This is a genomic window from Variovorax sp. GW821-FHT10B04 (assembly GCF_059415645.1).
On sequence record NZ_JBWKNQ010000015.1, the window covers coordinates 55722 to 112762 of the forward strand.

The window sequence follows — 57041 nt, forward strand, 5'->3', positions numbered from 1 at the left end:
CAGGAGCAGATCAACATCGCGACGGGCGAGCGCGAGGCTTTTATCGCACGCTCGGAGGGTGAAAAGCAGGCTCAGATCAACAATGCGCAAGGCGAAGCCGCCGCCATCACGGCAGTTGCGGAAGCGACCGCGGGTGCGATCGAACGCGTGGCCGCAGCCATTCGCCAACCTGGCGGCGAACAGGCCGTCCAGCTGAAGGTCGCCGAACGCGCAGTCGACGCCTACGGCAAGGTTGCTGCCGATGCAACGACAACGCTGATCGTGCCCAGCAATATGACGGAAACGGCCTCGCTGATTGCCTCGGCGATGCGCATGGTGCAAGCGGGCAAGCCGGGAAATCCGTCCTGAGGGCCACTCACCGAGCGGAAAGACCCTTTTGCCACTGCTATAATCATGGGCTCGGAGCGGTGGATGAGCGGTTTAAGTCGCACGCCTGGAAAGCGTGTGAGGGTTAATAGCCCTCCGCGGGTTCGAATCCCGCCTGCTCCGCCAGTGAATGCAAGGGAAGTCGTTGTCAGCAGCGACTTCCCTTTTTTGTTGCCAGCCAGCCAATCGATCCATCGCGTCGGTCATCGACTCATAGCCCTCGCAGCATGATGCGATCTACCGCAGGCGGCATCAACGGCGCCTGCAGCTGGATGTAAGCCTCCAACGCGTCGACGTCCTGCCCGCCTCCGACCGCATCGGTGCCTTCCAGCAGCACCGAGAAGTTGTCGCCGCCAGCCGCCAGGAAGCTGTTCATCGCCACGCGATATCGCGCTCCGTCCACCACGTCCGCCCCTTGAAGCCGGAGACCCGAGATGCGCTCGCCAGCCGGCTTCGACACGTCGCAGACATAGCTGAAACCCGTCGACGGATACAGCACACGCGGTGTACTCAACGTATTGGTGCCGCTGGCGAGCTGCTGCTCCAGCAGCCGGCGCAGCTGCGCGCCGGTGAAGGTCTTCACGACCAGGCTGTTGCCGAAAGGCTGGGTGCTGAAGAGCTGCCCGTAGGTCACGCTGCCGTCGGCAGCCGGAACCAGGTCGGCACGCACGCCGCCCGGATTCATGAAGGCGATCTGCGCACCACCGCGGTCTTGCGGCTGCGTTGCCGCCAGTTGCGCGTCGGCGATCAGGTTGCCCAGTGTGCTCTCGCGCGATGCAGAAGGTTGCCGGGTCAACGCCGCACCGATTCGCCCCACCACACGTTGGGCCAAAGGCGCGGCAGCCGCCGCGTAGCGCTCGATCAGCGCGGCGACAGTCGGATCCTTGCGGAAGATCGGGAAGTCTTCGCGCAATGCCACGGTCTTGCCGGCACGGTCGAATGCTTCACCCTGCACGATCAGGTTGTCAGCGCTCTTGCGAACGACGCGACCGCTTTGGGTATCGATCGACAAATGGATCTGCGTGAGCAAGGTGCCGTACTGCCCTGCGCTGGTGAGCAGCAGGTCGCGCGCAGGGTTGCCGGCAGCCAGTTCGCAGATATACGACTGATGTGTGTGACCTGAAATCACCACGTCCACCTCGGGCGAAAGCCGCGCCAGAATCGGCAGGATGTCGCCCCGCAAGCCGGGACAGCGCTTGTCGTTGTAGCCACCGCTGGTCATGCCGCCTTCGTGGATCAGCACCACGATCGCATTGGCACCTGCGGCCTTGAGCGGCGCAATCTGCGCATTGATCGTGTCAGCCTCGTCTGCAAAGTGCAATCCCGCGACACCCGATGGGGTCACCAGGCTTGGCGTGTTGCGCAACGTCAGGCCGATGAAGCCGATCTGCACGGTCGCGTCTCCCTGTGTGAAGCGCTTCATGCCGGTTGCCGGAAACAGGGTACGGCCGTCTTCACGCAAGGTATTGGCGGCGAGAAAGCCGAAGTTCGCACCGGGGAACGCCTTGTTCACCCGACAGGGCTCGAGCGCCGTGTGTCGCGCGCAACCACCTTGCTTCATCCGGATGAGCTCATCCTGTCCCTTGTCGAACTCGTGGTTTCCCATCGCGTTGAAGTCGATCTCCATGGCGTTCACGGCCTCGATCGTGGGCTCATCGAGAAACAGCGCCGACACCAGCGGCGACGCGCCGATCATGTCGCCCGCCGAAACCACGGCATGGTTGGGGTTTGCCCGTTTCAACAGCGCGATCGCCGATGCGAGATAGGCGGCGCCACCAGCCGGTATCGACACGGAAGCCGCGCCGGGTGCCGGAGAAGAAATCGCCATATGCGGCGGCTCGAGATTTCCGTGCAGGTCGTTGAACGCGATCACCGCAACGTCGATGGTTGCTGCAGGCCCAGGCGTCGATGGCACTGGCCGGTGAGCCATCGGTGCGCAACCGCCAAGTACGAAGCAAGCAATGATTGCGAGCCGGACCACGGCACCGCCTGTTGATGAGAAATTGCCTGGCACCCTGCCCCCTTCCGTCCGGATGTATCGATCTAAAGCAAGTGTGCCGCAACGCCCATGTAGTGGCTGACGGTGCCGCCGACCACGAACAAGTGCCAGGTACCGTGACCAAAGCGCCAACCGCTGCGGTTACGGTAGAACACGGTGCCCGCAGTGTAGAAGAGCGCCCCTGCAATCAACCAGGCCAGCCCCGCCGCACTGAGCTGCAGCGCCACGGGCACCGCGCCAAGAACGCAACACCAGCCAAGCACGAGATAGGACGACAGCGATGGAATGGCCCCCTCCTCGGCGCGCCATGCCCGCCAGACGCCCACCAGCGCAGCGCACCAGATGGCCGAGAGGAAGAGCCAGCTGATCAACCCGGGTGCCACAGCCAATGTGAATGCCGTGCAGGTTCCGGCGATGAGCAGGTAGATCGCGCAATGGTCCGCGCACTCGCAGTGCCGCTTGATCGCACCATCGCTCCCATGGAACAGCGTCGACGCCAGGTAGAGCAGCACCGCACAGAAAACGAAAACGAGCGCCCCCAGCATGGCCACCGAAGCACCATGGCGCATCGTTCTGTCGATCAGCAGGAGGGCGCCGGCGACAGACACGAGCAACCCCAACGCATGGCTCGCCGTATTGAAGCGCTCGCCGACGGGGCCCAGGAAGCCGCGCGCCCTGCCCCGCCTGTTCAGGCCAAGCTCAGAATGAGTTGGTGTCTTCGCAGAAGTCACAGTCATCGGGGATTTCCTCACGTGGACCGGTATCGAGGTCGGTCGACAACAACTTGATCGCCGCATGGCCGGCATCCAGCGCCTCGATGTAGGTGCGAAAGCCATGGACCGACTCCATCAGCACCTCGAAGGTGTTGGAAAAGTCGAACGACTCCAGGATCACCCAGCTGAAATCCGCCTCGCCATGCTGTTCGACCGTCAAGGCAAGAGAAAGAAGATGGCTGGACATAGGGAGGCACTGGCACAAAGGATATGAGGACTTCGCGGACGGCGATTGCCGCTGCGTGCCAACCATCCTGCTTTGCCGAAATTTCCTGGGCATGACAAGCCCTCGCCTTGCTGCCGTGATTTCCAGCCATGCAGCAAGGGGCAAATAAAAAAAGGGGCCCGAAGGCCCCTCTTTCATTTGCGGCAGTATGCCGATCAGCGCACCACGGCGATCTGAGTACGCACGCCACCCTTGTAGGTGTACAGCGTGAGGGCACCGTTCTTGATGTCGCCCTTTTCGTCGAACGCGATCGGGCCGGTCAGGCCCTTGTATTCGACCTTGCTGACTTCCGGCAGGTACTTTTCAGGATCCGACGAACCGGCCTTGACCATCGCAGCGGCCAACACTTGCACAGCGTCGTACACGTACGGTGCATAGATCTGCACTTCGACGCCGTTCTTTTCCTTGAACTTGGCCTTCCAGGCATCCAGCGGTGCCTTGAAGTCGCCGTCCACGCCGCCGGCTTCCGCGCAGACGACCATTTCTTCGCCGATGGCATCGCCAGCCAGCTTGGCCAGTTCGCCGGTGCAAAGGCCGTCGCCGCCCATGAACTTGACGTTCATGCCGAGCTGCTTGACTTGCTTGAGCATCGGGCCGCCGACGGCGTCCATGCCACCGAAGAACAGCACGTCGGGCTTGGCGCCCTTGAGCTTGGTCAGGATGGCGTTGAAGTCGGTCGACTTGTCGGTGGTGAATTCGTGGCCGACGATGGTCGCGCCAGCGGCCTTGGCCGACTTCTCGAACTCTTCGGCAACGCCTTGACCATACGCGGTACGGTCATCGATCACGGCGATGTTCTTGCCCTTGAGCGTTTCGACGGCGTACTTGCCGAGCGTGCCGCCCAGTTGGGTGTCGTCAGCCACCACGCGGAACGTGGTCTTGAAACCCTGGCGGGTGTACTTGGGGTTGGTCGCCGAAGGCGAGATCTGCGGGATGCCTGCGTCGCTGTACAGCTTGGATGCAGGAATCGTCGTGCCCGAGTTCAAGTGGCCGACCACGCCGTTGACCTTGCTGTCGACCAGCTTCTGGGCGACAGCGGTGCCTTGCTTCGGATCGGCCGCGTCGTCTTCGGACAGCAATTCGAACTTGGCGACCTTGTCGCCGATCTTCACGCCCTGGGCATTCAGGTCCTCGATGGCCATCTTGGCGCCCAGTTCATTGTCCTTGCCGAGGTGGGCGATGGCGCCGCTGGTCGGAGCCACATGGCCGATCTTCACGACCAACGCGTCGGCGGGAGGTGCAGCTGCGGGTGCAGCGGCGGTGGGCGCAGGTGCCGCGGCCGGCGCAGCGGCTTCTTCCTTCTTGCCGCAAGCCACTAGCGTGAGAGCAGCCAACGCGACCGCAGTCCATTTCAATTGCATGGGAACCTCCAGAACATGATGAATAGAGAAAAAACCGTTATTTCCAACCGGTGCGACAGCAGAGCAAATTCCGCGCCGAGCCAGGCGTTCAGGCGCCCTCGCGCCGTCGAACCCAAGGCAGTTTAGCCGAGGTTCAGGGGCGCGAAAACGGTGCTGTCCCTTGGTTTTCCGAAAGTTCCGCAGCCAGGGACTCGGCCACGAGCTGGCGCAGAACACCCTCGATTTCGGTCCGCAACCTCGGGACCATCGCGTCGAGCTGAGCCTGCACGGCGGCGGACACCACATCGCTCAACCGGTCCTCCAGAGATCGGTCGATGCGCTGCAGCACGCGATTCAGCACATGCTCTTCAAGTCCGAAGATGTCGGCGTCCGACAGCGGCAGCGGACCGATCGCAATCGCCTGCGCCGCGTCGGCCACGGCGGAGTCGGGTGGCGCGTCGGCGGAAGACGCATCCACAACCGTATCGGGACCCGATTCGATCACCTCGGTCAACGTCGGAACGAAGCGCGGCGGCGTGCGCAGGCCGTCCATCAGCGACCGCCTCCGCCAGCGAAATCGTGCCGCGTGATCGCATAGCCCCGATCCGCATAGTGGCGCCAGCGGCTGCGGGCCAGTTGACGGTCTTCGTCATCGCTGCTCACGATGTCGACGAGCCGGTCGAAGCGTTCGAAGCCGGCAGGCACCGGCGCACCGAGATTGACGACCACCTGCTGGTGAGGCAACTGCATCGCGCAGCTGGACGAGAGGATCACCGGCGAGCGGTGCACGAGCCCGGGCTCGGCGTCGGCACGGCAATGCGCGATGAAGTCCACGGGAGAAAACTCCCACAGAGCAGCATCGATCGCATCGAGCGTCGGCGGATCGGCCACCACGACCACGCGTGCACCGCGCGCGGCAACGGCCTTGCGCAGCAGGCGGCAGGCATAGCCGACCTTGTCCGGCGTATTGAAATGAAAGTCGATGCCGGTCACGCGGGCGTGCGCGGCTTGCGCGCGGGCTTGGACGGTGCAACGGCCGGCGTCGCGGCGACCGCACCGCTGCGTGCCTGTTCGAGCAGGTAGGAAACCAGCAATCCGACCGGCCGGCCCGTCGACCCCTTGGCCGCGCCGCTCTTCCAGGCCGTGCCGGCGATGTCCAGATGCGCCCACGGAAACTTCGTCGCAAACCGCTGCAGGAACTTGGCCGCGGTTATGGCACCACCCGCGCGGCCCGCGACGTTGGCCACATCGGCGAAATTGGTCTTCAAGCCTTCTGCATACTCGTCGTCCAGCGGCAGGCGCCAGCAGCGGTCCTGCGCGGTCTCGCCTGCGGTCTCGAGCGCCTTGGCCAGCGCATCGTCACTGGAAAAGAGGCCGCTGCGCACGCCGCCAAGCGCCACCACGCAGGCGCCGGTGAGCGTTGCGATGTCGACCACGGCCGCAGGCTCGAATCGCTCCGCATACGTCAGGGCATCGCACAGGATCAGGCGGCCTTCCGCGTCGGTGTTCAGCACCTCGATGGTCTGGCCGCTCATGCTGGTGACCACGTCGCCGGGCTTGAGCGCACGGCCGTCGTTCATGTTCTCGCACGACGGTATCAGGCCCACCACGTTGATCGCCGGCTTGAGGTCACCCAATGCACGGAACACGCCGAGCACGCTCGCCGCACCGCACATGTCGAACTTCATTTCGTCCATCTCGGCGGCAGGCTTCAAGGAAACGCCGCCCGTGTCGAAAGTGATGCCCTTGCCGACCAGAACGACCGGCGCCTGCGACTTGGGCGCACCGTGATAGTGCAACACGATGAAACGCAGCGGCTCGGCCGAGCCTTGCGCCACTGCGGCAAATGAGCCCATGCCCAGCTTCGCGACTTCCTTGGGGCCCAGCACATCGCACTTGATGCGGGGCAGGGAAGCCAGCGACTTGGCGGCATCCGCAAGCATCGACGGCGTGGCATGGTTGGCCGGCCGATTGCCCCATTCCTTGGCGAGTTCCACGCCGGCAACCAGCGCGGCACCTTCGTCGAAGGCATCGGCTACCGCCGCAGCGCTCGGCACGCCGATCGTCAGTTGCCGGATGCTGCGGCCTTCGGCCTTCGGCTTGGTGGTCGTGTAGACATAGCTGGCATCCGCCGCCGCGAGCACCGCGCACCGGACTGCAGCGGGTTCCGTCGCATCGGCAAACAGGATCGTGACCTTTTTCGGGGCAAGCGCCTTGGCGGCGCCAACGGCCGCCGTCACCGCACTGCGTACCGAGCCCGGCGTGCCGTCGGCGATCGACGCCAGCAGCACACGCGGCGCGGCCACCCCGATCGGGCGATACAGCGCGAGCAGCTTGCCGGCCTTGTCCGGCAGATCGCCAGCCTTGCGAGCGGCGGCAATCAGCGGCGTCAGCGCGTCCTTGGACGAAACGGCGGCACCGGTGGGCGCACTGCCGACGAGCACGATCAGGACGTCGGCCTTTTCGCCGGCCGCCTGTACGTTGGTGAGGGTCTTGAGTTGAAAGTCCATAATCCTTTTTTTCCCTCGTCCATGTTATTCCATTCCTCTCTACGCAAGGAGCTGTCCCGCAGCTTCGGTGCCACGCTGGTGGTGCTGGTCACCATCGTGATGACGATGATGCTGATCCGCACGCTCGGCCTCGCATCGAAGGGCAGCGTCAATCCATCCGACGTGATGCTCGTCATGGCTTACACGGTGCTGGGCTACATGCCCACCATCCTGAGCCTGAGCCTGTTCATCTCCATCGTCGGCACGCTGTCGCGCATGTACCGGGACAGCGAGATGGTCATCTGGTTCGCCAGCGGCCGCGGTCTCGTCGACTTCGTGCAGCCGCTGTTCCGCTTCGCCTGGCCCGTGCTGATCCTGATCGCGGTGCTATCGCTGGTCGGCTGGCCCTGGGCGAATTCGCAGACCCAGGGCATGCGCGACCAGTATGAGCGCCGCAGCGACCTGGAGCGCATCGCGCCCGGCGAGTTCCGGGAGTCCTCCAGCCGCAACCGGGTCTTCTTCATCGACAAGGACACGCCGGACGCGTCCACCGCGACCAACGTGTTCATTTCGTCGATCGAGCGCAATCTGCAGATCATCACGTCCGCACGCAGCGGCCGGCTCGAGACCATCGACGATGCGCGCTACCTGATGTTGAGCAACGGCCAGCGGCTGGAAAGACCGCTCGATCCGAATACCGGCATGAAGATCAGTGAGTTCGACACCTATGGCGCCAAGATCGGTAGCGACGCCTCGGGAACGATGAGCGACGCGCCACTGCGGGCGCGCCCCACGTTGCGGCTCATCGCCGAGCCGACGGCGCCCAATCAGGGAGAGCTCGGCTGGCGCGTCGGCATGCTGTTCGCAGGCATCAACTTCGTGCTGCTGGCACTGACGCTTTCGAGCGTCAATCCGCGCGTAGGGCGAAGCGGCAACCTGCTGTTCGCGCTGTTCGCCTTCCTCATCTACTACAACATGCTGAATCTCGGCCAGAGCTGGATCGGTTCCGGTCGCTTCAGCATGGGCGGCTATCTCGTCGCACTGCATGGCGGCGTCTTCGTCTTCGCCATCGGCTGGCTGACCAAACGCAACAACAACTGGATTCGCCGCGGACGCCGCGCCGCCGAGCCTTCCGCCACCACCCTGCCCCACGCGTGAAAACCATCCGTCGCCTGATCTACAGCGAAGTGCTGAAGGCCGTCGCCTTCGTCACGCTCGGGTTCCTGAGCCTCTTCTTCTTCTTCGACTTCGTCGACGAGCTGGGCGACATCGGCAAGCCGAGTTCGCCGGGCTATGGGGCGGCGCAGGCGCTGGCTTACGTGGCGCTTCTGGTGCCGAGCCATCTCTATGAGCTGATGCCGATCGCGGTGCTGATCGGCACCATCTTCGTGATGGCCCGGCTCGCGCAGAGTTCCGAATACACGATTCTGCGCACCAGCGGGCTCGGGCCGTGGCGCGCACTGGGCTCACTCCTGGTGCTGGGCGCGGGCTTCGTGGTCCTGACCTTCATGGTCGGCGATTACGTCGCCCCCATCGCGGACCGGGGTGCCCAACTCCTCAAGGCTCGCTTCCAGGGCGACGTGTTCGCCACCACCGGCGCGACAGGCGCCTGGCTCAAGGAAAAGCGCGGCGACATGTCCTATGCCGTCAACGTCAACGCCCTGAACCGCGACGGCACGCTGCGCTCACCGCGCATCTTCGAATTCGACGCGCAGGGCTTCGTCGCAAGCCAGACCACCGCCACCTATGCCGTCGCCGTCGACGGCGCCTGGGTCCTCCATGACGCGCAGCGGCAGCACTACGACACCCGGGCGGCCGGCGACAAGGCACGCGTGACCACGACCTCGGTGCCGGAGCTGCGCTGGTCCACCTCGCTCACCAATGAAATGGTGTCGGTCGCGCTGCTCAAGCCAGACCGCATGCGCACGCTGGATCTGTTCGAGTACATCCGCCACCTGGACGCGAACGGCCAGACAGCGCAGCGCTATGAAATCCAGTTCTGGCGGAAGGTGTTCTACCCCTTGTCCTGCCTCGTCATGGTGGTGCTCGCCCTGCCTTTCGCCTACCTTCATTTCCGGCAGTCGGGCATCACCAGCTACGTGTTCGGCGGCGTGCTGATCGGCATCAGCTTCTTTCTGCTCAACAACGTGTTCGGCTACATCGGCAACCTGAGCAGCTGGGTGCCCTGGATCACCGCCGCGGCGCCGGGGTTGATCTACTCGGTGGTGTCGCTGGCCGCGTTCGGCTGGCTGGTCTTGCGACGTTAGCGGGTCTGACGGCATGACCCGAGGCATCCTGCTCTTCGCACACGGCTCGCGCGATGCACGCTGGCGCGAACCGATCGAAGCCGTGGCGCGCCGCATCCAGGCACAGGACGCGACCATCCACGTCGCCTGCGCCTATCTCGAACTGGTCGCACCCGACCTGCCAACCGCCGCACAAACGATCATTGCCCTCGGCGCACGTCGCATCCGCGTGGTGCCGTTGTTCCTGGGCATGGGCAAGCACGTGCGCGAAGACCTTCCGCAGCTGCTGGCGGATTTGCGCCACGCGAATCCGCTCGTCGACTTCTCGCTCGGAACCGCTGTGGGAGAAGAACCCGAAGTCATCGACCTGCTCGCCCGCATTGCGCTCAAAGACTGAAATCGGGTGATTTTGCGATTTCGATAGACATCGAATGCATAATGAAGGTCGTTATGAGACGGAATTCGTTATGAATCTTCATCAATTCAAGTTCGTTCAAGAAGCGGTGCGGCGCAACCTGAACCTGACCGAGGCGGCCAAAGCGCTCCACACCTCGCAGCCGGGCGTGTCGAAAGCGATCATCGAACTCGAGGAAGAGCTGGGCGTCGAGATCTTCGCGCGCCACGGCAAGCGGCTGAAACGCGTGACCGAGCCGGGCCAGCACGTGATCGCCAGCATCGAGCTGATCATGCGCGAGGTCGGCAACCTGAAACGCATCGGCGAGCAGTTCAGCGCCCAGGACAGCGGCACGCTGTCGATCGCCACCACCCACACGCAGGCGCGCTACGTGCTGCCGGTGCCGGTCGCCAAGCTGCGCGAGGCCTATCCGAAGGTCAACGTGAGCCTGCATCAGGGTTCGCCGGACCAGGTCGCGCGGATGGTGATCGATGAAATCGCCGAAATCGGCATCGCGACCGAGTCGCTGGCCGACTATCCGGAGCTCGTCACGCTGCCCTGCTACGAATGGCAGCACGTGCTGGTGCTCCCGAAGGAACATCCGCTGGCCAACAAGGAGCGCGTGTCGCTCGAAGAGCTGGCGAACGAGCCGATCATCACGTACCACCCGTCCTTCACCGGCCGTACGCGCATCGACCATGCTTTCGCCAACAAGAAGCTGACCCCGCGCATCGCGCTCGAAGCGATCGACTCCGACGTGATCAAGACGTACGTGCGCCTCGGGCTGGGTGTGGGCATCGTGGCCGAGATGGCGGTGCGCGACGACACCAATGCCGATCTGGTCGTGAAGCCGATGGGCCACATCTTCGGCCACAACATCGCGCGCGTGGCCTTCAAGCGCAGCGCCTACCTGCGCAACTTCGTCTTCAAGTTCGCCGAGTTGCTGAGCGACCGGCTCGATCGCAACCTCATCGCCAAGGCCCTGAGCGGCCATCAGCAGGATTACGAGCTGTAGGCCACCGAGCCGCAGCGACAGCCCTTCCGAAACCACGACCACCATGAGCACCGCCACCTCATCCCCTCGCACGCCCGACATCGTCACCAAGCTGCCCGCCGTCGGAACGACCATCTTCACCGTGATGTCGGCCCTGGCCGCCGAGAAGAATGCCGTGAACCTCGGCCAAGGCTTCCCGGACTTCCATTGCGACCCGAAGCTGCTCGACGCCGTCACGGTCGCGATGGCCGCTGGCCACAACCAGTACCCGCCGATGCCCGGCGTCCCGGCGCTGCGCGATGCGGTCGCGGCAAAGATCAACGCGTTGTACGGCCACAGCTACAGCGCCGCGTCGGAGATCACCATCACGGCCGGCGCGACGCAGGCGATCATCACCGCGATCCTCGCGGTGGTCCGTGCGGGCGATGAAGTGATCGTGCTCGAGCCCTGCTACGACAGCTACGTGCCGAACATCGAACTCGCAGGCGGCACCGTCGTGCGCGTGCCGCTCACGCCCGGCACCTTCCGGCCCGACTTCGACAAGATCGCCGCCGCGCTGACGCCGCGCACCCGCGCCATCATCGTCAACAGTCCGCACAACCCGAGCGCCACGGTCTGGACCGAAGCGGAAATGCGCACGCTGGAAGAACTCCTCGCCCCGACCGAGGTGCTCGTGATCAGCGACGAGGTCTACGAACACATGGTGTTCGACGGACAGCGTCATGAAAGCGCAGCGCGTTTTCCGGGCCTGGCGGCACGCAGCTTCATCGTGAGCAGCTTCGGCAAGACCTACCACGTGACCGGCTGGAAGGTCGCTTACGTTGCGGCGCCCGCAGCGCTCACGGCGGAGTTCCGCAAGGTTCATCAGTTCAATGTGTTCACCGTGAACACGCCGATGCAGCACGCGCTCGCCAGCTACATGGCCGACCCGGCGCCGTACCTCGATCTGCCGGCGTTCTACCAGCGCAAGCGCGATCTGTTCGCCGCCGGTCTGGCGAAGACGCGCCTCAAGCTGCTGCCTTCGGCCGGCACGTACTTCCAGTGCGTCGACATCACCTCGGTCAGCGACCTGGGCGAGGCCGACTTCTGCCTCTGGCTCACCGAAGAGATCGGCGTGGCGGCGATTCCGCTGTCGGCGTTCTACGGTGATGGCTTCGACCAGCGCGTGGTGCGTTTCTGCTTCGCGAAGAAGGACGAAACGCTGCAGACCGCGCTCGACCGGCTGGCGAAGCTCTGACATCCGGCGTCGGTTTGGCCTGACCGACGCAGGCGCCGCCGTCCCCGCGACGGGAGCGCCAACAGCAGCGAGCATGAGTCTTCATCCAAGCCTTTAGGAGAAGTTCATGTCGTTGATTCTGCTGGTCATCCTGATTCTGTTGCTGATCGGCGTCTTGCCGACATGGGGCCACAGCCGAAGCTGGGGCTATGGCCCGAGCGGCGGTCTGGGTCTGGTCCTGGTGATCGTGATCGTGCTGCTGGTCATGGGTCGCATATGACGCTGATCGCAGCCTGAGAAACGAAAAAGCCCGCTTCGGCGGGCTTTTTCACGTCCATCGGTTTTCCGGCTCGCCCTCGCCTGCGTCAGGCCTGCAACTGAGCCCAGGCCTTGTCGAGCCGCTTCACGCTCACGGGCTGCGGCGTGCGCAGCTCCTGTGCGAAGAAGCTCACGCGCAGCTCTTCCAGCAGCCAGCGGAACTCGAGCATGCGGTCGTCCACCACGCCCTTGCGTTCGGCCACCAGGCGCCAGTAACGCTGGTCCTGCGGGCGCAATTCGGCCAGCTTCGCGGCGTCCCGCGCCGGGTCGGCGCGCAGCTTGTCCAGCCGTGCCGTGATCGCCTTCAAATACCGCGAGAAGTGCTGCAGCTGCGTCCACGGCGCATCGGCGATGAAGCGCTTGCCGATCAGTCGCTGCAGCTGCTGCGCCGCATCGGCCGTCGCGTCGGGCTGAATCTTCGTGTCCTTGATCTTCCGCGCGGCCACCGCATAGTCCGTGAGGATCGCGGCGGCCAGACGAGCCACCTCGTTGGCGATCAGCGTGAGCCGGCCACGGCCCTCGTCCACGCGGCGCTTGAAGGCGAATTCATCGGCCGGCAGCGGTTCCTGGAGGAAGGCGCGGTCGAGCGCCACGTCGACGATCTGCGCGCGCAGTTCCTCCGACGTGCCCAGCGGCATGTAGGCCACAGCCATCTTCTGCAGATCGGGGATGTTCTTTTCGAGGTACTTCAGTGCGTCCTTGAGCTGCAGCGCGAACAGGCGGCGCAGCCCTGCGCGGTGCTTGGCCGCCGCAACCGCAGGCTCGTCGAAAACCTCGATCGTCACCGCGTCGCCCTGGTCGATGAGCGCCGGAAAGCCGATCAAGGATTGCGCGCCACGGCGCACTTCCATCAACTCGGGAAGCTCGCCGAAGGTCCATGCGGTGTAGCGCTGGCCTGCCGGCAAGGATGGCGTCGCGGGCTCGGCCACGGCAGCGGCCTGGCGACCCACGGCACCGGGTACGGCGGCCGCCTGCTTGTCGCCGGCCGGCGCTGAAGCCTTGAGATTCAGCCCCGCCAGCGCCTGGAACGCACCCCGCGCCTGCGAGCCGAGTTCCGCCTTGAGCGCCCCCAGATTGCGGCCGGTGCCCAGCTGACGCCCGTGTTCGTCGACCACCCGCAGGTTCATGAACAGATGCGGCGGCAGCATGTCGAGCTTGAAGTCGGCGCGTTTCACGTCGATGCTGGTCTGGTCGCGTACGCGCTTGAGCAGCACGTCGGTCAGCGAGCCCGTACCGAAGACTTCGGGCTCGGCCAGCTCCTCAGCGAGCCTGGACGCAGATTCGGGCAAGGGCACCAGCCGCGAGCGCGGCCGCTGCGGCAGGCTCTTGAGCAAGGCCTGGATCTTGTCCTTGAGCATGCCCTGCACGAGCCATTCGCAGCGCTCCTCGTTGACCTGGTTGAGCACGAACAGCGGCACCGTGACGGTCAGGCCGTCGCGCGGGTCGCCGGGCTCGTGCAGGTAGGTCGCGGCGCAATCCACACCGCCCAGCCGCACGGTGGCCGGAAAGGACTGGGTGGTGATGCCCGCGGCCTGATGCCGCATCAGCTCGTCGCGCGACAGGAAGAGCAGCCGCGGCTGCCCGCGCGACGTTTCCTTGTACCAGTGCTCGAACGACGCGCCGCTGGCCACATCGGCCGGCAGTTGTGCGTCGTAGAACGCATAGATCAGCTCGTCGTCGACCAGCACGTCCTGCCGGCGCGACTTGTGCTCGAGCCCTTCGACTTCCTTGATCAGCTTGCGGTTGGCCGCCAGGAACGGGAGCTTGCTTTCCCACTGGTTGCCGACCAGCGCTTCGCGGATGAAGATCTCGCGCGCCGCGACCGGGTCGACCCGCGTGAAGTCGACACGCCGGCCGCTGTAGACGACCAGGCCATAAAGCGTTGCACGCTCCAGCGCCGTGACCTGCGCACCCTTCTTTTCCCAATGCGGATCGAGCAGTTGCTTCTTCAGCAGATGGCCGCCAAGGTCCTCGAGCCACTGCGGCTCGATGTTGGCGATGCCGCGGCCGAACAGGCGCGTGGTCTCGACCAGTTCCGCCGCCACGATCCACCGGCCCGGCTTCTTCTTCAGATGGGCGCCCGGATGCGGAAAGAACTTGATGCCGCGCGCGCCCAGGTATTCCGAGTTGCGCCCGCCACCCGGCGAACCGCCCTGCCCCGGCCCGGTCGACGGGTCTTCCATCTTCCAGCCGATGTTGCCCAACAGCCCGGCCAGCATCGACAGGTGCAAGGGCTCGTAACCCGCAGGCTCGCTGTTGATGCGCCACTTGTGCTCGTTGACGACCGTGAGCAACTGCGAATGGATGTCGCGCCACTCGCGCACGCGGCGCATGTTGATGAAGTTCTGGCGAAGCAACTGCTCGTGCTGCCGATTCGTGAGCTTGTGCGTGTTGTCGTGTCCGCCGCGCGAGTCCTGCACCCATTTCCACAGCCGAAGATAGCCGGTGAATTCGCTCTTCTCGTCATCGAACTTCGCGTGCGCCTGGTCCGCCTGTTGCTGCAGGTCCATCGGCCGGTCGCGCACGTCCTGCACGCTCAATGCGCTGGCGATCACCAGCACTTCGTCCAGCGCACCACGCGCGCGCGCCTCCAGGATCATCCGGCCGACGCGCGGGTCCAGCGGCAGGCGCGCGAGTTCGGCGCCGGTGGCCGTCAGCTCGTTGTTGTCGTCCACCGCGCCCAGCTCGTTCAGCAACTGGTAGCCGTCGGCGATCGCGCGACGCTGCGGCGGCTCCAGAAACGGGAACTGCTCGACGTCGCCCAGGCGCAGCGACTTCATCCGCAGGATCACGCCGGCCAGCGACGAGCGCAGGATTTCAGGATCGGTGAAGCGCGGACGCCCCTGAAAGTCCTTTTCGTCGTAGAGCCGGATGCAGATACCGTTGGCCACGCGGCCGCAACGGCCGGCGCGCTGGTTGGCCGCCGCCTGGCTGATCGGCTCCACCAGCAATTGCTCGACCTTGCTGCGGAACGAATAGCGCTTGACGCGCGCCGTGCCGGTGTCGATCACGTAGCGCGTGCCGGGCACCGTCAGCGAAGTCTCCGCCACGTTGGTGGCCAACACCACGCGCCGGCCGGTGTGGCCTTCGAAGATGCGGTCCTGCTCGGCCGGCGACAGCCGCGCGAACAGCGGCAGCACCTCGGCGTTGCGGTAGATCGGCTGTTGCGACAGATGCTTGCGCAGATGGTCCGCCGCCTCGCGGATCTCGCGCTCGCCCGGCAGGAAGACCAGGATGTCGCCCGCGTTGTGCGGATCGCGCCAGAGCTCGTCGACACCGTCGGCGATCGCGTCGTTCAGGTCGTAATCGCGTGATTCTTCGAACGGCCGGTAGCGCTGTTCCACCGGGAAGGTGCGGCCCGAAACATAGATGATCGGCGCGGGTCCGTTGCGCGACGCGAAATGCGTGGCGAAGCGGTCGGCATCGATCGTCGCGGACGTCACGATGACCTTCAGGTCGGGGCGGCGCGGCAGGATCTCGCGCAGGTAGCCCAGCAGGAAATCGATGTTCAGCGAGCGCTCGTGGGCCTCGTCGATGATGATCGTGTCGTAGGCCTTGAGCAGCGGATCGGTCTGCGTCTCGGCCAGCAGGATGCCGTCGGTCATCAGCTTGACCGAGGCGTCGCGGCTCAGCCGGTCCTGGAAGCGGACCTTGTAGCCGACCACGTCGCCCAATGGCGTCTTCAGCTCCTCCGCGATGCGCTTGGCGACCGAGCTTGCCGCGATCCGCCGCGGCTGCGTGTGGCCGATCAGCCGGCCCTTGCCCGGCGGCGCGTTGAGCTTGCCGCGGCCGAGCTGCAGCGCAATCTTGGGGAGCTGCGTGGTCTTGCCGGAGCCGGTTTCGCCGCAGACGATCACCACCTGATTCGCTTCGATGGCGGCGGCGATCTCGTCGCGCCGCGCAGAGACGGGCAGCGACTCGGGGAATTCGATGGTCAATGGCGGGCGGACTGGCGCGGCCGGAGCCGGGGTCGCGCGAACCGGCGACGTGGAGGGGGGAGAGGCACTCATGAACCTGTCGATTATCCCAGCCGTCCCGGACGCAGCCCGCAGCGAGGGGCATCGACGGGCGCGGACGCCGCCGGCGACGGCGGGACGTGGCAGGATCCATCGACGGCCTGACACGGTTTTCGTCGAGAATCCTGCGTTTCCGGCATGGCGCCGGTCCTATTCAAACGCCTCCCACGCCCGCATGTCCGCCGTCTTCAACTTCACCTTCGTCCCCTGGTTCCGCTCGGTCGCACCCTACATCCACACGCACCGTGGCAAGACCTTCGTGGTCGGCCTGGCGGGTGAGGCGATCGCGGCGGGCAAGCTGCAGAACATCGCGCAGGACCTGGCGCTCATCCAGTCGATGGGCGTGAAAGTGGTGCTGGTGCATGGCTTCCGCCCACAGGTGAACGAGCAACTTCGCGCCAAGGGCCATGAGGCGAAATACTCGCACGGCATGCGGATCACCGACGCGGTGGCGCTCGACTCGGCGCAGGAGGCGGCGGGCCAGCTGCGCTACGAAATCGAGGCCGCCTTCAGCCAGGGCCTGCCGAACACGCCGATGGCTGGCTCGACGGTGCGCATGATCTCCGGCAACTTCATCACGGCGCGGCCGGTGGGCGTGATCGACGGCGTCGACTTCAAGCATTCGGGCCTGGTGCGCAAGGTGGACGCCGCCGGCATCCGGCAGACGCTGGACTTCGGCGCCATGGTGCTGATGTCGCCCTTCGGCTTCTCGCCGACCGGCGAGGCTTTCAATCTGACGATGGAAGAAGTCGCCACCAGCGTGGCGATCTCGATCCAGGCCGACAAGCTGATCTTCCTGACCGAGACGCCGGGCATCCGCATCGACAGCGAACTGCCGGAGAGCGAAGACAACCCGATCGACACCGAACTGCCGCTCGATGCCGCCAAGAAGCTGCTCGCCACCCTGCCTCCGGCGCAGCGGCCGACCGACACCGCTTTCTATCTGCAGCATTGCGTGAAGGCCTGCGAGGCCGGCGTGGAGCGCAACCACATCCTGCCCTTCGCGGTCGATGGCGCGTTGCTGCTCGAGGTCTACGTGCACGACGGCATCGGCACGATGGTGATCGACGAGAAGCTCGAATCGCTGCGCGAGGCGACGGCCGACGACATCGGCGGCATCCTGCAACTGATCGAGCCCTTCGAGCGCGACGGCACGCTGGTCAAGCGCGACCGCACCGAGATCGAGCGCGACGTCGATCACTACACGGTGATCGAGCACGACGGCGTGATCTTCGGCTGTGCGGCGCTCTATCCGTACCCTGAAGCGCGCACGGCCGAGATGGCCGCGCTGACCGTGTCGCCGCATTCCCAGTCCCAGGGCGACGGCGAGCGCATGCTCAAGCGCATCGAGCAGCGCGCCCGCGCCATGGGGCTGCAGAGCATCTTCGTGCTGACGACGCGCACCATGCACTGGTTCATCAAGCGCGGCTTCGTCCCGGTCGACCCGGACTGGCTGCCCGACGCACGCAAGAAGAAATACAACTGGGACCGCAAGAGCCAGGTGCTGGTCAAGAAGCTGAGCTGATCCACGCGCTGCAAGGCGCCGGCGCACCGGCCGGCGGCGCATCGGCCTGTCTCACGGATAATCCTGCGCCATGAATCCCCTGCTCGCCCGTCTGCAGCCCTATCCTTTCGAACGGCTGCGGCAACTCTTCGCGGGCGTCACGCCCAGCACCGACCACCGCCCGATCAGCCTGGGCATCGGCGAACCCAAGCATCCGACGCCGCCCTTCATCAAGGAAGCGCTGAGCGCCGGACTCGGTGCCCTCGCGGCCTACCCGGCCACGGCGGGCGAACCCAAGCTGCGCGCCGCCTTCACCGGCTGGCTGCAGACGCGCTACGGCCTGGCGCTCGATCCGGCCACGCAGGTGTTGCCGGTCAACGGCTCGCGCGAGGCGCTGTTCGCGCTGGCACAGACGCTGATCGACCCCAGCGTGAATCCGGCGCCGATCGTGGTGTCGCCCAATCCGTTCTATCAAATCTACGAAGGTGCGGCACTGCTGGCCGGTGCCGACGTGTACTACGCGCCGAGCGTGGCGTCGCGCAATTTCGCGGTCGACTGGGACAGCGTGCCGGAAGATGTCTGGGCGCGCACGCAGTTGGTGTTCGTCTGCTCGCCCGGCAACCCGACGGGGGCCGTCATGCCGCTCGACGAATGGCAGAAGCTGTTCGCGCTGTCGGACCGCCACGGCTTCGTGATCGCGTCCGACGAGTGCTACAGCGAGATCTATTTCCGCGAAGAGCCGCCGCTCAGCGGACTCGAAGCTGCAGCCAGGCTCGGCCGAAGCGACTTCCGCAACCTGATCTCGCTGACCTCGCTGTCCAAGCGCAGCAACGTGCCGGGCCTGCGCAGCGGCTTCGTGGCCGGCGATGCCCGCATCATCAAGAACTTCCTGCTGTACCGCACCTACCACGGCAGTGCGATGAGCGGCGCGGTGGCGGCCGCCAGCATCGCGGCCTGGGGCGACGAGCAGCACGTGGCGGACAACCGCGCCCAGTACCGTGCCAAGTTCGCCGCCGTGACGCCGTTGCTCGAGGAAGTGCTCGACGTCCGTCTGCCGGACGCCAGTTTCTACCTCTGGGCCGGCATCCCCGAAGCCTGGCAGGGCGATGACCCCGCCTTCGCCCGCGCGCTCTACGCTCAATACAATGTGACGGTGTTGCCGGGCAGTTATCTGGCCCGCGACGCGCAGGGCGGCAACCCCGGCCGCGGCCGCATCCGCATGGCCCTCGTTGCCGAAACGGACGAATGCCTCGAAGCCGCTCAGCGCATCGTGCAGTTCGTCCGGCAAGGCCGCTGAGCCCGCCCTGTCCGCTCCTGCTTCAGCCCCCTTTTCATCCAGAGACCGCTCCAATGACCCAACAACTCCAGCAGATCATCGACGCCGCGTGGGAAGACCGCGCCAGCATTTCGCCCGCCAAGGCACCAGCCGAAGTGCGCGACGCCGTCGATCACGTGATCACCGAACTCAACAGCGGCAAGCTGCGCGTCGCCACCCGCGAGTCGGTCGGCCAGTGGACCGTGCACCAGTGGATCAAGAAGGCCGTTCTGCTGTCGTTCCGACTGAAGGACAACGAGCAGATCCAGGCCGGCGCGCTGGGCTTCTACGACAAGGTGCCGACCAAGTTCTCGCACCTGTCGGCCGATGAGCTCAAGGAATCCGGCGTGCGCATCGTGCCGCCGGCCGTCGCACGCCGCGGCAGCTACATCGCCAAGGGCGCGATCCTGATGCCTTCGTACGTGAACATCGGCGCCTACGTGGGCGAAGGCACGATGGTCGACACCTGGGCCACCGTCGGTTCCTGCGCGCAGATCGGCGCCAACGTCCACCTGTCGGGCGGCGTCGGCATCGGCGGGGTGCTCGAGCCGCTGCAGGCCGGCCCGACCATCATCGAGGACAACTGCTTCATCGGCGCCCGCTCCGAAGTGGTCGAGGGCGTGGTGATCGAAGAGAACTCGGTGCTGTCGATGGGCGTGTTCATCGGCCAGAGCACGCCGATCTACGACCGCGCGACCGACACCGTCAGCTACGGCCGCGTGCCTGCCGGCTCGGTGGTCGTGGCCGGCAACCTGCCCAAGCCGGGCGGCAAGTACAGCACCTACGCAGCCATCATCATGAAGAAGGTCGACGCCAAGACCCGCTCGACCACCAGCCTGAACGACCTGCTGCGCGACTGACCGGAGCGCGCAGATGGGCACGATGGAACGCATCCTTCGCCTGATGGCGGAGCGTGATGCGTCCGACATCTACCTGTCTGCGAATTCGCCCGTGCTGATCCGCATCGACGGCGATTGCCGGCAAGTCAATGCGCAGGTACTGCCGGCCGACGCGCCGCTCGCGCTGCTCGCCGAGGTGGTCGACGCCAGCCGTATCGCCGAGCTGCAGGACACGGGCGAACTCAACATGGCAATCCGTCTGGACGACGCCGGCAACTTCCGCATCAGCGCGATGCGCCAGCGCGGCAGCTATGCCGTGGTGGTGCGCCATATCGCGCCGACCATTCCGCCCTTCGACACGCTCGGCCTGCCCGACGTGCTGAAGACGCTGATCATGGAAAAACGCGGACTGATCCTGATGGTCGGCGGCGCTGGCGCCGGCAAGAGCACCACGCTCGCCTCGATGCTGGACCACCGCAACGCCCATGCGAGCGGGCACATCCTCACGATCGAGGAGCCGATCGAGTTCACCTTCACCAACCGGAAGTCGGTGGTGAACCAGCGCGACGTGGGCAGCGACACGGCGTCGCTCGAGGTCGCCCTGAAGAACGCGCTGCGCCAGGCCCCTGACGTGATCCACATCGGCGAGATCCGCGACCGCGACACCATGAGCGCCGCCATCGCCTATGCGCAATCCGGCCATCTGTGCGTGGCCACGCTGCACGCCAGCAACAGCCATCGCGCGCTCAACCGCATCCTCGGCTTCTATCCGGTCGAGGTGCGCCACACGCTGCTGAGCGACCTGGGCGGCGCACTGCGCGCAGTCGTCGCGCAACGGCTTCTGCGCACGCCGCGCGGCGGTCGCGTACCGGCACTCGAGATCCTGCTGAACACCGCAGGCATTGCCGAGCTGATGGAAAAAGGCGATTTCGCCGCCATCAAGGACGCGATGGAACAGTCGATGGCCGAGGGCTCGCAGACCTTCGAGGAAGCGATCGCCCGACTCGTCGTCGACGAGCGGATCACGCGCGACGAGGGCCTGGCGCAGGCCGACTCGCCCACCAACCTTCTCTGGCGCCTGCAGAACCGCGACGCCAAGGTGACCACCGAAGAGCGCAGCGTGTTTGCGCCGATCGAGGCGCCGACCTTCACCGACATCACGCTCGACGTGCATTTCTAGGCTTTTCCATGTCCCGCACCCTGCTGCTTGCCGAACAACTGATGTCGCGCCCCTCCGTGACGCCCGACGATGCGGGCTGCCAGGCGCTGCTCGGCGAACGCCTGGCACCGCTCGGCTTCACGCTCGAAACCATCGAAAGCGGACCGGCCGATTTCCGCGTGACCAACCTCTGGGCCGTGCGCCCGGGCCGCCCCGGTGGCAAGACCATCGCCTTTGCCGGCCACACCGACGTCGTCCCGACCGGCCCGGTCGAGCAATGGACCAGCCATCCGTTCGTGCCGACCCATCGCGATGGCCGCCTCTATGGCCGTGGCGCCTGCGACATGAAGACCTCGCTGGCCGCCTTCGTCGTCGCCATCGAGGAATTCCTCGCGGTGCACTCCGATCCGGCGCTCACGCTCGCGCTGCTGCTGACCAGCGACGAAGAAGGCCCGGGCGTGGACGGCACCGTGATCGTCTGCAACACGCTGGCCGCGCGCAACGAGACCATCGACTACTGCATCGTCGGCGAGCCGACATCGGTCGAGCGCTGCGGCGACATGATCAAGAACGGCCGTCGCGGCACCATGAGCGGCAAGCTCACGGTGAAGGGCGTGCAGGGCCACATCGCCTACCCGCATCTGGCCAGGAATCCGGTGCATGCCTTCGCGCCGGCGCTGGCCGAACTGGTCGCCATCAATGCCGCCGGCGGCTGGGACGCGGGCAATGCCTTCTTCCAGCCGACCAGTTGGCAGATCAGCAACTTCCATTCGGGCACCGGCGCGAGCAACGTGATCCCGGGCTCGGCGACGATCGACTTCAACTTCCGTTTCTCGACCGAATCGACGCCCGCGGCGCTGCAGCAGCGCGTGCAGACGGTGCTCGACGCGCACGGACTCGACTACACCCTGGCCTGGACCATCGGCGGCCTGCCCTTTCTCACGCAGCCGGCCGAGCTGGTCGAAGCGGTGCAGCAGGCGATCCGCGCGGAAACCGGCATCGACACCGAGCTGTCGACCAGCGGCGGCACCAGCGACGCGCGCTTCATAGCGAAGATCTGCAAGCAGGTGATCGAGCTCGGCCCGGTGAACGCGAGCATCCACAAGATCGACGAGCACATCGCGGTGGCGGACATCGAGCCGCTGAAGAACATCTACCGGCGCACGCTCGAAGGACTGGAAGCGGGGTTGTCATCATGAAAAGCACAGTCATCGAACTGATCGAAGCCAGCGCAAGCCGGCTGGCGGACGCCGGCGTCGCCTTCGGCCATGGCACCGGCAACGCCTTCGACGAAGCCGCCTGGCTCGTGCTCTGGCAGTTGCGGCTGCCGATCGACGATATCGATGCCGCCGCCGACCGGCCGGTGTCGCCGGCCGACGTGGCGCGGGTCGCGGCGTTGATCGACACCCGCATCGAGACCCGCAAGCCTGCCGCCTACCTCACCAAGGAGGCCTGGCTGCAGGGCGTGTCCTTCTATGTCGACGAGCGCGCGATCGTGCCGCGCAGCTTCATCGCCGAACTGCTGGCCGACGGCAGCATCGATCACTGGCTCGGCGAGCACACACGCCAGGTGCTCGACCTGTGCACCGGCAACGGCAGCCTCGCCGTCCTGGCGGCCATGACCTACCCGGACGTGCAGGTCACCGCGGCCGACATCTCGACCGAAGCGCTCGAAGTGGCGGCCATCAACGTGGCGCGCCATCAGCTCGACGCGCGCATCACGCTGGTCGAATCGGACGGCCTGTCGGCTTTGCCGGGCCCCTGGGACCTGATCCTGTGCAATCCGCCGTACGTCAACGCCGGAAGCATGGCGGCGCTGCCGGCCGAATACCTGGCGGAGCCCACACTGGCGCTCGCCGGCGGAACCGACGGCATGGACTTCGTGCGCAACCTGCTGCGCGCCGCGCCGGCCGTGATGAGCGAAACCGCGGTGCTGGTCCTGGAGATCGGCAACGAGCGCGACCACTTCGAGACGGCCTTCCCGACGCTCGAAGCGATCTGGCTCGAAACCTCGGCCGGCGAGGACCAGGTCCTGCTGCTGACCCGTGACGTCCTGACGCGTGCCGACCCCGCATCACCGGCCTTCACGCCTTGAATCCATGACGCCGACGATGCCCCCGCCGTGCGTGCTTCTGGACGTGGCGCTGCCGCGCACGCTCGACCAGTGGATCGATGCGCTGACCACGCGCCCGCCGGCACCTGGCAGCACGGTCGAAGGCTGGCTGTACGAAAGTGTCGGGGCACGCCGGGCAGCCGAGCAACGGCTTGCCAGCGCAGGCATCAAGGCCCATCTGCGCAGCGCCTACAAGCCGCTGGTGCACCATTTCCTGGAAGACGTCGAGCTGCGGGGCTTGCGCCGCGTCGCGGTGCGCTATCCGGTGCATCCGACGGCGCCGGCACGGCGCTTCGCGCTGGAGGCTTATCCGCTCGCCGACATGCTGGCCGGCATCGAGTTCGACCTCGTGCCGATGCCGTCCGCCGAGACGCAGCCGCACTACGAGATCGACCTCGAATGGGAAGACGGCGGTCGACGCCATGACACCGTCTTCGCGCCGAACCGTGTCCATGCCGATGCGCTGGGCGAAACGCTGCTGTCGCCGACCGCGTGGCTGCGCGTGCGGCAAGGCACGACTGTCGAGTCCGACGGCCCGCACGAGTCGGAGCACGAGGCATTGTTCCGCCTCGCGATCGATGCCGTTCTGGCGCATGACTGGTCTGCCAGCGAGCCGTATTTCGAACGGCTGGACCTGCGCGCCGACTTGCCCGGCATCGCCTTTGCGCCACCCGAAGAATCCGGCTGGATCAACAGCCATGAGGCGCTGCACGAAGACCTTTACTTCACGTTGATGGAGTTGTTTCAGCGCCGAAGCGGCCGGCCGGCCGGCGACCGCCGCCTGCAGCCGGGCCAGATCGTGCCGGACGTGCGACAGAGCGACGGCGCGGTGCGGCTGCGTATTGCAACGCGGCCGTACCCGGCGGCGGACGAGCAGGTCCGAAGGGACTCGACGCTGGACGACCCGGCCGCGCTGACGGACACGACCGCGCCGCTCACGCCGACGCGCGTGGCTGCGGCCTTGGACCGCATCGCCAGCCGCCATGGTCGGCCGGGACTGCGCTTCGCCGCGACGAGCCGCCAGGGCCGGTCGGTGGACGGCGTCTACCACCAGGGCAGCGGCCCAGCGGTCCTGATCAGCGGTGGCCAGCACGCGAACGAGACTTCGGGCGTCGTCGGCGCGCTGCGCGCCGCGCAGGTGCTGGCCGATCGACCGGATGCGCACTTCGCGGTGATGCCGCTCGAGAACCCCGACGGCTACGCACTGCACCAGGAATTGTGCGTGCCTGCGCCGCGCCACATGCACCACGCCGCGCGCTACACGGCGCTGGGCGACGACGTCGAGTTCCGCGACGCAGCGCCGTTCTTCGAACGCGAGGCGCGCCAGGAGGCGCTCCGGCTGTCGGGCGCCGATCTGCACGTCAACCTGCATGGCTATCCCGCGCACGAGTGGACGCGCCCGATGAGCGGCTACATCCCACGTGGCTTTGCGTTATGGACCGTGCCGAAGGGCTTCTTCCTGATCGTTCGCCACCACGCCGGCTGGGGCGACCGCGCACGGCGGCTGGCCGAGCATGTCTGCCTCGAATTGGCAAGCTCGCAAGCCCTGATGGAGTTCAATCGAAAACAGCTCGCCGGCTACAATGTGCACGCCGGCGATCTGCCATTCGAAGTCATCCACGGCACGGCCTGCATGATCAGCGAAGTCGATCGTCAGGACACCGCAGCCCTGACGTTGATCACCGAGTTTCCCGACGAAACGATCTACGGCGCCCCCTTTGTCTTTGCGCACGACGCCCAGGCCGCCGCAGCATTGGCCGCAGTCGACGGCATGCGCCACCTTTCGCCGAATCCATGATCACCCTCAAGAACGTCATCCTGCGCCGCAGCGCCAAAGTCCTTCTGGACGGCGCCAGCGTCGTCATCAACCCGACCGAGCGCGTCGGCCTCGTGGGACGCAACGGCGCCGGCAAGTCGACGCTGTTCGCACTCTTCAACGGCACGCTGCACGAGGATGGCGGCGACTTCTCGAAGCCGAAGCAATGGCGCATGGCGCAGGTCGCGCAGAACATGCCCGAGACCGACGAGTCGGCCAGCGAGTTCGTGGTCGGCGGCGACACGCGGCTGACCGAGCTGCGCGAGGCACTCGCCCAGGTGGAAGCCCGCTACGAAGCCAATCCGGACGACGCGGACACCGGCATGGCGCTGGCCCACGCCTACACCGACCTCGCCGATGCGGGCGAGCACGATGCGCTGCCACGCGCGCAGGCACTGATCCTCGGCCTCGGCTTCAAGAGCCACGAGCTCGACCAGCCGGTCAACAGCTTCTCCGGCGGTTGGCGCATGCGTCTGCAGCTCGCTCGCGCGCTGATGTGCCCGAGCGACCTGCTGCTGCTCGACGAACCGACCAACCACTTGGACCTGGACGCCCTCGTTTGGCTCGAATCGTGGCTGCAGAAGTACGCCGGCACGATGATCGTGATCAGCCATGACCGCGAGTTCCTCGACGCAGTCACCACGGTCACGCTGCACATCGAGCACGCCAAGCTCCTGCGCTACGGCGGCAACTACAGCAAGTTCGAGGAAATGCGCGCGCTGCACATGGAGCAGCAGCAGGCCGCGTTCGGCAAGCAGCAGGAAAAGATCGCCCATCTGCAGAAGTTCATCGACCGCTTCAAGGCCAAGGCCAGCAAGGCCAAGCAGGCGCAGAGCCGGGTCAAGGCACTCGAACGCATGGAGAAGGTCGCGCCGCTGCTGGCGGAAGCCGATTTCACTTTCGAATTCAAGGAGCCGGGCAACATCCCGAATCCGATGCTGTCGATCAGCAATGCGAGCTTCGGCTACGCGGCCGAGGACGCGGAGCCGAAGACCATCCTGCGCGGCGTCAACCGCTCGGTGCTGGCCGGTCAGCGCATCGGCATCCTGGGCGCCAACGGCCAGGGCAAGTCGACGCTGGTGAAGACCATTGCGCGCGAAATGGGCGCGCTCGCGGGCGACGTGACCGAAGGCAAGGGCCTGAACATCGGCTACTTCGCGCAGCAGGAACTCGACGTGCTGCGCCCGCAGGACACGCCGCTCGAGCACATGGTGCGCATGGCGCGTGAACTCGGTGCGGCGGCCAAGGAGCCGACGGGTGAGCAGGCGCTGCGGGGCTTCCTCGGCAGCTTCAACTTCAACGGTGACATGGTGAAGCAGCCGGTCGGCACGATGAGCGGCGGCGAAAAAGCGCGGCTGGTGCTCGCCATGATGGTCTGGCAACGCCCCAACCTGCTGTTGCTGGACGAACCAACCAACCACCTGGACCTCGCCACGCGCGAGGCGCTGGCCGTCGCACTCAACGAATTCGAAGGCACGCTGATGCTGGTCAGCCACGACCGCGCCCTGCTGCGTTCGGTCTGCGACGAGTTCTGGCTCGTCGGCCGCGGCGTGGTCAAGGACTTCGACGGCGACCTCGACGACTACCAGCGCTACCTGCTCGACGAAGCCAAGCGGCTTCGCGAGGAAGCCAAGGAAGCGATCAAGAGTGCGGCGAGTACGGCAGTCGCTGCACCAGCGGTGACCACGCCGGCGCCGGCACCTGCGCCGTCGGCAGAGCCTTCCGCCCCGGCCGGTCGCGACCAGCGCAAGCAGGACGCGCAGAGCCGCCAGCAGCGCAGCGAGCAGCAAAAGCCGCTCAAGCGCGAGTTGGCGCAAGTCGATGAACGGCTCGCCGCCGCGGGCACCGAGAAGTCGCAACTCGAGACCCGCCTGACGCAGGCACTCGCCGCCGCAGAAATCGCCGAAGCCGGCAAGCGGCTGAAGCTCGTCAACGACGAGATCTCGCGACTCGAAGAGCGCTGGCTGACACTCTCCGGGCAACTCGAAACGTTGACGGCCTGAGCGCTAAGCCAATGCCGATCCAAGCAAGGAACGCCACGTGCCTTCAACGCTAGATCTGGCAGAAGGCGACGCGGCACTGATCGCCGCCATCCAGCGCAGCCGCAGCCTGATCGCCCGCAAGGCGCTGCTGGCGGCAGCGGCCAGCGCCGTACCGCTCCCGGGGCTCGACTGGGCCGCCGATGCCGCCCTGCTCTCACGGCTCATTCCACAGATCAGCGCGGAGTTCGGCCTGTCGGTAACGCAAATCGAGCATCTGGCACCGCAGAAGCGGGAACGCATCCAGAAGGCCGCCTCGACCGTCGGTGCGTTGCTCGTCGGCCGGCTGGTCACGCGCGATCTGCTGATCACCCTCGCTCGCCATGCCGGCGTGCGCCTCACGGCCAAGCAGGCGACCAAGTACGTACCGATCGCCGGCCAGGCGATCTCGGCGACGCTCGGCTACGCCGCATTGCGTGCACTGGGCGAACTGCACATCAAGGATTGCGTCCGTGTGGCCAAGGCAGTGCAGCATGCGCTTCCCGAGCCCGAGCGCACCACTCTCCCAGAGGCCGGCACGCGCATCGAAGAGCGCTCACCTGCTCCTTCCGCCTTTGGACTGAAACGCCTGCTCACCCGGATACGCCGGGGCTGAGAGCGTACCTGCCAGAAAAGCACACAGCCGGGAACCGCTGAGCAAGGCCAAGCAAGCTCAGCCATCGTGAAAGCGGAAGATTGCATCGCATCTTCGGCCATGGAGTCGTGCGCTAAAAATCTCCTTTCCTATTCATTTTCTCCAAGTCCGTCAATTCATCAAAATAACTAGATGGGCGTTTTTTTTGTGATATTTGTCACATTTTTGTGCCATCATGTTGCATCGGCAAAGCGCCGCATGTCATGCAATAAAGATCACGATGGTCAGTCTGTTTCAGTGCCGGTGCGGAATCCGATACTTGGTTCGTCGCCCCCGCACTCTGTGGATGAAGGTGTTTTTCACCAGGGCTTTGTATGTGTGTGCGTCGTGCAATCGACGACAACTGCTGCCGCGCAATCGCGTGGTCAACGCACTCCGGGACTATTTCGAGAGTTGATCCGTTCGACCAGGCGCATCGGCGGCCGCTCGCTCCAGACTTGCGCTGAAGCGGCGGATCGGTTCGAGCGGGGCGCGGACTGACGCCTTTCCGCACCGACACACCTGCGGCAGAACTCCCAAGGTGAGCCCGCGGCAGGCGCTCGACGGTGGGCCTGACGTGACCACAAGAAGACCGCCGGCCGAGACATGTCGGCGGTGTGCGCACTTTTTCACAAAATACAAAAATACCCAGAAAAACCCTGTACGCCAATTCGTCGCCTCCCTCGTTGTTCATGGCAATCACCCACAGAACATCGGAGGAATTCATGACTCATCTCTTCTTGGCACTCGCCGCAACCGGCGCATCGATGACAGCCCTCTGCTTCCTCGGCCTCATCCGCATCGCCGGCATCTGCAGCCAGAACGAAGACATGGAGCAATCGGCCGCAGCGCAGCCGTCATCGTCGTCGAGCACACCCATCAGCCGTGAATCGCTGACCCTCGCATTTTCGACAGCCGCCTGAGTCGAGCACTTGCATGCAGCGGCACTCACGCCGTTCGCATCGACGCCGACTTTCTCAGCACGGGGTGGTTTGCTGGATCTGCTTATAGACACAGATTGGCCCATGAGGCCGCCCGTGCGAGATTCATTTGAAAATCCAGAAGGCTGCAGTGCGCAAATTTGCACTGATGGCACGCCAGCGATGAGCGCGCAAAGGCAAGCCTTGACGACCGCACGGAGTTGCGCAGCGCAAGAGATCTAAGGATGGAGTATTCCCATCGCGGGAATAAAGATGGGATACCGCTATTGAATCTATAGCAGCAAACCTAGACAGAGGATGGTGGGACGTGCGGGGGTCGAACCCACGACAAACGGATTAAAAGTCCCAAATTTCCGGATTTCTGCGAACATCTGTAAACTGGCAACATCACATAAGTGATTGATTTTAAACATTTGTCAGTCCATATTAGTCCGTATGCGTTCGAGGCCATCTCGAGAAATTCTGGCAACGATCTGGCAACGGATTTTCGCAAACGGAGTCCATAAGTCGGGCACTGGGCTCGCAACGGAGTCGGAAACATGGCAACCAAAACCCCTGGTCAAGCCATCAACGATCTTCCCTCAGGTGTCTTCAAGACCCTTTGCAAGATCAGCCCGCTGGGCGCATTACAGGCACGGCGGCAGCGGACGGGCGTCGTCGCCTTCTATTGGCGCTACAGCATTGGCACGGCGAGTGAGAGAGTCTCTATTGGCCTGTATGACTCGGCGGCACCACCGCGGGGTGTTACGCCCACCGCGATCGGCTATTCCATAGCAGCCGCTACGCGCGCGGCCGAATCGTTGGCGCTCGAGCATCACCAGCACCGCGATGAAGGTGGACGGCCTGCGGTCCTGGCTGCGCAGCGCGAGGCCAGGCGTTTGGCCGCCGAAGCCAAGCGGCAGGCCGAATCAAATACCCTGGACCACCTGCTCACCGCCTATTGCGATCACCTGCAGGCGCTGGGTCGGCGTTCGCACAGCGATGCGCGCAGCATCTTCAAGCTGCATGTGAAAGAGGCCTGGCCCAAGGTTGCTGCCTTACCAGCGAAGGACGTGACTGGTGAGCAGTTTGCCGACATGATGCGCAGACTGATCAATGCCGGGAAAGGCCGCACTGCGAACAAACTCCGCAGCTACGCGCGCGCTGCTTTCCAGACAGCCAAGGCTGCCCGCCTGAAGCCCAGTATCCCTGCGGCCTTCAAGAATTACGCGATCACCGGCAACCCCGTAGCGGAAACCGAGCCTGACGAATCGCAGAACCGCCCCGACAAACGCCCCATGAGTGCGGCAGAGCTGCGCACCTACTGGAACCTCATCAAGCCATTGCCCGGCTTCAAAGGAGCATTGCTGCGCCTGCACTTGCTCACCGGCGGCCAGCGCATCGAACAACTGGTCAATCTGGAAACAGCCAATATCACCGACGACTCCATCCTGCTGCACGACGGCAAAGGGCGACCCGGACGCCCCCCACGTCCACACACGCTACCGTTGGTCAAGGAGGCCAAGAAGGCACTGACCGAATGCAAGCCGGCGGGTGAATTCGCGCTATCTACCGACGGCGGCCAGACGCATGTCGCGGCGACTTCGCTAAGCCACTGGGCCGTGGAAGCGGCCGGCGAGAACATCAAGGATTTCCAAGCCAAACGCATTCGCTCAGGCGTCGAAACGCTGCTGGCGAGCGTCGGCGTGTCGATGGAGATTCGGGGCCGCCTGCAGTCGCACGGCCTCGCCGGCGTGCAGGCGCGTCACTATGACGGGCACGACTACATGACTGAGAAGCGCAAAGCACTGGAGACGCTCTGGAGGCTGCTGGAACAGCGCACTCCTTTCTCCAAGGCCGCTTCCACTGGCAACTCGCTCGAGCGAATTTAGGTGTGCATAGTTCGCGAACCTAGATTTTTATCCGTAGCAACGACTACACAATAACTTTGTCCATCGGGTCATGTGCAAACATCTTGAAATGTGAGCTTTTTCCCATCGACTACGCACAGTAAATGACCAGACGCCCTGACGCGAAGCCGATCTGGCAGACAGCTGCGGGGTTCCCTCGCCTTGGCCAGAGCCCGACGTTTTGGGTGTAGCGCAGAATCCGGCCAATCCCGGACGTCCGAAGCGCGTGCGCACTGACCACTGGTCCGGCACAATCCAACATGGTTGACGAAATCGCGCATGCGGTGGCGGTCGCTGACCGTTTCGTGGTCTTGCTTCGGGGCGAGGAGTTTGAAGGTTGGGCCGCGAGTTCGGCCGAGTCGCTCGCGCCCTGGAAAGAGTTATTCCGCTCGAAGCCATGAAGCCTGTACGCGCGCACGAGATACACGGGCCGGGGAGCACTCAGACGTCTACACGAACGACGAGCTTGCGTTCTATGCCTGGGGCGCTTGCGGTTCAGCCGTGCGCCCCCAACGGCATGCTTCACTCTTCAATAACATGGCCGAGTGGCCGGCGGCGGCCACTTCGAATTCCATGTCAAGCTCTCTTTGCGGCCGCAGAATGTGCAGCCATCATGACCTTTGACCGCAGCGAGCGCGCGCCAGAATTCCTTGGGAGCCTGGGCCTTTTGAAGCACCGTCTCTGCGGGCCTTCGGGACTCTGCGCGAACCACGGCCAAAAGTGACCGCCGCCATGAGCGACCCTTCACCGCAACCACGAGCAAGAACCCCGCTCGAGCCGCTCCCTCGCACCCCGCAACGCGAAGCCCTAGGCGCGATGGGCGGGTACGACTATCAAATCTGGCGGTCTATCGAGAGTTGGGTGATGCTGGCGGACGATGAGGTGCTGTTCCTCGAGGGCGCCGAGGACATCGACCGCGTGAGCTCTTCCGACACCACGACGGTGCAAGTCAAGCGAACCGAGGATGGTGTGTCTCTGAATACGCAGAACGTGCGCGACGCCATTCGGAATTTCTGGGCAACCGCGGAACGCTCTCCGGACCGTCAGGTCAAGTTCGTCTACCTGACGACGTCGAGCATCGCGAAGGAGCGCGACGCCCGGTTCGGCGGCTTGCCTGGCATCGAGGCGTGGGGGAAAGCCGCGTTCGACCCCGTGATGGCGGAGGCCGTCAGAAAGCAGTTGCTCGCAAGCCTCGAGGACACCCAGCCCATTCGGGCATTTCTGACGTCTGCGACCGTGCGCGACCTGCAGACGAGACTGCTCCAGCGGTTCACCTGGCTGACTGGTCAGCCGGACGTGGAGCTCGTGGAGAAAGCTGTTCTAGAGCGAATCGGCGATGCGCTCGTCTTGGCCAAACAGCCCCGGAGCGCCGCACGCACGGTCAAGAACGAGCTCTTGGCCCACTGCTGGAAGCAGGTACTCAAGCCCTCACCGGACGAGCGCAAGCTCGACAAGACTTCGCTGTGGCTGCAAGTCGAGAAGGCAACGACGATCACGCTCGAGATGCCCATGAACAGCGCGGGTGGGCTGCTAGTGGTGGCCGCGCAGTTGTCTTCGCTACAGGCAAACTTCGCGAACTTGGCACTTCTGCAGGGGACGCCACCCAGTCCTCCGCGAGCGCTTCTTCGCCGCCAGGCGCTGGTGGACGCCGTCTCTGAGCGCGTCATCCGCCGTGACGCAGTACTTCTTGTCGGCTCAGTGTTCAAAGGCAAGACGACGATTGCGCAGGTTGTCGCGCGCGACACCGGCCTCGATGCGAGCTGGACTGAGCTTTCAGGGAGAACGCCGGCTGCCACGTCGGACACGCTGCGGCTGCTCGCACTCACGATTGACAGGTCTGATGGCCCGTCCTTGCTGATCCTAGACGACCTCGATACGTCAGCGAACGCCCGACGCGTCTACGCCGCGAGCCTGCGGCAACTCGTTCACCGCGCGAGAGTCGCAGGTGTCGCACTGCTCTTCACGGCGCAAGGGCACACCGAGGCGCTCGAGCAAGAGGTGGCGACCTCATGGGGCGTAGATGTTGTCGTTGTGCCCGCGATGCCACAGCCTGAGATTGCGGAGCACTGCGTAGACTTCAATTGCCGCAGCCAGCACCTTGCGAACGCGTGGGGCCAGCTCATCGCCGTTCAGTCGGGTGGCCACCCTGCGCTCGTGCACGTCCGGCTGGTCGAACTTCGCGACCTGGGTTGGCCTGCGCTCGAGCTCTCGATGTTCGTCACACCTTCACCCGGGACGCGGTCGGCCAAGCAGATGGCGCGCGAACTGCTGGACTCGTCAGTGAGCGCCGAGGCGAGTCAGTTTGCGCTCGAGGCCGGCGAATTCATGGTGGCGCCAACCCGCGAGATGCTGCTCAACCTTGCCGGACTCCCGCCTAAGCTCACCGGAACGCAGGCAGTACTGTCCACGTTGACGGGGCGCTGGCTCGAAGAACTTGGCAACGGGCGTTATCGCGTAACTCAGATTCTTCGCGGCGAAGTCAACGTAACATGGACCGTGAAACAGCATCGCGCCGTCCATGCCAAGCTCTTCGACTCCATTTCTGCTTGCGGGTCAATCGCACCGAATGACGCTGGCGCACTGGTCTTTCATGCGTTCATAGCGCTGGACGCGCAACGCTTTCTGTTCAGCGTTCAGAAGATTGCAACAGCAAATGCTGAGGTCCAAAGACTGGTCTTCTCGCACTGCTCCTGGGTGTTGCATGTTAGCTTCGATAGCGGTCCGGTGCAGGCCGCGCTGCAGGCCGCGATGCCTTCGTTGCGGCATCTCCAGTTCCTTGTCGCGGAAGTTGAAGACCCGCCGCGTCTCGCCGAGTTCGCACGCGCGTGGCGTGACGAAATTGGACCGCGTGTTTCCGATGTGCGGTGGACATTCAATCGTGTCATGTATGACATGACGGTACTGAGCAAGCATGTCGCGCTCCCGATGGAAGTGGTGCTCGACGCCGTCTCAAGTGCTGTGCAAACGCAGCAGCCCGCAGCATCTTTAATAGCTAGCGGTGTCGCGAACATGAAGGCCATGCCGGCCCTGCCTGGGTTCGCTTTCCCTCAGAGCGCAACGACATTTCAGTTTTTCTTGTCACTGCGTGCCGGTGGAGTGCGAACGCTGCGTGATTTCAACGACCTCCTGGCATTTCTCTCCAATCCGTTGAACCAGGCGCTCGCGGACCAGTTCGATGAGATGCTCGATTGGCCGCACGTTCGTGACCTCGGCGCGTTCGTACATACCGGGTGGGTCGCGGAAGCCAATAAGGACAGCCCCGACTGGTCACCATGGCTCGAGGTGTTCGACCAAGCGCTTGCCGTCTGCGAAGTCTGCAAACTTCCGCTATACGGAGCACAGGTCGCACGTGCGAAGTCGATTGTGTTGAGCGAGTACGCTGGTGACTTGCCCGGCGGATTCGCTGTCCTTGACCGGGTTACAGACCTCTTTGGTCCGAGTGCCGTCATCGAGGAACAGCGCATCAATTTAATGGGACAGTCCAATGACCACGGGTCAGCATTGTCGGCGTGGGATGCAACCATCACTCGCTTCGGCTCGCAGGCTATCACCGACCCGTTTGCCTTCCGGCGGGCTGCAATCTCGGCCGCAAAGCTGGCGCAGTTTGACCGCGCCTCGCTGTTCTTCGAGCAAGGCGCTAGGCAGCAGAATGACGGGTTTGTACCGACCCGCGTCGGCCTTCTCTTCGATGCGTCGTACTGCGCGTTGCGGGCAGGACAGCTTCGGCGCTGCAGCGCGCTTCTGACCGATGCCGTGCTGCTGCTTCCGCCTGAGGCGTGGGCCGAAGGCGACAAGCGCTGGGAAGCCATTCTCCAGGCCGGAAACGCCACGGCACAGCTTTTCGAGAACCCCAGCAGACTGCTTCCCGGTGGCAAGCCTTTTGTGATTTCCTTTGGCCGCGCGAGCCAGCCTGGACTAGCCGTTGAGGAGTCGACCCCTGGTCAATCCATGCGGGTTGGAGTCCTTCAAGCTCAGGTCGCATTCCTCGAGGCTCACTGGCGTGACGCGTCAAGTGCGATGTTCGAGCGCGTCTCCGTCTTAGTGCGAGGCGATGACCTTTTGACGCGGTACGTTGGGACGAAATCGCTGTTGCTGCGCGAGCTTGTAGGGGGTACGTCGCCAGCCTTTTTCCGCTACGTCGCGGGCATGTCCAACGTTACTGCCGAACTCAATGCGCAGCGTGCAGCGTCGGGTACTGCGACCGTCATGGCAGAGGAACTGCTGCCTGGCATGCTGGCGGTCGGTCTCCTTCTTGCCTCGGGTGAGCCGAACCAACTGCTGGAGCGCTGGGACGCCAAGGCTCGCGATGCGAAAAAGGTCGATATCGTGCTTATCTTGGAGCGTCTCCAGGCCGGCCTCACTATGGCGCCGAACGCCGCCGCAGTCGAGGTCATCCAGTTTGTCAGCCGAGACCAAGTCGTCAACTTTGGCGCGGCCGTGCGCGTTTGCCATTCCGATGACGTGCAAGCCCGCTCACTGGTGGTTGCGTCGCTCCGGATAGTGGCTGCAGTGCGCTTGGGCATGACGCTTTTCTTTGCGCGCAGTATCGACGCACCTGTCGCTCGTTTCCTTGTTGAGCGGCTCAACCAGCAGACCAGGCTGCCCGCGCAGTTCTCGATGCCATCGGTTGCTCTTTCGACCGTCACGCAAACGGTACGCCAAGTCCGCGCAGGGGAAGCTGGGCTAAAGGAAGTGCTCACGGTGGGCTGCAGCATCACTGGCATCAATCCCGGTGACGCTCTCAAGCTACTCTGAGGCGGAGTACATCCGGTGTGGGACCTTCTTCACAACGAGACATGCAGACCTCTTGCCGACTTAGTGACGGTGTGTTCGTTCGACATTGTCCGCGCATCAAAACGCCCGACGCTGCAGCGCCCATCGGACGCCGGTTTCGGCCTTTCATTTTTAAGCCGTGACGGTCTGCTTCGGGCGGCGGATTCAACCGGTCAACGCAACACACTAAAAACTGCTTAGGCAGAAGGAGTGTTGCAGATGAAGTATCGGACGCGAACCTACTACACGGCCGCCCAGAAGGCATTGATGTGGGAGCGGTGGAGAGATGGTTGGACCCTTCACCAGATTGGCCAGCTGTTCGACCGACCTCACACCTCTATCCACAACATCTTGTCGAAGACCGGTGGCATTCGACCGCCGGACCGGCGGCGCAGCGCCAATGCGTTGACCCTGGCAGAGAGAGAAGAGATCTCCCGTGCCCTGATGGTTGGTGAATCGATGCGTTCGGTGGCGGCCCGACTTGGCAGGGCACCGTCGACCATCAGCCGCGAGATCGGACGCAACGCAGGGCAAGACGGGTATCGGGCGAGCGTCGCCGACGAAGCTGCCTGGAACCGTGCCCTACGGCCGAAGCGATGCAAATTGGTCATGAACCGACCGCTGGCTGGCGTCGTGGCGGACCTGCTTCGAATGCTGTGGTCGCCGGAGCAGATCGCCGGCTGGCTCAAGCATACTTATCCGAACGACCCGAGCCTTCATGTGTCACACGAGACCATCTACCGCAGCCTGTTCATTCAAGCGCGCGGCGCATTGAAGAAGGAACTGCTGGAGCACCTCAGACGCACGCGCGGCATGCGACGCTCTCGTTCCTATACGCAGAAGACGGCGATCCATGGGCAGATTGCTGATGCCGTTTCGATCAGTGAGCGGCCCGCATCTGTCGAGGATCGGGCGGTACCTGGTCATTGGGAAGGTGATCTGGTGTTCGGCAGCGGCAACAGCCAGATCGCCACGTTGGTCGAGCGGCAAACGCGATACGTGATGTTGGTGAAGCTCGAAGGCAAAGACTCGCAGTCGGTCGTCAACGCGCTGATCAAGAACGCGCGCAAATTGCCGCAAGAGCTCTACAAGTCATTGACCTGGGATAGAGGCACGGAGATGCACGGTCACAAGCGATTCACGATGGCCACCGACATCCAGGTCTACTTCTGTGATCCCCAGAGTCCCTGGCAACGAGGCAGCAACGAGAACACCAATGGGCTGCTCAGGCAATACATGCCAAAGGGCATCGACATCTCAGGTTACTCACAGCTTGAACTCAACGCGATCGCGAGACAATTGAATGAGAGGCCGCGCAAGACGCTCGGCTTCCATACGCCTGCTGAGATGTTCAGCGAATGTGTTGCGTTGACCGGTTGAATCCGCCGCCACAAGCAGCCGACGGGAGGATGCCACAGCGGCCACAGCGAGGCCTCGATAGGAAAGGCGCTCCATCTGTGACCTGTATAGCTCAACAACATAGTAAGGTTCACTAACTGGGGCTCCCTACAGCGAGCAAATGAGCTGGCTCGAGCACCATGTTGATCCATAGCACTCAGTGCTATAAAATCGTGAGCGTCGAACGGCATGACCATCTACACCACGCGTTGGTTCGAGCGCTGGGCGCGCAAACAAGGATTGCCTGCGTCGAGCCTCTGCGCAGCCGTTCAGCAGATGGCGGCGGGATTGGTCGATGCAGACCTCGGCGGCGGCTTGGTAAAGAAGCGAGTGGCGCGTCCGGGACAAGGAAAGAGTGGCGGTTATCGCACGCTGGTCGCCACGAACAGAGGAGACCGATGGGTTTTCGTGTTCGGCTTTCCGAAGAACGAGCGCAGCAACATCGACAAGGACGAAGAAGAAGCCTTGAAGAAGTTGGCCACGCATCTGCTGTCGCTGACGGCCGAGGCGCTCGACAAGGCACAGCGTGCGAGTGAGATTTTCGAGGTGAACTGCGATGCGCAAGACTAAATCATCGATTCTTGAGGCCGTCCACGATACGGCGCAGGGCCTGCACAAGGCGGGTGTGATGGATCAGGTCACGCTGCGCGATTTCGACCGCCTGTGCCTGCCCCCCATCGAACCGCTGAAGCCTGAACAGATCAAACAGATCCGCGAAGGCTCGCGGGTTAGCCAGGCCGTTTTCGCCCGCATGCTCAACACCAGCGTCTCCACCGTGCAGAAGTGGGAAATCGGGCAGAAACGGCCTACCGGAACCGCCCTTAAGCTGCTGCATCTGGTACAGGAGCGCGGGCTGGAAATCGTGGCTTGATGTATCGGAACAATTCAATCACGGCTCGCCAGCCAGTCGCTGCGCGATCCAGGCTTGAACCGCAGCTTCAGACCATGTCGCTGCCCGCGGGCCGACTTTGACGGAATGTGGAAACGCTCCGCGCTGCATCTGTTGATAGATCGCTGATCGTCCCAGCCCAGTGAGGCGCTGCACCTCCGGCAAACGCAGCAACCTGTCAGGACTGCTCGGCGGACGCTGTATCGTCTCTTGCGCTGATCCGCCAGCAAGCAGAGAGAGCGCCTCACGCAGCAGGGACGCTGCACGGTCGGCTCGACCGGACGGAGTAATGAAAGCCGTCGGATTAGAGCCACCTGGAGTGGCAGAAACAGTTGGTGTCATGGTGCATTCCTTTGGAAATTGCGTTGGCGCCCAAGACCGTCACGCAATGTCCATAGAGTGCCGCGAGCATCCGCAAGCCCCAACCTGCTGCGGCAGGCCAGGGCGTGCCACAGCAAAACCACATGGCTGGGTGGCCTGTTGCCAGGCTCGCCCTTCGTAAGCGTGCGGGGATCACGCAGTTGCGTTCAACATGCGTAGCGGCCTGATCTGCTCCAGGGCTCGCAGCAGCTAGGACGGTCAAGTAAAATACATTTGGGTGGCATACTATTTCGGGTGTTCCAGGATTCGCGCAGGTCGGGCCGCCTCGCGGCATTTCCACGCCAGCAACCTCATGTCCGACACCCCGATCCAGTGGATCGCGGCAGCCATCTTTGCTGTCGCCCTGCTGCATACTTTCAGCGCCAAGCAGTTCGAGCGCCTTTCCCATCGTTATCCGCGTCACGCCGGCCTGTTTCACCTGCTTGGCGAAGTCGAAGTCGTCTTCGGTTTCTGGGCGATCGTCCTGGTCATCGTCATGGCGGGGGTCGTCGGCGGCGCCAGTGCGCTCGACTACGCCGAGTCTCGCAACTACACCGAGCCGCTCTTCGTCTTCGTTGTGATGGTGATCGCGGCTTCGCGCCCCGTGCTGCGAACCGTGATGTCGCTGGTCAGTGCCGTTGCTCGCATCGTTCCCGTTCGCACGCCGCTCGCAACGGCGTGGCTGGGCTTGGCCGCTGTGCCACTGCTCGGCTCGCTGATCACCGAGCCTGCTGCAATGACGATTGCAGCTTTGATGCTCGCACCTCAGATCTTTCGGCCCGACGTGCCGGAGCGCGGGAAGTATCTGGCGCTTGGCGTGCTGTTCGTCAACGTCTCGATCGGCGGAACGCTTACCTCCTACGCCGCCCCGCCAGTCCTGATGGTGGCGACCACCTGGCAATGGGACAGCGCGTTCATGCTCGCCACATTCGGCTGGAAGGCGGCATTGGCCGTGCTGTTGAACGCCACCGTTGCCACCTACGTGCTGCGCCGCCATTTGCTTCCCGCTCCAGTAGGTAACAACGACGTTCCGGCGGAAGCCCGAGTGCCTCTATCTGTGGTTTCCGTTCACTTGGCGCTCTTGGCCGGCGTGGTTCTTTTCGCCCACCATCCCGTCGTTTTTCTCAGCCTGTTTCTGATGTTCCTCGGGTTCACCCAGGCGTACGAGCGCCATCAGAGTCCGCTCATACTGAAGGAGGCGCTGCTCGTCGGGTTCTTCCTAGCGGGCTTGGTCGTGCTTGGCGGCATGCAGCAATGGTGGCTACAGCCGATCGTTTCGGGGCTCACACCCGTCGCGCTGTTCTTGGGTGCTCTCGGCCTGACCGCGATCACAGACAACGCAGCGCTGACCTACCTTGGGTCGCTGATTTTCGGCATCTCCAACCAGTCGAAGTACATGCTCGTTGCAGGCGCGGTGGCCGGGGGCGGGCTGACCGTGATTGCCAATGCACCCAATCCTGCCGGTGTGGCGCTGCTCAAGCGCGGCTTTGCCGATGAGACCATTGGCGCGGGTGGATTGCTACTTGGCGCGCTGGGTCCAACGGCTGTCGCAGCGGCGGCGTTCATGTTCCTATGAATGTAAGGCGAGAGCTGCCTTACCGACTTCCATCGATGGGGCAAAAGTTCGCCGACGAGGCGAGCTTTGTGCGTCGGCAAGCGCTGCAGCACATGCTTCAGATACGCCTGCGGGTCGAGCCCATTGAGCTTGGCCGAATGGATCAAGCTCATCACGGCCGCGGCGCGTCGAAGCATCTCGTCCTTGAGCGCGTCCACCAGGGGCTGCAACTGCACGCCGCAGGCTCCGACCCACTCGGTCATGCACGAGCACCTTAAGGCGATTGGCATGGCGGTTGGCGAACAGGTAGGCTTGATGTGGATGCGCGGCGCCGAACACCTTGACGACATGACCGAGCGCCGTATCGGTGCCGGCTCGCATGTCCAGCGGTTCCACAGCCAGCCATACCGCGTCGACGCGGATCACGTCTGGCTCACCGCAGCACCTCGCGAACCCACAGGCCATGGAGTTGGTGTGTTCAGCGGCCGGCACGTCAAGCTGGTCGTTCAGACCTACGGCGGTGTTCAAGAGGCTTCGAACCTCGACACGCCCACAAAAAGCGGCCGTCTCGGCCTGACCGTCCGCGAAACGCCCGCCTCGATCACCACCGTGACCCGCGCACCTTGACGTCGGATCCTTCCATCGCTGCCGTGGTCTTCACGGCATACGAGGCGCCTCCACATCGGAATAGACCAGCACGCTGTCCGGCAGGCGAGCCCCGCGAACTTCAATCGCTGCGACTGCGGCGTTCAGTTCGGCGATTTCCGACGTTGTGAACGTGACCGCACCAGCGCCGCTGTTGTCGATCATGTGCGACATCTGGGTCGTGCCAGGAATCGGAACGACCCATTCCTTCTGCGCCATCAACCAGGCCAGCGAGATCTGGGCGGGAGTGGCAAGTTTGCGCCGCGCCCAGGTCTTGACCAGCGTGACAAGGGACACGTTGTGCAGTAGATTGTCGGGAGAGAACCGCGACTCGATCTTGCGGATATCACCATCGGCAAACCGCGTATTTGCGTCGATCGCCCCGGCGAGGAAGCCTACACCCAGCGGGCTCCACGGCACCATGCCGATGCCAAGCTCCTCGCAGAGTGGAAGCAGCCAGCGCTCCGGTCCGCGCCACAGCATCGAATATTCATTCTGGACCGCGGTGACCCTCTGCTCGGCATGCGCGCGACGCAGCGTGCCCTGCCCCATCTCGCACAAGCCCCAGTGCAGCACCTTGCCCTGTTTCATCAGGTCCTTGATCGCACCGGCGACCTCCTCGATCGGTACCTGTGGATCCACGCGGTGTTGATAGAGCAAATCGATGCGATCGGTACGCAAGCGCTTGAGCATGCCCTCGACTGCAAGCTTGATGTGCGCCGGCCTGCTGTTAAGCCCCGGGCGGCGTTCGCCGGTATCGAGATCGATGTTCCAGCCGAATTTCGATGCAATGACGACTTTGTCGCGCATGGGCGCGACGCCTTCGCCAAGAATGCGCTCCACCTCATGCGGGCCATAAGCCTCGGCTGCGTCGAAGAAGGTGACGCCACGGTCGAAGGCTGCTCGGATGATGTTGAGCATCTCTGGTCGGCTTGGAACCGTAGTCTGGTATGTGCGGCTCATGTTCTGCACCCCCAGGCCGAGGCTGGAAACCTCGAGCGATCCCAATTTTCGCCGTCCAATGGTTTCGGTAGCTTTGGGTTCACCTGCGCCTGCCATCTGCCGGGCCGAGGTTCCCGTGGTCATGCCGCTCAGAACTGGAACGACCGCCATGCTCCCCGCCGATCGGAGAAAACCACGGCGCGCTGATCCGGATCGGAGTTGAGGTGCCACTGCTGAAGCGTCCTTTTGTACTGCCATCGGTCGATCAGATGTCGAGCCGCCGCTCGCTCAGCGACTTGACCATGGCAGGATCGCGATGCGAGAAGAAGTTGCTCTGTCCGGTCTCAAGCGTCGAGACGAGGGTCATGTCCGCGTCGTCGAGCTCGAAGTCGAAGATGTTCAGGTTCTCAACCATCCGCTCCTTACGTACCGACTTGGCCAGCGACACGATGCCGCGCTGAACCAGCCAACGCAGCACGACCTGCCCCACGGACTTGCCGTACTTTTCACCCATGGCTACCAAAACAGGGTTGTGAAAGAGGTTGTTTCGTCCTTCGGCAAACGGCGCCCAGGCCTCCGCCTGCACATCGTTGTCCTGCATGAACTTCACGCTGTCGGCCTGCTGGTGAAAGGGATTCACTTCCACCTGGTTCACGGCCGGCACCACCTCGTTGAAGGCCATGATGTCCATGAGCCGGTCCGGCTGGAAGTTGCTCAAGCCGATTGCCCGGAGCTTGCCGGCGCGGCAAGCTTCTTCCATCGCCCGCCACGAGCCATGAACGTCGCCGTACGGCTGATGGATCAGGTAGAGATCCAGGTAGTCGAGCTTCAGGCGTTGCAGCGACTTGTCAATCGCAGCCTTCGTGCGCTCGAAGCCGGTGTCCTGGACCCACAGCTTGCTGGTGACGAACAGGTCTTCGCGCGCCACGCCGCTGCCTCGCAGGCCGTTGCCCACAGCACCCTCGTTCATGTAAGAGGCGGCTGTGTCGATGAGCCGGTAGCCGGATTCGATTGCATCGATAACGCTGCGTTCGCATTCCTTGGGGTCGGCGATCTGGAAGACGCCGAATCCGGCGATGGGCATCTGGATGCCGTTGTTCAATGTGACGTGTTGCATGGGAAGTTCCTCGAGGTTGTTGAGTTGGCTTGGCTGTTCGCGAGGGCTTACCGCGGGACGGGGGCATCTTTCAACCAGCCGTTGACGCGATCCATGGTCTGGCGCTCCTGGTCGGCCTGCATTGAGAAAGCACGCTTCAGACGGGCCTGCGGCGCATGTCGGGCGAGGACGGCCTCGCTGTTCCCCAGGCCATAACCACCGTGGGTGATGAAGGGAATGATGGTTATGCCCGACAGGTCGTGCGCCGCAAGGAAGCTGCGAATGACGGGTGGCGCGGTCTCGCCCCAGATCGGAAAGCCGAGGTACACCGTCTGGTGGTTCCTGATGCCCGACATCGTGGCGGCCAGTGCAGGTCGAATGCCGTTGTCGCGCTCCACGCGTGCCAGCTCGACGGTGGACAAATAGTCCTCCGGATAGGCAGCGGCTGGCCGGATCTCGAACAGATCAGCACTGGTCGCGCGGCGGATCAGACCGGCCACGACGCGCGTGTTGCCTGTGCGGGAGAAATAGGCCACCAGGGTGGACTGTCCCGCAGCGGGTTGGGCACCCGATGAAGGCGCGGCAGCCTGTGCCGTGCCCCCCAGTGAAAGGCCGGCCAGCGACGTCATCAGCGCGCGGCGGGTGGGATCATTTGAGGATGTCATGTTTGTGGAGGGATGAGGTCACAATGGACGCGCCGTGGTGGCAGACGAACGTCGCCTCACGAGGCAGGCCAGCACGACCACCAGCGCCACTGCCGACATCACGGCCCCGCCCGACATCACCGTGCCGATGCGATGCGCCAGCGCGGCTTGCGTGTCGTTGACGGGCGAATCGCTCATGGCGAACACGACGACCAGCAGCGCCAGGCCCACCGATCCACCCAACTGGTGAGCCACGCCGACCATGCCGGAAGCAGAGCCCGCGTCTTCTGCCGCCACCCCAGAGACGCCGGCAATCGTCAGCGGGCTCAAGGCGAATCCCATGCCGGCGCCGATCAGTACCATGGGCAGCAGGACTCCCGTGATGAGCGGGGTGCCGGCATCGAGACCACCCAGCCATGCCATGCCGACCATTGACATCACCAACCCGCTGGCGAGTGCGCCGGCATTGCCGAAGCGCTGCGCCAACCGCGGCACGAACATGGCCGCAATGAAGTTGGCGAGCATCGACGGCAGGAAAGCAGCGCCGGCCCAGAGCGGCCGCATGCCGAGCACACCCTGCAGATACTGGGTGGTATAGAAGAAGAATCCCATGACCCCACCGATGAACAGCATACGCGCGACATAGGCGCCCGATCGCACACGGCTGGCGAAGAGGCGCAGTGGCAGGATGGGTTGGGCCACGCGGGCCTCGTTCCAGATGAAGAACGACAGCAGCATCACACCCGCCGCGAGCGGCACGGCCGTGCCCCGATGGAACCAGCTTTGCTCCGCCGCATGCACCAGGCCGTAGACCAGTGCGACCATGCCGAGCGTGGACAGCACGGCGCCCGCCAGGTCGAAGCGGCCGATGCGCTGTGGCGTCTCTGGCACGTAGCGGCGTGCCGCCACGATGAGCAGCAGACCGATCGGCACGTTGATGAAGAAACCGGCCCGCCATGACAGCAGATCCGCCGCGATGCCCCCCACGACCAGGCCAATACTGGCGGTAATGCCACCGACCGCGCCGTACCAGCTCAGGGCGCGGCTGCGCTCTGGGCCTTCCGCAAAAGTGGTCGACAGCAACGCCAGCGTCACCGGTGCCAGGATGGCCGATCCCACGCCCTGCACTGCGCGGGCTGCGACCAGCCAGGCGGGCGAGCCGGCCAGGCCGATGGCCATCGATGCCGAGGTGAAGATTCCGAGCCCGGCGATCAGCATGCGGCGTCGGCCCAGAAGGTCACCGGCGCGAGCTCCGAGCATCATCAAGCCACCGAATGCCAGCGTGTACGCGTTTTGCACCCAGGACAAGCCTGCTTCTGAAAAGCCGAGCCCCTCCCGAATCCTTGGCAAGCCGGTGATCACGATCGAGTTGTCGGTCACGATCATTGCGTAGCTCACGAGCATGATCGCGAGCAGCAGGCTGCGGCGCTTGTGGTCCATTCAGCTCGCCTTGTGCACGCCGAGACTGCGGCGCAGTTCCAGGCCGGGTGCTGGTGCGGTGGCAAGCTTCACCACGAGATCCGCCACGCCCTTGCGCGAGACAGCGTCGCCCGCAGACTTGAACGGTTCGCCCTTTTGCGTGATGCCGTAGGCGATCTCGTCCTTGTCGCTCAGCCAGGCGGGCCGGATGATCGTGTAGTCGAGGTCGGAGGACTCGATCACGGCTGCCGCCTTGCGGTACGGATCGAGGATGCTTCCGTAGCGCTCGCCGGGGATTTCGTCGTAGATGCCCATCGAGCTGATGAAGATCAGCCTGCGCAGCCGCGTCGCCTTCATCGCCCTCAAGATGGCTCGCGCCTGCGATTCCAGATCGCCGGCCAGGTTGGCATAGACCACGTCCTGCCCCGACATGGCATTGGCCAATGCTTGCGCATCCAGCACGTCGCCTTCGACTACGCGCCCCCGACCATTGATGGCGGAGCCCTTGAGCCGGCCTGCGCGGCGGAGGTAGAGCGTCAGCGTTACGTCCGGATGCTGCAGGAACAGTCTGGTGGCGACACGGGCGATCTGCCCGTTCGCGCCGAGGATGAGAACCTGGGTCACGCGCATCCTCAGCGGTCGAGGGCCGCTTCGAGGCCTTCGGACAAGGGTGCGCCCTTGATGTCGATCGTGGCAAAAGCCTTGTCGATCTCGGCAAGATCGTCGCGGGTCAGCGTCACGTCCGCGGCGGCGCCGTTGTCGTCCAGATGGGCGATCCTGGTTCCGCCCGGGATCGGCACGATCCACGGCTTCTGGGCGAGCAGCCAGGCCAGCGCGATCTGTGCCGGCGTGATGCCCTTGCGCGCACCGAGCGCCTTCAGGAAGTCGACCACCTTGAAGTTCGCCTCCAGCGCTTCGGGCGTGAAGCGCGGGAAGTCCTTGCGCAGGTCGTTCGGGTCATCGAACTTCATGTCCCTGGTGATCGCGCCGGTAAGGAAGCCCTGGCCCAGCGGACCCCAGGCGACCAGGCCGATGCCGAGTTCTTCGCACAATGCGAACTTGGTCGCCTCCGGCTCCCGCATCCACAGCGAATAGTGATCCTGGATGGCCGTCACCGGCTGCACCGCGTGCGCCTTGCGAATGTTCTGCGCGCTGGCTTCCGAGAGGCCGAAATGTTTGACCTTGCCCTCCGCGATGAGGTCCTTGACCGCACCGGCCACGTCTTCCATCGGCACGGCCGGGTCGACGCGGTGCTGGTAGAGCAAGTCGATGCGGTCGGTGCGCAGGCGTTTGAGCGACGCTTCGACCACGGCACGAATGTGTTCGGGACGGCTGTCGAGGCCGACCATCTCGTTCTTCTCGTTGATCTTGAAGCCGAACTTCGTGCAGATGAGTACCTGATCGCGCAGCGGCTCGAGCGCCTCACCCACCAGTTCTTCGTTGATGAACGGGCCGTAGCCTTCGGCGGTGTCGTACAGCGTCACGCCCTGCTCCACCGCCGACCGAATCACACCGATCGCTTCCTTGCGGTCAGTGGCCGGACCGAGACCAAAGCTCAGCCCCATGCATCCAAGGCCGATGGCCGAAACGTCCAGATTTCCAACTTTGCGTGTCTTCATTCTTGACTCCATTGAGGCGCCAGCCGGCGCGCAGTCGTGTGGTTGAGGCGGTGGGCACCGACGACTCAGCCACCCATCCACCGTGGCGATCGACTGTAAGCATCGCCGACTTCCGTGAGAAGTGGCAGACTTCACTAACCAAAATGAGGAAAATTCATGAGTGTTCGTGAAAACCTGGGCGATCTCTACGCATTCGTGATCGTTGCGCGCGAGGGCAGCTTCACCCGAGCGGCTGCGCGCCTGGGCATTTCCCAGTCCGCGCTCAGTCATGCAATGCGCAATCTCGAAGCAAGACTGGGCTTCCGACTGCTCACCCGCACGACGCGTAGCGTTTCACCGACCGATGCCGGGACCAGAGTGCTCGACGCCATGGCACCCCGGCTCGATGAAATCGAACTGGAACTGGGTGCCCTGGCGGAGCTTCGCGACAAGCCGGCCGGCACGCTGCGCATCACGTCCTCCGACCATGCGGTGGACACCATTCTTCTGCCCAAGCTGGGCAAGTTGTCCCAGGCTTACCCGGACCTGAGAATCGAGATCGTTGTCGACTATGCGATGATGGACATCGTCGCCCAACGGTTTGACATCGGTGTTCGGCTCGGCGACCAGGTGGCGAAGGACATGATCGCCGTCCGCATCGCGCCCGATATGAAGATGGCGGTCCTGGCGGCGCCGGACTATCTCCGGCGATCACCCCGGCCGATGACACCGAGGGACCTGACGACGCACAACTGCATCAACCTGCGCCTGCCGACACACGGCGGCCTGTACGCCTGGGAATTCGAAAAGGACGGAGAGAAGATCAACGCACGTGTCGACGGCCAATGGACCTTCAACACCCTGGCGCAAATCATGAACGCGACGCTGGCCGGCATGGGTCTGGCCTACTTCGCAGCGGATCTCGCACGCCCCTATGTCGAGCGAGGTGAGCTCGTTTCGGTCCTCGAGGACTGGTGCCCAAGCTTCCCGGGGCTGCACATCTACTATCCAAGCCGCAGGCAGTCCTCTCGCATTCTTGCCTTGGTCGTGGATGCGCTTCGCTACAGGAATTGATCAGGCGCGGCCCTTTGCCGACTCGGCAATTGGGCAGAGGCTGCGTCTGGCGTACTAACGACAGCGCGTCGCTCAGCGGAGCTTTTTTGCAGCCCTTGACCCCGCCGCGCTCGCACCCTTGCGCCCCTTCTGCTCGGCGATGGCAAGCTCCCTGGCGCCGAGTTCGAAAGGCTGCGCTCCTGCGAGCCGTTCGACGGTCAGATCGATGAACGCGCGCACCCGCGAGGGCTGAGCCGCACGACTGCCGTAGTAGACGTGGACGTCGAGGTGGTCGGTGGCGTAGCGCGTAAGCAGCGGCACCAGGCGGCCCGAACGAATGTGGTGTGCCGCGGCCAGGTTCGAAAGCAGCCCGATCGCGTGCCCAGACAGCACTGCCTCTGTCTCGATCTCCACGTCGTTGGTCGATAGAAACGGCTGCGTGTCCCACGATATCAGTTCGCCATCCACCTGCAGGACCCATGGGAACACGCGCCCGGTACCCGGATGGCGGAACACGCTGCATCGATGCGCTGCCAGTTGGTCGATCGAGTCCGGTGCGCCATGCCTGGCGATGTAGGCCGGCGCGGCACACACCATCAGTTGGACCGCGAACAGTCTGCGTGCGACCAGTCCCTCCTGCGGTTGCCCACCGATGCGAAAACCGACATCGACGCGATCCTCCACCCAATTTCCGATGCGGTCGTCCAGATGCAGATCGGGCCGGACATCCGGGTGGATGCTGCAGAACTCATCCACCAGCGGCCACAGCACCTGAAGAAAAGAAGACTTGGGGGCCGCGATGCGCAACGGGCCCGCGATCTCGTCCTTGGCGGTACGAACCTGTTCCACCGCACGCTCGAGCGCCGCGAGCGCCGGCTGCGCCGACTCGAGGAATTGCCGCCCCTCCTCCGTAAGCGCGATGCTGCGCGTGGTCCGGTGCAGCAATCGAACGCCGAGACGCTGCTCCAGTTGCGCCAGCGTCTGACTGGCGGCTTGCGGACTCACGCTCAGGGCGGCAGCGGCCTTGCGGATGCTTCCCAGCTCCACTGCCTTGATGAAAGTCTCGATGGCTCGGAAATCGCTGGTGGCCATGTGAAATCCTGTAGTCCTTCTTCGTTTGATTATCAATCTGCCATTGCAACTGGGACAAGGACAAGCCGACTAGTGGATTGATACCGGCAAGCCTAGAGTCCATTCATCCCATCCGAGACGTTGTCGCGGTTCGCAGGCAACCCGATGGGCTGAAGAAAGGATGACATCCATGAACATCGATCTCACGAACAAGACGGCCTTCGTCACCGGTGGGTCCAAGGGCATCGGAAAAGCGATCGCACAGACGCTCGCGGCATGCGGTGCGAATGTCGGCATCATGGCCCGTGGGCGTGAGGATCTCGACGCCACGGTGGCGGCCATCAACGCCGGCAGTGGTGGCAGAGCGCTTTCCCTTCCGGGTGATGTGTCGAAGTTCGACGACATCACCGAAGCCGTGCGCCGGACGGTCGAGACATTCGGCGGGCTGCAACTCGCGGTCAACAACGCCGGCGTGGCCGGCGATCCCGGTCTGCTGCACGTGACCGGGCAGGAGAACTGGCGCAAGGTCATGGGCGTCAATCTCGACGGCGTTGCCTACGCCATGATGGCCGAGGCGGGTCAGATGATGAAGTCGGGCGGCGGCGCGATCGTCAACATCGCGTCTGTCGAGGCGCACACCATCCTGCCGCAATTCACGGCGTACACCACTTCAAAGCACGCGCTCATCGGCCTGACCAAAGGCGCCGCCGCCGACTACGCACGTCATGGCATCCGCGTGAACAGCGTGTCACCCGGCGTCATTCGCACGCCTCTGACGATGGCGGAGGGTCAAAAAAGCGTGACGGACCGGCTGGCCGAGCGAATTCCCGCCGGCCGCATCGGCGAACCCGAAGAAATCGCGTCTGCGGTTGCCTACCTGCTGTCGGACCTGGCCAGTTATGCCAGCGGCGCCGACCTCGTGGTCGACGGCGCATTCCTGTTGCGCGAGTAACGCAACCCTTGTTTCAACCTGGCGCAAAACCTGCCCGACCAGCCGGCACGGCTGGCGCCGTATCAATGAAGGACTCCCTATGTCACAACGCAATTGGCTCATCACGGGCGTGAGCAGCGGTTTCGGTCGCGAACTCGCCGAGCAGCTTCTCCAGCGGGGCGACCGCGTCGTCGGCACCGTGCGCGATACCACCAAGGTCGCCGACCTCGTCGCGACCTACCCCGAGTCCTTCGTTGCAGAGGTGCTCGACGTGACCGACGTGGCCGCTGTGCGCAAGGTCGTCGACGGATCGTTCCGGCACCTGGGCCGCATCGACGTTGTCATCAGCAATGCGGGCTACGGACTGTTCGGCGCCGCCGAGGAGTTGAGCGACGCGCAGGTAGACCAGATGATCGCAACCAACCTGACCGGGTCCATCCAGCTCATTCGCAGCGCCCTGCCGCACCTCCGCTCACAAGGCGGTGGTCGCGTGATACAAATCTCCTCCTATGGCGGGCAGGTTGCATTCGCCGGCAACTCGCTGTATCACGCGACCAAGTGGGGCATCGAGGGCTTCGTGGAATCGGTCGCACAGGAGGTTGTCGCATTCAACATCGGCATGACCATCGTCGAGCCGGGCGGTGCGCGCACCGAGTTCCGTTACGGCAGCGCTCAAGTGGCCAAGGCGATGGACATCTACGACCAGACGCCGGCGCACGCCTTCATGCGCATGCTCGATCCGGCCAACGGCCTCGCGCCGGGCGATCCGGCGCGGATGGCTGCGCGGATCATCGAGAGCGTGGACGTCGAGCCTGCCCCCATGCGGTTGGTGCTGGGATCGCAAGCGCTCGAGAACACGGTGGCAGTGCTGAACAAACGCATTGTTGGCTTCGAGGCGCAGAAGGCGCTGGCAGCCTCCACGGATTTCCCAGCCGGGGAATGACCGGCATTCTTCTTCTCCACCTACCGAATCCGTTCGTATGAAACCACATGTCATCTGCCACATGGTGAGCCCGCTGGACGGGCGTCTGATGGTTGGCCCGTGGGCGCCCGAAGGCAGTGCGCTGAAGCAGGCCATTCACGCCGAATACCAACGACTGCACGTCGCCTTCGCGGCTGACGCGTGGCTCGCGGGCACCAAAACAATGGCGGACTTCGCCACCGGCGAGGCCAGAACCGCCGCACAGCCCTACTCAGCCGCCCCGCCGCCGCGCCCGTGGCATCTGGCGGATGCGCAGGCACGCCACTTCGCGATCGCCATCGACCGCAAGGCACGCCTGCACTGGACCACCGCAACGGCCGACGACGGCCACGTGGTGGTGGTCCTCGGCGCGTCGGTGAGAGACGCCCATCTGGCGGAACTCGCTGCGGCCGGCGTGTCCTACCTGGTGATGCCGGCCGAGGAGATCGACCTGCGGGACATGCTGGTCGAACTGCATGCGCGCCTCGGCATTCGCACCGTGTTGCTCGAAGGCGGAGGCACCATCAACGGCGCCTTCCTGAAGGCTGGCGTGGTCGACGAGATCAGCTTGCTGCTGGCTCCCGCCATCGATGGAAGCAGCGGCAGCCCGACCATCTTCGAGGCGGGAACGGACGGGGCAGGCGTGCAGCTCGAACTCCGCTCGGCGGAGCCGGTGGCGGCCGGCGCGGTCCACCTGCGCTATCGGGTCGTGCATGCGTCCGGCCACTGATCTCGCGCAGAACCCTGCGCGCCAATGCGACGCGGGTTGTTCACCCGGCAGCGTCGCCCGCAAACACAGCCTGGGCATCCTCGTGATCTTGAGCGCGCTGATGGCGTTCGCATCGATCTCGACCGACCTGTACCTGCCCGCGATGCCCATGATGCAGTCGGCGCTGCACGCTGCGCCCGGCACGATCGAACTGACGATCTCGGGCTACCTGATCGGCTTCAGCGTGGGTCAGCTGTTCTGGGGTCCCTTGGGCGACCGGCTCGGTCGCCGCTTGCCTATCGCGCTTGGATTGATGTTGTTCATCGTGGGCTCGGCAGGCTGCGCCTTGTCTGGCAGCGCGGTGACCATGATCGGCTGGCGCGCCGTGCAGGCTGCGGGCGCCTGCGCCAGCGTGGTGCTGGCGCGTGCCATCGTTCGCGACCTGTACGCCGGTAACCAGGCGGCCCGCATGATGTCCACGCTGATGACGGTAATGGCCATCGCGCCGCTGCTCGGTCCGAGCGTTGGCGGATTGATACTGCAGGTGTCGTCGTGGCGCGCCATCTTCTGGCTGCTGGTGGTCGTCGGCATCCTGACGCTGGCGGCGGTCTACGTGCTGCCCGAGACCCTGCCCGCGGAGCGCCGCGTGAAGGAACCGTTAGGCAACGCGCTGCACCGCTACATGACGCTGCTGAGGCAGCCGCGGCTGTTGGGCTATGCAGGTGTCGGTGGCTTCTTCTACGGCGGCATGTATGCATACATCGCCGGCACGCCGTTCGCCTATATCGACTATTACCACGTCTCGGCACAGCACTACGGTCTGCTCTTCGGTATCGGCATCGTGGGCATCATGGGTTCGAACATGCTCAATGCACGACTCGTGAGCCGCATCGACTCCGATCATCTGATGCGCATGGGCACTCTGGTGGCCGTGGTGGCCGGGCTGTGGGCCGCGCTCGACGCACGCACTGGCTGGGGCGGGCTGGCAGGGCTGGTTGCACCGCTCTTCCTGTTCGTTTCGGCGGCCGGCCTGATCGTGGCCAGTTCCATCACTGGTGCGCTCGGCGTGGCACCCGAGCATGCGGGCTCGATCTCCGCGCTGATCGGCGCCAGCCAGTACGGCACCGGCATCCTCGGCTCCGCCCTGGTCGGCGCATTCAAGGACGGCACGCCCTGGCCGATGGCGGCGGTCATCGCTGTCTTCGGGATCGGCAGCTACCTGTCGGGTCGAACGGTGAAGCCGCCATCCAGGCGTGCGCTCAAAGCTTGATGAGCGCGGGCAAGCCATACGCACGGATTGCCGTGCGATGGAACAGATCGCTTCTTTCATCCGGTGCCATGCCAAGTGTGCAGCGTTTGAAAGCGTTCCAAAGCTCGACATAGCCGCACGACTGCTTGTCGATAGGGAAATTTCCTTCGAACATGCAGCGCTGCGGTCCGAACGTATCGATGCAGGTGTCCACAAGGGGCTGCCAGGCCAGCGCCAGTTCGCTCGAGGTCGCGGGTCTTCGGGCTCGTTCGAATCCGAAGCCGAACAGTGGCATCCCCATGCCGCCGATCTTCACGTACACATTGGAACGAGCTGCCAATTCTTGCAGTCCCCTGCGCCACGTTGCCCTGTGCTTCGCAGGATCCATTGCGTACTCGGCCACGCCGATGCACATGCCCACATGGTCAAGGATCACGCGCGTGTGCGGAAATGCATCGGCGAGGTCTGCCAGCTCACCGAGCTGGGTGTGGAAGACGACGGCGTCGAAGCTGAGCCCGAAGCGCTCCAGGCATGCGAATCCGCGTCGAAACTGCGCATCGGCCAGAAGCCCCGCCGGTGCGTTATGGATGAAGCCGCCGATGATGCCTTTGTCATGCGTCGCATGATGGCGCACGCCTCGGACCCGTCCACCACCCGCTTCGACATGCACATCCAGGATGCGCGCCGCATCGCCTCCGAGCATCATGTCGACGTTCGAAACGATGCCGGCAGCCACATCGCAAGCATGCGGAACTTGCCGGGTGGCCCCACGACTCTCCTGCAAGATCTTCTCGACCTCGCCGACGGACCGCAAAGCCGGTTCAACATCGTCGCGCCACCCTGATTGGAACGCTTCGATGTAGACCGTACCGATCACGCGATGACCAGACGCCAGATCGCGCGTCAGATCGTCCGCCATGTAATGCTGCGCGTCCGTGCGCACGCCATAGAGATGGTGGTGGGCATCGACGATTGGAAGGTCCGGTTCCAGTGCGAGTTCGCGGCGAGCTCCCGCATGCCAGGCGGCCAGCTCGGCCACGGTCCTCGGGCGGTTGCCACGAAAGACGGCGAACGGCAGCTTGGGCGACATGGACGGAAAGCCCTCTACAACCATTTGCGCAGGCGCGCCGGTAGCAGTCCGATGACACCGGAGCGAAAGTAGAGCACGCAGACGAAGAAGACCGCGCCCTGAACGAACAGCACCCATGAACGCAGGCCTGTGAGGTAGGTCTGCAGCCCCATGAACACGATGGCGCCGACCGCTGGCCCCATGACGGTGCCCAGCCCGCCGACGAGCGTCATCACGATGGGCTCGCCCGACATCGCCCAGTAGACATCAGTCAACGACGCCACTTGCACCACGATCGCTTTGAGTGCACCCGCCAGCCCCGCGAGCCCGGCCGACAAGGTGAAGGCGATGAGCTTGTAGGTATTGACGCGGAAGCCAAGCGAGATCGCGCGCGCCTCGTTGTCACGGATTGCCCGCAATACCTGGCCGAAGGGTGAATCGATGATGCGGAAGATCAGCAGCATCGATGCGATGAACACAACGGCCACGAAAGCGTACAGCGTGAAATCGCTTTCCAGGCTGATCACACCGAAAAGCGCTCCGCGCGGGACGCTGTGGATGCCGTCCTCGCCACCGGTAAAGCTCGGTGCCTGCACGCAGACGAAGTAGAGCAGCTGTGCCAGCGCCAGCGTGATGGTGGCGAAGTAGATACCCTGCCGCCTGATCGCAATGAACCCGAACAGGGCGCCCAGCAGCGTGCCAGCCCCTGTCCCAAGGAGGATGGCCAGCTCGGGCGTGAGGCCCCAACTCTTTGCGGCATGCGCCGACACATAGCTGGCCAGACCGAAGAAGGCCGCGTGACCGAAGGACAGCAGGCCGACGTAGCCAAGCAGCAGGTTGAAGGCGCACGCAAAGATGGCGAAGCACATTGCTTTCATCAGAAAGTCGGGATGGACCCCGAACGGCGCAAGCACCAGGCAGAGTACGAGCACGCCCAGCGCAATCCCCCTGACCTTGCCCGGCGCGGCAAGTGCCTCCATGGCGCGCGGTGGCGGCAACTTGCCGGACTCGGATCGAGCGTTGACGGTCATTGGCGAGACTCCCCAAAGAGGCCCGTCGGCTTGACGAGCAGAACGATGATCATGATCACGAAGACGACCGTGGTTGAGGCCTCCGGGTAGATGACCTTGGTCACGCCCTCCGTGAGGCCTAGCGCAAGCCCGGTGACGATGGAGCCGAAGATCGAGCCCATGCCGCCAATCGCGACCACCGCGAACACCACGATGAGCAGGTCCGACCCCATGGACGGGCTGGCTCCGTAGATCGGGGCGGCAAAGACGCCGGCGAGGGCGGCCAGCCCTACGCCACAGCCGTAAGTCAGTGTGAGCAGGCGCGGCACGTTGATGCCCAGCGCTCGCACCAACGTCGCGTTCTCGGTTGCGGCGCGCAGGTAGGCACCAAGGCGTGTTTTCTCGATGAGCAGCCACGTCGCGAGGCATACCGCCAGCGATGCACCGATCACCCAGAGCCGGTAGTTCGGCATGAAGATCACACCGAGGTTGGTGCCACCCGTCAGGCCTTCTGGCGCGCTGTAGGGCATGCCGGATGAGCCGTACGCGTTTCGGAACAGCGACTCCAGCATCAGCGTCATGCCGTAGGTCAGCAGCATCGAGTAGCTGTGGTCGAGCTGGTAGAGCCGCGAGATGAACAGGCGCTCCAGCACGACGCCGAGCACGCCGACTGCGAGCGGCGCGATCACCAACGACGCCCAGAATCCGAGCCCGAGGTAGTCGCCCAGCATCCAGGCGCCCATGGCCCCCATCATGTAGAACGCGCCATGCGCGAAGTTCACGATGTTCAGCAGCCCGAAGATGACCGCGAGGCCCAGGCTCAGAATCGCGTAGAACGAGCCGTTGATAAGGCCGATCAGCAGCTGGCCCGCCCATGCCTGCACAGGTATGTCGAAGATGTGCATGGCGTCAGATCCCCAGGTAGCGATCGAGCCGGGCCACGGCATCGGCCGTCGCGAGCCGAGGGAGTCGGTCCACGACATGACCCTCCTCGATCACGAAGTAACGGTCGGTCACGGTGGACGCGAAATGCACGTTCTGCTCGACGAGCAGGATCGTAAAACCCGCCCCCTTGAGCGCGCCGATGGTGCGGCCGATCTGCTGCACGATCACCGGCGCCAGCCCTTCCGTCGGCTCGTCCAGCAGCAGGAAGCGCGCACCCGTGCGCAGCACGCGGGCAATCGCCAGCATTTGCTGCTCGCCACCCGAGAGCTTGGTGCCCTGGCTGCGTAGACGCTCCTTCAGGTTGGGGAATAGCTCGAATATCTCGGTGACCGGCATCGGATCCGGGCCGACAACCGTCGGGAGATGCAGGTTCTCCTCCACCGACAACTTGGAGAAGATTCCCCGTTCCTCCGGCACATAGCCGACGCCGAGCCGCGCAATGCCTTCCGGCGGTAGCTTGATGGTCTCGCGCCCCTTGAAGGCGACTGAACCCTTGCGCCTCGGAAGAATGCCCATGACGGAGCGCATGATGGTTGACTTGCCCGCGCCGTTGCGTCCGACAAGCGTCACCACCTCGCCCGGTTGTACATCGAACGAAATGCCGTGCAGCACTTCGTCTTCCCCATAGCCCGCGAACAGTTCGCGCACCGCCAGCAGTGGCGCGCCGGCAGTTCCTGCCTCGCCGGATTCGTTGTGTTCAGACATGCGCGGGACTCGTTCCAATATAGGCCTCGATGACTCGAGGGTCCGCAGCGACGGTCTTGTAGTCGCCTTCTGCCAGCACGCTGCCGCGCGCGAGCACAGTGACATGCGTGCACAGCGAAGACACCACGCTGAGGTTGTGTTCCACCATCAGAATGGTGCGAGTGCGGCCGATGGCTCGGATGATCTCGGCCACACGATCAATGTCCTCGTGTGCCATGCCCGCCATCGGTTCGTCGAGCAGCAGCAGCTGCGGTTCGAGCGCCAGGGTCGTTGCCAACTCCAGGGTGCGCTTGCGGCCATACGACAGGTCGGTTGCAAGATGGCCCGCGTAGTTGTCGAGGCCGACCGTGCCCAGCAGCCGGAAGGCCTCCTCGTCGTACTGGCTGTTGCGTCGCTTCGACGCCAGGAAGTTCAGCCAGTCGCCGTTGCGCTTCTGCACTGCGACGCGGACGTTTTCGAGGACGGTCATGTGCGGGAATACCGCGGAGATCTGGAACGAGCGGACCAGCCCTCGGCGCGCTATTTCGGCGGGCTGTTCCTTCGTGATGTCTCTCCCCAAGAACTCGATCCTGCCGCTGGTTGGTTGCAGGAACTTCGTGAGCAGGTTGAACGTTGTCGTCTTGCCCGCCCCGTTGGGACCGATCAGCGCATGGATCGTGCCCTTGCGCACACGCAGTGACACGTCGTTGACGGCGGTGAACCCACGGAAGCTCTTCGTGAGATTCGTCGCCGAGAGCACCGTCTCTACAGAGACGCTAGACAAACTTGCACTCCGTCTGTGCCAGCGGCCTGAACACCTGATCGCCGGCTAACTTGTCGACCACGTCGGCGACATCGAACTTGCCCTTGGACTGCGCGGGGGTCTTGATCTGCATCACGCTCAGGTCATACACAACGCGGCCGTTGGGACGGATGGAAGAATTTGTCCAGAACTGCGTCGTGATTGGCTGAGAGCGCATACGCGCGGCGACTGCCTTGGCATCGGTCGACTTGACTGCCTCCACCGCCTGAAGGTAATGCGTCACCGCGACGTAGGCCTGCGCGAAGGTTCCGCCTGGCGGGCGTCCCATCTTGTCCTGGAACCGTTTGGCGAACGCACGCGACGCGTCATTGGCATTCCAATAGAACGCGTCCGCGCAGCGCATACCCTGCGCGACATCAACGCCAGCGGCCACGATGTCCGGGAACTGCAGGATCGGTGCGACCACGAACTGTCCTGAGGCCCAGACACCGAACTCGCGCGCCTGCTTCAATGCGCGCATGAGGTCGGTTCCAGCGCTCACGAAGGAAACCACATCCGCACGTGATGCCTGCGCCTGCGCGATGAAGGACGCAAAGTCGGTGGTGTTCAGCGGATGCTTTACCGTGCCGACCACCTGACCGCCGGCCTCCTTGACTGCGGCGATGGACACTG

General features: G+C 64.2%; 50 protein-coding genes, 1 tRNA gene and 3 pseudogenes (2 of these 54 cut by a window edge). 30 read left to right on the forward strand and 24 right to left on the reverse strand.

Annotated elements, in window-relative coordinates; all coding sequences use genetic code 11:
- Positions 1-348, forward strand: the 3' portion of a protein-coding gene (locus tag AC07PZ_RS27820) for an SPFH domain-containing protein (RefSeq protein ID WP_495298519.1). It extends 582 nt beyond the left edge of the window; only the last 348 of its 930 coding nucleotides appear in the window; its start codon lies off the left edge, out of view; the stop codon is at positions 346-348.
- Positions 349-401: 53 nt separating this feature from the next.
- Positions 402-492: transfer RNA gene (locus AC07PZ_RS27825), tRNA-Ser, on the forward strand.
- A gap of 85 nt (positions 493-577) precedes the next feature.
- Here the strand turns inward: AC07PZ_RS27825 and AC07PZ_RS27830 are convergent.
- The 7 genes from AC07PZ_RS27830 to AC07PZ_RS27860 all read right to left on the reverse strand — a co-directional run bounded on the left by AC07PZ_RS27830 (position 578) and on the right by AC07PZ_RS27860 (position 7214).
- Entirely contained in the window at positions 578-2296 is a 1719-nt protein-coding gene (locus AC07PZ_RS27830) for a bifunctional metallophosphatase/5'-nucleotidase (RefSeq protein ID WP_495298520.1), read from the reverse strand.
- A gap of 113 nt (positions 2297-2409) precedes the next feature.
- Complete coding sequence (trhA, locus tag AC07PZ_RS27835) at positions 2410-3102, reverse strand: PAQR family membrane homeostasis protein TrhA (protein ID WP_495298409.1); 693 nt, start codon at positions 3100-3102, stop codon at positions 2410-2412.
- Positions 3065-3325: a hypothetical protein gene (locus AC07PZ_RS27840; RefSeq protein WP_495298410.1), complete on the reverse strand. Its 261-nt coding sequence runs from the start codon at positions 3323-3325 to the stop codon at positions 3065-3067. Before AC07PZ_RS27840 ends, trhA begins: the two co-directional genes overlap by 38 nt.
- 194 nt (positions 3326-3519) lie before the next feature.
- Positions 3520-4725 carry a branched-chain amino acid ABC transporter substrate-binding protein gene (locus AC07PZ_RS27845; protein ID WP_495298411.1) on the reverse strand — a complete coding sequence of 402 codons (1206 nt, stop codon included), beginning with the start codon at positions 4723-4725 and terminating at the stop codon, positions 3520-3522.
- 133 nt (positions 4726-4858) lie between these two features.
- Positions 4859-5257, reverse strand: a complete 399-nt coding sequence (locus AC07PZ_RS27850) for a hypothetical protein (RefSeq protein ID WP_495298412.1) — start codon at positions 5255-5257, stop codon at positions 4859-4861.
- On the reverse strand, positions 5257-5697 hold the full coding sequence (locus AC07PZ_RS27855; RefSeq protein ID WP_495298413.1) for a DNA polymerase III subunit chi: 441 nt from the start codon (positions 5695-5697) through the stop codon (positions 5257-5259). The genes AC07PZ_RS27850 and AC07PZ_RS27855 overlap by 1 nt, the downstream gene beginning before the upstream one ends.
- Positions 5694-7214, reverse strand: coding sequence for a leucyl aminopeptidase (locus tag AC07PZ_RS27860; RefSeq protein WP_495298414.1), 1521 nt, complete (start codon positions 7212-7214; stop codon positions 5694-5696). Before AC07PZ_RS27860 ends, AC07PZ_RS27855 begins: the two co-directional genes overlap by 4 nt.
- Positions 7215-7235: 21 nt before the next feature.
- On the opposite strand from AC07PZ_RS27860, the gene lptF reads away from it, so the two are divergent.
- From lptF to AC07PZ_RS27890, 6 genes are all read left to right on the forward strand, one after another.
- Positions 7236-8351: an LPS export ABC transporter permease LptF gene (gene lptF / locus AC07PZ_RS27865; protein WP_495298415.1), complete on the forward strand. Its 1116-nt coding sequence runs from the start codon at positions 7236-7238 to the stop codon at positions 8349-8351.
- The gene (gene lptG / locus AC07PZ_RS27870) at positions 8348-9460 is read left to right on the forward strand and encodes an LPS export ABC transporter permease LptG (protein ID WP_495298416.1); all 1113 of its coding nucleotides are present in this window, start codon (positions 8348-8350) and stop codon (positions 9458-9460) included. The genes lptF and lptG overlap by 4 nt, the downstream gene beginning before the upstream one ends.
- A 13-nt stretch (positions 9461-9473) precedes the next feature.
- Positions 9474-9836, forward strand: a complete 363-nt coding sequence (locus tag AC07PZ_RS27875) for a sirohydrochlorin chelatase (RefSeq protein ID WP_495298417.1) — start codon at positions 9474-9476, stop codon at positions 9834-9836.
- Between the two features lie 70 nt (positions 9837-9906).
- A complete protein-coding gene (locus AC07PZ_RS27880) occupies positions 9907-10848 on the forward strand; it encodes a CysB family HTH-type transcriptional regulator (protein WP_495298418.1) in 942 nt (313 codons plus the stop codon).
- A gap of 43 nt (positions 10849-10891) precedes the next feature.
- Positions 10892-12064 (forward strand): pyridoxal phosphate-dependent aminotransferase, encoded by a 1173-nt coding sequence (locus AC07PZ_RS27885; protein ID WP_495298419.1) that lies wholly within the window; start codon positions 10892-10894, stop codon positions 12062-12064.
- A gap of 106 nt (positions 12065-12170) precedes the next feature.
- The gene (locus AC07PZ_RS27890; RefSeq protein ID WP_495298420.1) at positions 12171-12323 is read left to right on the forward strand and encodes a DUF3309 family protein; all 153 of its coding nucleotides are present in this window, start codon (positions 12171-12173) and stop codon (positions 12321-12323) included.
- Between the two features lie 85 nt (positions 12324-12408).
- Here the strand turns inward: AC07PZ_RS27890 and hrpA are convergent, their stop codons facing one another.
- Positions 12409-16371 carry an ATP-dependent RNA helicase HrpA gene (gene hrpA, locus AC07PZ_RS27895; RefSeq protein ID WP_495298421.1) on the reverse strand — a complete coding sequence of 1321 codons (3963 nt, stop codon included), beginning with the start codon at positions 16369-16371 and terminating at the stop codon, positions 12409-12411.
- Between the two features lie 181 nt (positions 16372-16552).
- Here hrpA and argA point away from each other — a divergent pair, with 181 nt between their 5' ends.
- From argA to AC07PZ_RS27975, 16 genes and pseudogenes are all read left to right on the forward strand, one after another.
- Positions 16553-17902: an amino-acid N-acetyltransferase gene (gene argA, locus AC07PZ_RS27900; RefSeq protein ID WP_495298422.1), complete on the forward strand. Its 1350-nt coding sequence runs from the start codon at positions 16553-16555 to the stop codon at positions 17900-17902.
- 70 nt (positions 17903-17972) lie between these two features.
- Complete coding sequence (gene dapC, locus AC07PZ_RS27905) at positions 17973-19178, forward strand: succinyldiaminopimelate transaminase (RefSeq protein ID WP_495298423.1); 1206 nt, start codon at positions 17973-17975, stop codon at positions 19176-19178.
- A 53-nt stretch (positions 19179-19231) separates the two neighbouring features.
- Positions 19232-20056 (forward strand): 2,3,4,5-tetrahydropyridine-2,6-dicarboxylate N-succinyltransferase, encoded by an 825-nt coding sequence (dapD, locus tag AC07PZ_RS27910; RefSeq protein ID WP_495298424.1) that lies wholly within the window; start codon positions 19232-19234, stop codon positions 20054-20056.
- Positions 20057-20069: 13 nt separating this feature from the next.
- Positions 20070-21215: a PilT/PilU family type 4a pilus ATPase gene (locus AC07PZ_RS27915; protein WP_495298425.1), complete on the forward strand. Its 1146-nt coding sequence runs from the start codon at positions 20070-20072 to the stop codon at positions 21213-21215.
- Between the two features lie 8 nt (positions 21216-21223).
- A complete protein-coding gene (dapE, locus tag AC07PZ_RS27920; protein ID WP_495298426.1) occupies positions 21224-22393 on the forward strand; it encodes a succinyl-diaminopimelate desuccinylase in 1170 nt (389 codons plus the stop codon).
- Entirely contained in the window at positions 22390-23289 is a 900-nt protein-coding gene (gene prmB, locus AC07PZ_RS27925; protein WP_495298427.1) for a 50S ribosomal protein L3 N(5)-glutamine methyltransferase, read from the forward strand. The genes dapE and prmB overlap by 4 nt, the downstream gene beginning before the upstream one ends.
- A 4-nt stretch (positions 23290-23293) precedes the next feature.
- Positions 23294-25105, forward strand: coding sequence for a M14 family zinc carboxypeptidase (locus AC07PZ_RS27930; protein ID WP_495298428.1), 1812 nt, complete (start codon positions 23294-23296; stop codon positions 25103-25105).
- Positions 25102-27126, forward strand: a complete 2025-nt coding sequence (abc-f, locus tag AC07PZ_RS27935; RefSeq protein ID WP_495298429.1) for a ribosomal protection-like ABC-F family protein — start codon at positions 25102-25104, stop codon at positions 27124-27126. The genes AC07PZ_RS27930 and abc-f overlap by 4 nt, the downstream gene beginning before the upstream one ends.
- A gap of 37 nt (positions 27127-27163) precedes the next feature.
- A pseudogene (locus AC07PZ_RS27940) lies at positions 27164-27652 on the forward strand (hypothetical protein); the annotation flags it as partial.
- 815 nt (positions 27653-28467) lie between these two features.
- Positions 28468-28698 carry a hypothetical protein gene (locus AC07PZ_RS27945; protein ID WP_495298430.1) on the forward strand — a complete coding sequence of 77 codons (231 nt, stop codon included), beginning with the start codon at positions 28468-28470 and terminating at the stop codon, positions 28696-28698.
- Positions 28699-29255: 557 nt separating this feature from the next.
- Entirely contained in the window at positions 29256-30587 is a 1332-nt protein-coding gene (locus AC07PZ_RS27950) for a tyrosine-type recombinase/integrase (RefSeq protein ID WP_495298431.1), read from the forward strand.
- Positions 30588-30865: 278 nt separating this feature from the next.
- Positions 30866-31006: a hypothetical protein gene (locus AC07PZ_RS27955; protein WP_495298432.1), complete on the forward strand. Its 141-nt coding sequence runs from the start codon at positions 30866-30868 to the stop codon at positions 31004-31006.
- A gap of 331 nt (positions 31007-31337) precedes the next feature.
- Positions 31338-35360, forward strand: coding sequence for an AAA family ATPase (locus tag AC07PZ_RS27960; protein ID WP_495298433.1), 4023 nt, complete (start codon positions 31338-31340; stop codon positions 35358-35360).
- A gap of 237 nt (positions 35361-35597) precedes the next feature.
- Entirely contained in the window at positions 35598-36758 is a 1161-nt protein-coding gene (locus tag AC07PZ_RS27965) for an IS30 family transposase (RefSeq protein ID WP_495298434.1), read from the forward strand.
- 207 nt (positions 36759-36965) lie between these two features.
- The gene (locus AC07PZ_RS27970; protein ID WP_495298435.1) at positions 36966-37346 is read left to right on the forward strand and encodes a type II toxin-antitoxin system RelE/ParE family toxin; all 381 of its coding nucleotides are present in this window, start codon (positions 36966-36968) and stop codon (positions 37344-37346) included.
- Complete coding sequence (locus AC07PZ_RS27975; RefSeq protein ID WP_495298436.1) at positions 37333-37647, forward strand: helix-turn-helix domain-containing protein; 315 nt, start codon at positions 37333-37335, stop codon at positions 37645-37647. The genes AC07PZ_RS27970 and AC07PZ_RS27975 overlap by 14 nt, the downstream gene beginning before the upstream one ends.
- An 18-nt stretch (positions 37648-37665) precedes the next feature.
- Here AC07PZ_RS27975 and AC07PZ_RS27980 read toward each other — a convergent pair whose 3' ends face one another.
- Complete coding sequence (locus AC07PZ_RS27980) at positions 37666-38007, reverse strand: helix-turn-helix transcriptional regulator (RefSeq protein ID WP_495298437.1); 342 nt, start codon at positions 38005-38007, stop codon at positions 37666-37668.
- 331 nt (positions 38008-38338) lie between these two features.
- Between AC07PZ_RS27980 and AC07PZ_RS27985 the strand changes: the two genes are divergently transcribed.
- Positions 38339-39601 carry a putative Na+/H+ antiporter gene (locus AC07PZ_RS27985; RefSeq protein WP_495298438.1) on the forward strand — a complete coding sequence of 421 codons (1263 nt, stop codon included), beginning with the start codon at positions 38339-38341 and terminating at the stop codon, positions 39599-39601.
- Positions 39602-39627: 26 nt separating this feature from the next.
- Here the strand turns inward: AC07PZ_RS27985 and AC07PZ_RS27990 are convergent.
- From AC07PZ_RS27990 to AC07PZ_RS28025, 8 genes and pseudogenes are all read right to left on the reverse strand, one after another.
- Positions 39628-39771: pseudogene (locus AC07PZ_RS27990) on the reverse strand (transposase domain-containing protein); the annotation flags it as partial.
- A 109-nt stretch (positions 39772-39880) separates the two neighbouring features.
- Positions 39881-40045 (reverse strand): annotated as a pseudogene (locus tag AC07PZ_RS27995) (transposase family protein); the annotation flags it as partial.
- Positions 40046-40237: 192 nt separating this feature from the next.
- Complete coding sequence (locus AC07PZ_RS28000) at positions 40238-41338, reverse strand: aldo/keto reductase (RefSeq protein WP_495298439.1); 1101 nt, start codon at positions 41336-41338, stop codon at positions 40238-40240.
- 94 nt (positions 41339-41432) lie between these two features.
- Positions 41433-42284: an aldo/keto reductase gene (locus tag AC07PZ_RS28005; RefSeq protein WP_495298440.1), complete on the reverse strand. Its 852-nt coding sequence runs from the start codon at positions 42282-42284 to the stop codon at positions 41433-41435.
- A 47-nt stretch (positions 42285-42331) separates the two neighbouring features.
- Positions 42332-42928: a flavodoxin gene (locus AC07PZ_RS28010; protein WP_495298441.1), complete on the reverse strand. Its 597-nt coding sequence runs from the start codon at positions 42926-42928 to the stop codon at positions 42332-42334.
- A gap of 18 nt (positions 42929-42946) precedes the next feature.
- Positions 42947-44347 (reverse strand): MFS transporter, encoded by a 1401-nt coding sequence (locus AC07PZ_RS28015; RefSeq protein WP_495298442.1) that lies wholly within the window; start codon positions 44345-44347, stop codon positions 42947-42949.
- The gene (locus AC07PZ_RS28020) at positions 44348-44956 is read right to left on the reverse strand and encodes an NAD(P)H-binding protein (RefSeq protein WP_495298443.1); all 609 of its coding nucleotides are present in this window, start codon (positions 44954-44956) and stop codon (positions 44348-44350) included.
- Between the two features lie 2 nt (positions 44957-44958).
- The gene (locus tag AC07PZ_RS28025) at positions 44959-45945 is read right to left on the reverse strand and encodes an aldo/keto reductase (RefSeq protein WP_495298444.1); all 987 of its coding nucleotides are present in this window, start codon (positions 45943-45945) and stop codon (positions 44959-44961) included.
- 156 nt (positions 45946-46101) lie between these two features.
- On the opposite strand from AC07PZ_RS28025, the gene AC07PZ_RS28030 reads away from it, so the two are divergent.
- Positions 46102-46998 (forward strand): LysR family transcriptional regulator, encoded by an 897-nt coding sequence (locus tag AC07PZ_RS28030; RefSeq protein WP_495298445.1) that lies wholly within the window; start codon positions 46102-46104, stop codon positions 46996-46998.
- A 72-nt stretch (positions 46999-47070) separates the two neighbouring features.
- Here the strand turns inward: AC07PZ_RS28030 and AC07PZ_RS28035 are convergent, their stop codons facing one another.
- On the reverse strand, positions 47071-48069 hold the full coding sequence (locus tag AC07PZ_RS28035) for a LysR family transcriptional regulator (RefSeq protein WP_495298446.1): 999 nt from the start codon (positions 48067-48069) through the stop codon (positions 47071-47073).
- Positions 48070-48238: 169 nt separating this feature from the next.
- Here AC07PZ_RS28035 and AC07PZ_RS28040 point away from each other — a divergent pair, with 169 nt between their 5' ends.
- The 4 genes from AC07PZ_RS28040 to AC07PZ_RS28055 all read left to right on the forward strand — a co-directional run bounded on the left by AC07PZ_RS28040 (position 48239) and on the right by AC07PZ_RS28055 (position 51919).
- Complete coding sequence (locus AC07PZ_RS28040) at positions 48239-49000, forward strand: SDR family NAD(P)-dependent oxidoreductase (RefSeq protein ID WP_495298447.1); 762 nt, start codon at positions 48239-48241, stop codon at positions 48998-49000.
- A gap of 79 nt (positions 49001-49079) precedes the next feature.
- Entirely contained in the window at positions 49080-49922 is an 843-nt protein-coding gene (locus tag AC07PZ_RS28045) for an SDR family oxidoreductase (RefSeq protein ID WP_495298521.1), read from the forward strand.
- A gap of 37 nt (positions 49923-49959) precedes the next feature.
- Positions 49960-50670, forward strand: coding sequence for a dihydrofolate reductase family protein (locus tag AC07PZ_RS28050; RefSeq protein WP_495298448.1), 711 nt, complete (start codon positions 49960-49962; stop codon positions 50668-50670).
- A gap of 76 nt (positions 50671-50746) precedes the next feature.
- Positions 50747-51919: a multidrug effflux MFS transporter gene (locus AC07PZ_RS28055; protein ID WP_495298522.1), complete on the forward strand. Its 1173-nt coding sequence runs from the start codon at positions 50747-50749 to the stop codon at positions 51917-51919.
- On the opposite strand, the gene AC07PZ_RS28060 is transcribed toward AC07PZ_RS28055, so the two are convergent.
- The 6 genes in view from AC07PZ_RS28060 to AC07PZ_RS28085 are tightly spaced (at most 14 nt apart) and all read right to left on the reverse strand, a layout consistent with a single transcriptional unit that may run on beyond the window.
- Positions 51909-52988, reverse strand: a complete 1080-nt coding sequence (locus tag AC07PZ_RS28060) for an amidohydrolase family protein (protein WP_495298449.1) — start codon at positions 52986-52988, stop codon at positions 51909-51911. The two genes, AC07PZ_RS28055 and AC07PZ_RS28060, sit on opposite strands and share 11 nt — an antisense overlap.
- Positions 52989-53002: 14 nt before the next feature.
- Complete coding sequence (locus AC07PZ_RS28065) at positions 53003-53998, reverse strand: branched-chain amino acid ABC transporter permease (protein ID WP_495298450.1); 996 nt, start codon at positions 53996-53998, stop codon at positions 53003-53005.
- Complete coding sequence (locus AC07PZ_RS28070; RefSeq protein ID WP_495298451.1) at positions 53995-54882, reverse strand: branched-chain amino acid ABC transporter permease; 888 nt, start codon at positions 54880-54882, stop codon at positions 53995-53997. Before AC07PZ_RS28070 ends, AC07PZ_RS28065 begins: the two co-directional genes overlap by 4 nt.
- A 4-nt stretch (positions 54883-54886) precedes the next feature.
- Positions 54887-55627, reverse strand: coding sequence for an ABC transporter ATP-binding protein (locus AC07PZ_RS28075; protein ID WP_495298452.1), 741 nt, complete (start codon positions 55625-55627; stop codon positions 54887-54889).
- A complete protein-coding gene (locus AC07PZ_RS28080) occupies positions 55620-56390 on the reverse strand; it encodes an ABC transporter ATP-binding protein (RefSeq protein ID WP_495298453.1) in 771 nt (256 codons plus the stop codon). The genes AC07PZ_RS28075 and AC07PZ_RS28080 overlap by 8 nt, the downstream gene beginning before the upstream one ends.
- Positions 56383-57041: the 3' portion of an ABC transporter substrate-binding protein gene (locus AC07PZ_RS28085; RefSeq protein WP_495298454.1), read on the reverse strand. Its footprint extends 550 nt past the window's final position; only the last 659 of its 1209 coding nucleotides appear in the window; its start codon lies off the right edge, out of view; it ends in the stop codon at positions 56383-56385. Before AC07PZ_RS28085 ends, AC07PZ_RS28080 begins: the two co-directional genes overlap by 8 nt.

What these genes read in the sequence shown, in the direction of transcription:
- AC07PZ_RS28065 (WP_495298450.1), bottom strand. Translation starts at nt 53,998, where the DNA reads ATGACCGTCAACGCTCGATCCGAGTCCGGCAAGTTGCCGCCACCGCGC.
- AC07PZ_RS28045 (WP_495298521.1), top strand. Translation starts at nt 49,080, where the DNA reads ATGTCACAACGCAATTGGCTCATCACGGGCGTGAGCAGCGGTTTCGGT.
- AC07PZ_RS27965 (WP_495298434.1), top strand. Translation starts at nt 35,598, where the DNA reads ATGAAGTATCGGACGCGAACCTACTACACGGCCGCCCAGAAGGCATTG.
- AC07PZ_RS27890 (WP_495298420.1), top strand. Translation starts at nt 12,171, where the DNA reads ATGTCGTTGATTCTGCTGGTCATCCTGATTCTGTTGCTGATCGGCGTC.
- AC07PZ_RS27860 (WP_495298414.1), bottom strand. Translation starts at nt 7,214, where the DNA reads ATGGACTTTCAACTCAAGACCCTCACCAACGTACAGGCGGCCGGCGAA.
- prmB (WP_495298427.1), top strand. Translation starts at nt 22,390, where the DNA reads ATGAAAAGCACAGTCATCGAACTGATCGAAGCCAGCGCAAGCCGGCTG.
- AC07PZ_RS28040 (WP_495298447.1), top strand. Translation starts at nt 48,239, where the DNA reads ATGAACATCGATCTCACGAACAAGACGGCCTTCGTCACCGGTGGGTCC.
- AC07PZ_RS28075 (WP_495298452.1), bottom strand. Translation starts at nt 55,627, where the DNA reads ATGTCTGAACACAACGAATCCGGCGAGGCAGGAACTGCCGGCGCGCCA.
- AC07PZ_RS27875 (WP_495298417.1), top strand. Translation starts at nt 9,474, where the DNA reads ATGACCCGAGGCATCCTGCTCTTCGCACACGGCTCGCGCGATGCACGC.
- AC07PZ_RS27850 (WP_495298412.1), bottom strand. Translation starts at nt 5,257, where the DNA reads ATGGACGGCCTGCGCACGCCGCCGCGCTTCGTTCCGACGTTGACCGAG.
- AC07PZ_RS27960 (WP_495298433.1), top strand. Translation starts at nt 31,338, where the DNA reads ATGAGCGACCCTTCACCGCAACCACGAGCAAGAACCCCGCTCGAGCCG.
- AC07PZ_RS27915 (WP_495298425.1), top strand. Translation starts at nt 20,070, where the DNA reads ATGGGCACGATGGAACGCATCCTTCGCCTGATGGCGGAGCGTGATGCG.
- AC07PZ_RS28070 (WP_495298451.1), bottom strand. Translation starts at nt 54,882, where the DNA reads ATGCACATCTTCGACATACCTGTGCAGGCATGGGCGGGCCAGCTGCTG.
- AC07PZ_RS28000 (WP_495298439.1), bottom strand. Translation starts at nt 41,338, where the DNA reads ATGGCGGTCGTTCCAGTTCTGAGCGGCATGACCACGGGAACCTCGGCC.
- hrpA (WP_495298421.1), bottom strand. Translation starts at nt 16,371, where the DNA reads ATGAGTGCCTCTCCCCCCTCCACGTCGCCGGTTCGCGCGACCCCGGCT.
- AC07PZ_RS27950 (WP_495298431.1), top strand. Translation starts at nt 29,256, where the DNA reads ATGGCAACCAAAACCCCTGGTCAAGCCATCAACGATCTTCCCTCAGGT.
- AC07PZ_RS27830 (WP_495298520.1), bottom strand. Translation starts at nt 2,296, where the DNA reads ATGGCTCACCGGCCAGTGCCATCGACGCCTGGGCCTGCAGCAACCATC.
- AC07PZ_RS28035 (WP_495298446.1), bottom strand. Translation starts at nt 48,069, where the DNA reads ATGGCCACCAGCGATTTCCGAGCCATCGAGACTTTCATCAAGGCAGTG.
- AC07PZ_RS28060 (WP_495298449.1), bottom strand. Translation starts at nt 52,988, where the DNA reads ATGTCGCCCAAGCTGCCGTTCGCCGTCTTTCGTGGCAACCGCCCGAGG.
- AC07PZ_RS28015 (WP_495298442.1), bottom strand. Translation starts at nt 44,347, where the DNA reads ATGGACCACAAGCGCCGCAGCCTGCTGCTCGCGATCATGCTCGTGAGC.
- AC07PZ_RS28030 (WP_495298445.1), top strand. Translation starts at nt 46,102, where the DNA reads ATGAGTGTTCGTGAAAACCTGGGCGATCTCTACGCATTCGTGATCGTT.
- abc-f (WP_495298429.1), top strand. Translation starts at nt 25,102, where the DNA reads ATGATCACCCTCAAGAACGTCATCCTGCGCCGCAGCGCCAAAGTCCTT.
- AC07PZ_RS27945 (WP_495298430.1), top strand. Translation starts at nt 28,468, where the DNA reads ATGGCAATCACCCACAGAACATCGGAGGAATTCATGACTCATCTCTTC.
- AC07PZ_RS27840 (WP_495298410.1), bottom strand. Translation starts at nt 3,325, where the DNA reads ATGTCCAGCCATCTTCTTTCTCTTGCCTTGACGGTCGAACAGCATGGC.
- AC07PZ_RS28025 (WP_495298444.1), bottom strand. Translation starts at nt 45,945, where the DNA reads ATGAAGACACGCAAAGTTGGAAATCTGGACGTTTCGGCCATCGGCCTT.
- AC07PZ_RS27880 (WP_495298418.1), top strand. Translation starts at nt 9,907, where the DNA reads ATGAATCTTCATCAATTCAAGTTCGTTCAAGAAGCGGTGCGGCGCAAC.
- AC07PZ_RS28020 (WP_495298443.1), bottom strand. Translation starts at nt 44,956, where the DNA reads ATGCGCGTGACCCAGGTTCTCATCCTCGGCGCGAACGGGCAGATCGCC.
- AC07PZ_RS28005 (WP_495298440.1), bottom strand. Translation starts at nt 42,284, where the DNA reads ATGCAACACGTCACATTGAACAACGGCATCCAGATGCCCATCGCCGGA.
- AC07PZ_RS27970 (WP_495298435.1), top strand. Translation starts at nt 36,966, where the DNA reads ATGACCATCTACACCACGCGTTGGTTCGAGCGCTGGGCGCGCAAACAA.
- AC07PZ_RS27985 (WP_495298438.1), top strand. Translation starts at nt 38,339, where the DNA reads ATGTCCGACACCCCGATCCAGTGGATCGCGGCAGCCATCTTTGCTGTC.
- dapD (WP_495298424.1), top strand. Translation starts at nt 19,232, where the DNA reads ATGACCCAACAACTCCAGCAGATCATCGACGCCGCGTGGGAAGACCGC.
- AC07PZ_RS27930 (WP_495298428.1), top strand. Translation starts at nt 23,294, where the DNA reads ATGACGCCGACGATGCCCCCGCCGTGCGTGCTTCTGGACGTGGCGCTG.
- AC07PZ_RS27975 (WP_495298436.1), top strand. Translation starts at nt 37,333, where the DNA reads ATGCGCAAGACTAAATCATCGATTCTTGAGGCCGTCCACGATACGGCG.
- trhA (WP_495298409.1), bottom strand. Translation starts at nt 3,102, where the DNA reads ATGACTGTGACTTCTGCGAAGACACCAACTCATTCTGAGCTTGGCCTG.
- argA (WP_495298422.1), top strand. Translation starts at nt 16,553, where the DNA reads ATGTCCGCCGTCTTCAACTTCACCTTCGTCCCCTGGTTCCGCTCGGTC.
- dapE (WP_495298426.1), top strand. Translation starts at nt 21,224, where the DNA reads ATGTCCCGCACCCTGCTGCTTGCCGAACAACTGATGTCGCGCCCCTCC.
- AC07PZ_RS28050 (WP_495298448.1), top strand. Translation starts at nt 49,960, where the DNA reads ATGAAACCACATGTCATCTGCCACATGGTGAGCCCGCTGGACGGGCGT.
- AC07PZ_RS27980 (WP_495298437.1), bottom strand. Translation starts at nt 38,007, where the DNA reads ATGACACCAACTGTTTCTGCCACTCCAGGTGGCTCTAATCCGACGGCT.
- lptF (WP_495298415.1), top strand. Translation starts at nt 7,236, where the DNA reads ATGTTATTCCATTCCTCTCTACGCAAGGAGCTGTCCCGCAGCTTCGGT.
- AC07PZ_RS28010 (WP_495298441.1), bottom strand. Translation starts at nt 42,928, where the DNA reads ATGACATCCTCAAATGATCCCACCCGCCGCGCGCTGATGACGTCGCTG.
- AC07PZ_RS27885 (WP_495298419.1), top strand. Translation starts at nt 10,892, where the DNA reads ATGAGCACCGCCACCTCATCCCCTCGCACGCCCGACATCGTCACCAAG.
- dapC (WP_495298423.1), top strand. Translation starts at nt 17,973, where the DNA reads ATGAATCCCCTGCTCGCCCGTCTGCAGCCCTATCCTTTCGAACGGCTG.
- AC07PZ_RS27955 (WP_495298432.1), top strand. Translation starts at nt 30,866, where the DNA reads ATGGTTGACGAAATCGCGCATGCGGTGGCGGTCGCTGACCGTTTCGTG.
- AC07PZ_RS27845 (WP_495298411.1), bottom strand. Translation starts at nt 4,725, where the DNA reads ATGCAATTGAAATGGACTGCGGTCGCGTTGGCTGCTCTCACGCTAGTG.